This is a genomic window from Celeribacter ethanolicus (assembly GCF_002407265.1).
GTDB lineage: Bacteria > Pseudomonadota > Alphaproteobacteria > Rhodobacterales > Rhodobacteraceae > Celeribacter > Celeribacter ethanolicus.
The window spans coordinates 1-56,925 of record NZ_CP022197.1; the positions used below are offsets into that span (position 1 = coordinate 1).

Annotated in this window: 51 protein-coding genes and 3 pseudogenes; 36 read left to right on the forward strand and 18 right to left on the reverse strand. The window is 62.1% G+C overall.

Translation table 11 applies throughout. From position 1 onward, the window contains the following. Nucleotides 1-146 precede the first annotated feature (146 nt). From repA to CEW89_RS21120, 6 genes are all read left to right on the forward strand, one after another. Nucleotides 147-1,346 (forward strand): plasmid partitioning protein RepA, encoded by a 1,200-nt coding sequence (gene repA / locus CEW89_RS19855; protein WP_028288490.1) that lies wholly within the window; start codon nt 147-149, stop codon nt 1,344-1,346. Further along, entirely contained in the window at nt 1,346-2,314 is a 969-nt protein-coding gene (gene repB, locus CEW89_RS19860; RefSeq protein ID WP_233678008.1) for a plasmid partitioning protein RepB, read from the forward strand. The genes repA and repB overlap by 1 nt, the downstream gene beginning before the upstream one ends. A gap of 240 nt (nt 2,315-2,554) precedes the next feature. Next, nucleotides 2,555-3,610, forward strand: a complete 1,056-nt coding sequence (repC, locus tag CEW89_RS19865) for a plasmid replication protein RepC (protein ID WP_038068692.1) — start codon at nt 2,555-2,557, stop codon at nt 3,608-3,610. Between the two features lie 106 nt (nt 3,611-3,716). After that, the gene (locus CEW89_RS19870; RefSeq protein WP_038068689.1) at nt 3,717-5,885 is read left to right on the forward strand and encodes a ParB/RepB/Spo0J family partition protein; all 2,169 of its coding nucleotides are present in this window, start codon (nt 3,717-3,719) and stop codon (nt 5,883-5,885) included. 99 nt (nt 5,886-5,984) lie between these two features. Further along, a complete protein-coding gene (locus CEW89_RS19875; protein ID WP_038068687.1) occupies nt 5,985-6,458 on the forward strand; it encodes a hypothetical protein in 474 nt (157 codons plus the stop codon). A 388-nt stretch (nt 6,459-6,846) separates the two neighbouring features. Continuing rightward, nucleotides 6,847-7,011, forward strand: coding sequence for a hypothetical protein (locus tag CEW89_RS21120; RefSeq protein ID WP_009574204.1), 165 nt, complete (start codon nt 6,847-6,849; stop codon nt 7,009-7,011). 366 nt (nt 7,012-7,377) lie between these two features. Here CEW89_RS21120 and CEW89_RS19880 read toward each other — a convergent pair whose 3' ends face one another. Further along, a complete protein-coding gene (locus CEW89_RS19880; protein WP_054540795.1) occupies nt 7,378-8,715 on the reverse strand; it encodes an ATP-binding protein in 1,338 nt (445 codons plus the stop codon). Continuing rightward, on the reverse strand, nt 8,712-9,371 hold the full coding sequence (locus tag CEW89_RS19885) for a response regulator transcription factor (RefSeq protein ID WP_038068681.1): 660 nt from the start codon (nt 9,369-9,371) through the stop codon (nt 8,712-8,714). Before CEW89_RS19885 ends, CEW89_RS19880 begins: the two co-directional genes overlap by 4 nt. A gap of 145 nt (nt 9,372-9,516) precedes the next feature. Here CEW89_RS19885 and CEW89_RS19890 point away from each other — a divergent pair, with 145 nt between their 5' ends. The 9 genes from CEW89_RS19890 (at nt 9,517) to CEW89_RS19935 (ending at nt 19,021) form a co-directional block, all read left to right on the forward strand. Further along, nucleotides 9,517-9,834 (forward strand): PepSY domain-containing protein, encoded by a 318-nt coding sequence (locus tag CEW89_RS19890; protein ID WP_038068680.1) that lies wholly within the window; start codon nt 9,517-9,519, stop codon nt 9,832-9,834. Beyond that, entirely contained in the window at nt 9,791-11,176 is a 1,386-nt protein-coding gene (locus CEW89_RS19895; protein ID WP_074855014.1) for a ferredoxin reductase family protein, read from the forward strand. The genes CEW89_RS19890 and CEW89_RS19895 overlap by 44 nt, the downstream gene beginning before the upstream one ends. A gap of 181 nt (nt 11,177-11,357) precedes the next feature. Further along, on the forward strand, nt 11,358-11,738 hold the full coding sequence (locus CEW89_RS19900; protein WP_038070264.1) for a PepSY domain-containing protein: 381 nt from the start codon (nt 11,358-11,360) through the stop codon (nt 11,736-11,738). A 38-nt stretch (nt 11,739-11,776) separates the two neighbouring features. Continuing rightward, nucleotides 11,777-12,247 carry a DUF2271 domain-containing protein gene (locus tag CEW89_RS19905; protein ID WP_054540790.1) on the forward strand — a complete coding sequence of 157 codons (471 nt, stop codon included), beginning with the start codon at nt 11,777-11,779 and terminating at the stop codon, nt 12,245-12,247. 11 nt (nt 12,248-12,258) lie between these two features. Next, a complete protein-coding gene (locus CEW89_RS19910; RefSeq protein WP_054540789.1) occupies nt 12,259-14,466 on the forward strand; it encodes a PepSY domain-containing protein in 2,208 nt (735 codons plus the stop codon). Next, entirely contained in the window at nt 14,447-15,427 is a 981-nt protein-coding gene (locus tag CEW89_RS19915; RefSeq protein ID WP_088652824.1) for an FAD:protein FMN transferase, read from the forward strand. Before CEW89_RS19910 ends, CEW89_RS19915 begins: the two co-directional genes overlap by 20 nt. 5 nt (nt 15,428-15,432) lie before the next feature. Then, the gene (locus CEW89_RS19920; RefSeq protein WP_088652823.1) at nt 15,433-17,340 is read left to right on the forward strand and encodes a heavy metal translocating P-type ATPase; all 1,908 of its coding nucleotides are present in this window, start codon (nt 15,433-15,435) and stop codon (nt 17,338-17,340) included. After that, a complete protein-coding gene (locus tag CEW89_RS19925) occupies nt 17,337-18,038 on the forward strand; it encodes a VIT1/CCC1 transporter family protein (RefSeq protein ID WP_038070015.1) in 702 nt (233 codons plus the stop codon). The genes CEW89_RS19920 and CEW89_RS19925 overlap by 4 nt, the downstream gene beginning before the upstream one ends. 578 nt (nt 18,039-18,616) lie before the next feature. Next, complete coding sequence (locus CEW89_RS19935; protein WP_008335991.1) at nt 18,617-19,021, forward strand: single-stranded DNA-binding protein; 405 nt, start codon at nt 18,617-18,619, stop codon at nt 19,019-19,021. A gap of 139 nt (nt 19,022-19,160) precedes the next feature. On the opposite strand, the gene CEW89_RS19940 is transcribed toward CEW89_RS19935, so the two are convergent. Further along, nucleotides 19,161-20,300 (reverse strand): hypothetical protein, encoded by a 1,140-nt coding sequence (locus CEW89_RS19940; RefSeq protein WP_038070012.1) that lies wholly within the window; start codon nt 20,298-20,300, stop codon nt 19,161-19,163. Between the two features lie 303 nt (nt 20,301-20,603). Between CEW89_RS19940 and CEW89_RS19945 the strand changes: the two genes are divergently transcribed. From CEW89_RS19945 to CEW89_RS19975, 7 genes are all read left to right on the forward strand, one after another. Continuing rightward, complete coding sequence (locus tag CEW89_RS19945) at nt 20,604-21,803, forward strand: hypothetical protein (RefSeq protein ID WP_038070026.1); 1,200 nt, start codon at nt 20,604-20,606, stop codon at nt 21,801-21,803. 125 nt (nt 21,804-21,928) lie between these two features. After that, nucleotides 21,929-22,369 carry a JAB domain-containing protein gene (locus CEW89_RS19950; protein ID WP_038070029.1) on the forward strand — a complete coding sequence of 147 codons (441 nt, stop codon included), beginning with the start codon at nt 21,929-21,931 and terminating at the stop codon, nt 22,367-22,369. Between the two features lie 110 nt (nt 22,370-22,479). Next, the gene (locus tag CEW89_RS19955; protein ID WP_038070031.1) at nt 22,480-22,998 is read left to right on the forward strand and encodes a hypothetical protein; all 519 of its coding nucleotides are present in this window, start codon (nt 22,480-22,482) and stop codon (nt 22,996-22,998) included. Nucleotides 22,999-23,095: 97 nt separating this feature from the next. Continuing rightward, nucleotides 23,096-23,587, forward strand: a complete 492-nt coding sequence (locus CEW89_RS19960) for a DUF6878 family protein (RefSeq protein WP_038070033.1) — start codon at nt 23,096-23,098, stop codon at nt 23,585-23,587. A gap of 10 nt (nt 23,588-23,597) precedes the next feature. Beyond that, nucleotides 23,598-23,975 (forward strand): DUF6915 family protein, encoded by a 378-nt coding sequence (locus tag CEW89_RS19965; protein WP_038070035.1) that lies wholly within the window; start codon nt 23,598-23,600, stop codon nt 23,973-23,975. Between the two features lies 1 nt (nt 23,976). Then, the gene (locus tag CEW89_RS19970) at nt 23,977-24,174 is read left to right on the forward strand and encodes a hypothetical protein (protein WP_038070038.1); all 198 of its coding nucleotides are present in this window, start codon (nt 23,977-23,979) and stop codon (nt 24,172-24,174) included. A gap of 75 nt (nt 24,175-24,249) precedes the next feature. Continuing rightward, on the forward strand, nt 24,250-24,699 hold the full coding sequence (locus CEW89_RS19975; protein WP_096807318.1) for a hypothetical protein: 450 nt from the start codon (nt 24,250-24,252) through the stop codon (nt 24,697-24,699). Between the two features lie 346 nt (nt 24,700-25,045). Here the strand turns inward: CEW89_RS19975 and CEW89_RS19980 are convergent, their stop codons facing one another. Further along, nucleotides 25,046-26,068 (reverse strand): IS110 family RNA-guided transposase, encoded by a 1,023-nt coding sequence (locus CEW89_RS19980; protein ID WP_096807319.1) that lies wholly within the window; start codon nt 26,066-26,068, stop codon nt 25,046-25,048. Nucleotides 26,069-26,195: 127 nt separating this feature from the next. On the opposite strand from CEW89_RS19980, the gene CEW89_RS19985 reads away from it, so the two are divergent. From CEW89_RS19985 to CEW89_RS20000, 4 genes are all read left to right on the forward strand, one after another. Then, nucleotides 26,196-26,831 carry an antitoxin of toxin-antitoxin stability system gene (locus CEW89_RS19985; protein ID WP_244906237.1) on the forward strand — a complete coding sequence of 212 codons (636 nt, stop codon included), beginning with the start codon at nt 26,196-26,198 and terminating at the stop codon, nt 26,829-26,831. 65 nt (nt 26,832-26,896) lie between these two features. Then, nucleotides 26,897-27,298, forward strand: a complete 402-nt coding sequence (locus CEW89_RS19990) for an MbcA/ParS/Xre antitoxin family protein (RefSeq protein WP_028095451.1) — start codon at nt 26,897-26,899, stop codon at nt 27,296-27,298. Continuing rightward, on the forward strand, nt 27,295-27,996 hold the full coding sequence (locus CEW89_RS19995) for an RES family NAD+ phosphorylase (protein WP_078542905.1): 702 nt from the start codon (nt 27,295-27,297) through the stop codon (nt 27,994-27,996). The genes CEW89_RS19990 and CEW89_RS19995 overlap by 4 nt, the downstream gene beginning before the upstream one ends. A 36-nt stretch (nt 27,997-28,032) precedes the next feature. Continuing rightward, nucleotides 28,033-28,209, forward strand: coding sequence for a type II toxin-antitoxin system TacA family antitoxin (locus CEW89_RS20000; protein WP_018065915.1), 177 nt, complete (start codon nt 28,033-28,035; stop codon nt 28,207-28,209). Between the two features lie 82 nt (nt 28,210-28,291). Here CEW89_RS20000 and CEW89_RS20005 read toward each other — a convergent pair whose 3' ends face one another. The 3 genes from CEW89_RS20005 to CEW89_RS20015 form a co-directional block, all read right to left on the reverse strand. Next, a complete protein-coding gene (locus CEW89_RS20005; RefSeq protein WP_038070225.1) occupies nt 28,292-29,209 on the reverse strand; it encodes a nucleotidyl transferase AbiEii/AbiGii toxin family protein in 918 nt (305 codons plus the stop codon). Continuing rightward, nucleotides 29,199-30,011 (reverse strand): type IV toxin-antitoxin system AbiEi family antitoxin domain-containing protein, encoded by an 813-nt coding sequence (locus CEW89_RS20010; protein WP_038070221.1) that lies wholly within the window; start codon nt 30,009-30,011, stop codon nt 29,199-29,201. Before CEW89_RS20010 ends, CEW89_RS20005 begins: the two co-directional genes overlap by 11 nt. A gap of 365 nt (nt 30,012-30,376) precedes the next feature. Further along, on the reverse strand, nt 30,377-30,673 hold the full coding sequence (locus tag CEW89_RS20015; RefSeq protein WP_038070220.1) for a hypothetical protein: 297 nt from the start codon (nt 30,671-30,673) through the stop codon (nt 30,377-30,379). Nucleotides 30,674-30,850: 177 nt separating this feature from the next. On the opposite strand from CEW89_RS20015, the gene CEW89_RS20020 reads away from it, so the two are divergent. The 9 genes from CEW89_RS20020 to qatB all read left to right on the forward strand — a co-directional run bounded on the left by CEW89_RS20020 (nt 30,851) and on the right by qatB (nt 42,963). Then, a complete protein-coding gene (locus CEW89_RS20020) occupies nt 30,851-35,245 on the forward strand; it encodes a strawberry notch family protein (protein WP_096807320.1) in 4,395 nt (1,464 codons plus the stop codon). Between the two features lie 3 nt (nt 35,246-35,248). Further along, nucleotides 35,249-36,280, forward strand: a complete 1,032-nt coding sequence (locus CEW89_RS20025; protein WP_096807321.1) for a DUF7146 domain-containing protein — start codon at nt 35,249-35,251, stop codon at nt 36,278-36,280. A gap of 363 nt (nt 36,281-36,643) precedes the next feature. Further along, complete coding sequence (locus CEW89_RS20030; protein ID WP_096807322.1) at nt 36,644-37,576, forward strand: DUF2493 domain-containing protein; 933 nt, start codon at nt 36,644-36,646, stop codon at nt 37,574-37,576. An 85-nt stretch (nt 37,577-37,661) separates the two neighbouring features. Then, nucleotides 37,662-37,931, forward strand: coding sequence for a WGR domain-containing protein (locus CEW89_RS20035; RefSeq protein WP_088652819.1), 270 nt, complete (start codon nt 37,662-37,664; stop codon nt 37,929-37,931). A gap of 69 nt (nt 37,932-38,000) precedes the next feature. Then, nucleotides 38,001-39,335: a hypothetical protein gene (locus CEW89_RS20040; RefSeq protein WP_088652818.1), complete on the forward strand. Its 1,335-nt coding sequence runs from the start codon at nt 38,001-38,003 to the stop codon at nt 39,333-39,335. A gap of 15 nt (nt 39,336-39,350) precedes the next feature. Then, nucleotides 39,351-39,677 (forward strand): antitoxin Xre/MbcA/ParS toxin-binding domain-containing protein, encoded by a 327-nt coding sequence (locus CEW89_RS20045; RefSeq protein ID WP_232786339.1) that lies wholly within the window; start codon nt 39,351-39,353, stop codon nt 39,675-39,677. Nucleotides 39,678-39,686: 9 nt separating this feature from the next. Further along, on the forward strand, nt 39,687-40,235 hold the full coding sequence (locus tag CEW89_RS20050; RefSeq protein ID WP_088652816.1) for an RES family NAD+ phosphorylase: 549 nt from the start codon (nt 39,687-39,689) through the stop codon (nt 40,233-40,235). Continuing rightward, on the forward strand, nt 40,232-42,193 hold the full coding sequence (gene qatA / locus CEW89_RS20055) for a Qat anti-phage system ATPase QatA (RefSeq protein ID WP_088652815.1): 1,962 nt from the start codon (nt 40,232-40,234) through the stop codon (nt 42,191-42,193). Before CEW89_RS20050 ends, qatA begins: the two co-directional genes overlap by 4 nt. Nucleotides 42,194-42,468: 275 nt before the next feature. Then, nucleotides 42,469-42,963 (forward strand): Qat anti-phage system associated protein QatB, encoded by a 495-nt coding sequence (gene qatB / locus CEW89_RS20060; RefSeq protein ID WP_107818104.1) that lies wholly within the window; start codon nt 42,469-42,471, stop codon nt 42,961-42,963. A gap of 9 nt (nt 42,964-42,972) precedes the next feature. Here qatB and CEW89_RS20065 read toward each other — a convergent pair. Then, a pseudogene (locus CEW89_RS20065) lies at nt 42,973-45,804 on the reverse strand (Tn3 family transposase). Between CEW89_RS20065 and CEW89_RS20070 the strand changes: the two are divergent. Then, a pseudogene (locus tag CEW89_RS20070) lies at nt 45,780-46,082 on the forward strand (recombinase family protein); the annotation flags it as partial. The pseudogenes CEW89_RS20065 and CEW89_RS20070 sit on opposite strands and share 25 nt — an antisense overlap. A 17-nt stretch (nt 46,083-46,099) precedes the next feature. Here the strand turns inward: CEW89_RS20070 and CEW89_RS20075 are convergent. From CEW89_RS20075 to glpD, 10 genes and pseudogenes are all read right to left on the reverse strand, one after another. Next, nucleotides 46,100-46,321, reverse strand: a pseudogene (locus CEW89_RS20075) (IS6 family transposase); the annotation flags it as partial. Between the two features lie 173 nt (nt 46,322-46,494). Then, nucleotides 46,495-47,652, reverse strand: coding sequence for an iron-containing alcohol dehydrogenase (locus CEW89_RS20080; protein ID WP_157779938.1), 1,158 nt, complete (start codon nt 47,650-47,652; stop codon nt 46,495-46,497). After that, nucleotides 47,652-49,136, reverse strand: coding sequence for a glycerol kinase GlpK (glpK, locus tag CEW89_RS20085; protein WP_088652791.1), 1,485 nt, complete (start codon nt 49,134-49,136; stop codon nt 47,652-47,654). Before glpK ends, CEW89_RS20080 begins: the two co-directional genes overlap by 1 nt. Nucleotides 49,137-49,244: 108 nt before the next feature. Next, on the reverse strand, nt 49,245-50,951 hold the full coding sequence (locus tag CEW89_RS20090) for an ABC transporter substrate-binding protein (RefSeq protein ID WP_096807323.1): 1,707 nt from the start codon (nt 50,949-50,951) through the stop codon (nt 49,245-49,247). Between the two features lie 57 nt (nt 50,952-51,008). Further along, nucleotides 51,009-51,281: a DUF2160 domain-containing protein gene (locus CEW89_RS20095; RefSeq protein ID WP_088652784.1), complete on the reverse strand. Its 273-nt coding sequence runs from the start codon at nt 51,279-51,281 to the stop codon at nt 51,009-51,011. Nucleotides 51,282-51,296: 15 nt separating this feature from the next. Then, nucleotides 51,297-52,151, reverse strand: coding sequence for a carbohydrate ABC transporter permease (locus CEW89_RS20100; protein ID WP_088652783.1), 855 nt, complete (start codon nt 52,149-52,151; stop codon nt 51,297-51,299). A gap of 1 nt (nt 52,152) precedes the next feature. Then, entirely contained in the window at nt 52,153-53,025 is an 873-nt protein-coding gene (locus CEW89_RS20105; protein WP_096807324.1) for a carbohydrate ABC transporter permease, read from the reverse strand. Next, nucleotides 53,025-54,110 (reverse strand): ABC transporter ATP-binding protein, encoded by a 1,086-nt coding sequence (locus CEW89_RS20110; RefSeq protein WP_088652781.1) that lies wholly within the window; start codon nt 54,108-54,110, stop codon nt 53,025-53,027. Before CEW89_RS20110 ends, CEW89_RS20105 begins: the two co-directional genes overlap by 1 nt. A gap of 12 nt (nt 54,111-54,122) precedes the next feature. Next, entirely contained in the window at nt 54,123-55,211 is a 1,089-nt protein-coding gene (locus tag CEW89_RS20115; RefSeq protein ID WP_088652780.1) for an ABC transporter ATP-binding protein, read from the reverse strand. 42 nt (nt 55,212-55,253) lie between these two features. Continuing rightward, nucleotides 55,254-56,849, reverse strand: coding sequence for a glycerol-3-phosphate dehydrogenase (gene glpD / locus CEW89_RS20120; RefSeq protein ID WP_088652779.1), 1,596 nt, complete (start codon nt 56,847-56,849; stop codon nt 55,254-55,256). Nucleotides 56,850-56,925 lie beyond the last annotated feature (76 nt).

Here is a 56,925-nt window from a genome sequence, read left to right on the forward strand (position 1 = left end):
GGATAACTTTTGCACTACATCTAGATTCTTCTTGCCGGACTCAGATGTTCGTGGCATTTCCATTCTGACGGCAAAACGCGTCAGACGTGGCTTTAACCGTCAGAACGACAAAGAGCCTTAGCAAAGGCCATGAGAGGCGGCAGAACATGGATGATCGAAATACGGGCTACGCGCAAGGCATAGGCTCTTCTGACATCGGAGCATTCGCAGACAGTCTTGCTGAGTCGCTTGACCGGCAGATGAAAGTTGCGTTCGAGCCAGAAGAACGCAAGTCCTTGCGCCGCTTCAGCTCGACCGAGGTCGCCGAGTTGCTGCGCGTTAGTACGTCGAACCTGCGCAACCGCCACAAAGATGGCAGCTTCCCAGAAGTTCACACTGACGGTCGCGGTCATAGGTTCTACACGGCCGAAGAAGTTGACGACCTCCGCAACATTTTGGCGCGGACAGGCAAAAATGCTGACGCGTACAGACCTGGCCGCCGAGACGGTGACCGTCTTCAGGTCATTTCGGTCGTGAATTTCAAAGGCGGCAGCTCGAAGACAACAGCGACAATCCATTTGGCACACAGGTATGCCCTGCGTGGCTACCGCGTGCTTGTTCTGGACCTCGACCCGCAGGCCAGTTTGACGACATTTTTCGGCTTCCGGCCTGAGCTCGAATTCGCCGAAGGCGGCACAATCTACGACGCATTGAGATACGATGATCAGGTTCCGCTCTCGGAGGTCATCCAGAAAACATACTTCCACAAGCTCGACATGGTCCCGGCTGGCTTGATGTTGTCCGAGTACGAAACCGAGACAGCGAATGCCCTTGCGCGCAGGGTTCAGCCGATTTTTGCAGAGCGTCTTGCTCTGGCGCTAGAGGAAGTCGACTCAGACTATGACATCGTGCTGATCGATTGCCCTCCGCAGTTGGGCTTCCTGACATTGACAGCATTGGCAGCGTCCACGGGCTTACTTGTGACGGTCGTCCCCGGCATGCTCGACATCGCTTCGATGAGCCAGTTCCTCAAACTCGCTTCGGAAACGGTCAAAGCCGTCGAAGAGGCGATTGGACGACATGTCACTTGGGACTTCGTAAAGTTCCTGATCACACGCTACGAGCCGTCGGACGGACCACAAACGCAAATGGCCGGGTACCTACGTTCAATCCTTGCGGGCCAAGTCATGACTGAACCGATGCTGAAGTCGACAGCCATTTCTGACGCCGGCATGACTCAGCAAACCATCTATGAGGTAGACCCGAGCCAGCTCATTCGGAAGACCATTGATCGGGCTTTGACCAGCGTGAACAGCGTTGCCGATGAGCTGGAGCAGACAATCCAAATGGCATGGGGGCGTCGCTGATGGCTCGAAATATCTTCAACCAGCCACCGAAAGACGAGAAAGAGTCGGCAGCCCCCTCCCCTGCCCCGGTCAAATCCTCGAAGCTACCTGGCTCGGTTGGCGGATTGCGGGACTCTCTCCGGGAAATCACTGCCAACTCAATCCGAGATATCGAACCTGACCGGATCGATATGGATGGCCTCCGGGATCGCCTGATCCTGGAAGATAGTAGCATTGAAGATCTCGCCGAAAGCATTCGCAAGCATGGTCAGCAAGTGCCGATCATGGTTCGCCCCTCTGACCAACCGGATCGATACCGCATCATCTACGGGCGTCGCAGACTTGCAGCCATTCGAAGAGTTGGTGGAACCGTCAAAGCGATCGTTCGAACGCTCGATGATGATGCTTCTCTGATCGCGCAAGGTCAGGAAAACAACCTGCGGCTGGATCCGTCCTTCATTGAAAAATCTCTTTTTATCAAAGAGATGCAGGAGGCCGGTTACAAGCCTGGCGTCATTCAGGACGCCCTAGGCCTCACCCGGCAAGGTGTGTCGAACCATCGTGTAGTCATCGAGCAGCTGCCTGACGAACTTGTCCGGCTTATCGGCCCGGCTCATGGCGTAGGTCGACGCCAATGGGGTGATCTTGCTGCACTTTCAGAGAAGGTTCCGCTTGTCGACATTGCGCGTGAGACACTTGCCTCTCTGCCTGACACCACTCCAAGCTCGGACAAGTTTCAAGCCGTCTATGTTGCTTGCTCCAGCAAGGCGCGTGGCGCAGCCGACCAAAGCGCCCGTGGCCAAACGACCGTGGTAAAGGACAATAGTGGTAGCCCTGTCGGCACACTTTCAGTCGATGGCAAGTCGATCGCTATCAAGATCACCCGCAAGGACAACCCGGAATTCGGCCAATGGCTCGAAGAGCGCGCGGAAACCACGCTGCGACAGCTTTTTGAACAATGGCAGAATGAGAGAGGCTCGGGGAGCTGATCCCCGGTCATAACCAAAAACACGAGCAGAGGAGAAAGGCGAAGACCAAAAAGAAAAGAGCCCCCCAAGGTTTCCCCCGGAGAGCCCTCATCATCTGATTAGCACCTGTGATGTAGCAATCTCCGACATACCGGTCAAGAGTCACCGATTCGGTGGACGTCTTTTTGTTGCCTTTTCTCGCCAATAACAGCGGGAAGAGCCGGGGAAGCTGTGGGCCGCAACGGTCGTCGTTCAACAAACATGGCATTCACAAAGCTTTCCGTTCAGACCTTTGGCGTCGGCAAGGGCACCCCCGCCACGTCAACACCTGAAACCGACATCTGGGCAGTCTTCCGCGCGCTCAGAGATACTCGCAGCCTGTTCGGTCTCCGTCCAGGACATGTTCAAACGCTCCAAGCGATGCTGAGCTTTCTCAAGCCTGGGCATGGAGACACAGTCTTCGCTTCCAACGACGAGATCTGCCGTCGAGTCGGCGGGATCGATGAACGAACCCTCCGTAGGCACATCGATCGCTTTGTTGAACTCGGTTTCATGAAGCGCCACGACAGCCCAAATCGCAAGAGATACCGAGTGAAGTCCTCCGAAGGTCAGTCCATTAGCTATGGCTTGTCGCTGGCTCCGTTGCTCGCGCGTGCCGGCGAACTACTTGCGACAGCCCAAGCGATGGAAAACGCTCGTCGGGATCGCGTGTTTTTGCGAAAGCAAATCCTAACCAAACTTGCTCAGATCGACGAAGCTGACCCCGAGAACGAACTCACTCATCAGGTACGCCGAGTTCTTCGGAGGAAGCTCTCGATCGCGGAGTATCGTACTTTGCTCGGCGAACTGGAGGCTCAATGCAAACAGATGTCCACCGCGGTGGACGCACCAGAAACAATGAAACTGCCCGCCAATGACGGGCAAACTGTCCGCCACCATTCTAAGTCTAAAAAAGAACAAAAAGATTTAGAAAGCGGGACCAACAGCCAAACACCTCCCCTGCAAACGCTCACAACCGTTTGTGACCAGGCTACATCGTTCGCAACGAACTCACTTAGGAACTGGCACGATGTCGAAAGCCACGCGAGAACGCTCGCTCCAATGATGGGAATCCACGAAAGCACCTTCGAAAAGGCTGCTAAGAAGATAGGCTCTCAAAAAGCATCATGCGCCATCTTCATAATTCTCCAGATGAGCAATCGCATCCGAGACTTTGGAGCGTATTTCCACAGCATCACGCTCGGTCGCAGAGAAACTGACTTCAACCCATCACTGTTGTTGGAAAGGCTTTCTCGTTCTGGGGCAGCAACTGCGTGATGTCCACCGCGGTGGACATGTCGAGAGGTAGAGATGGGCTGTGAAAGGGGTGACGGGAAGTGAGATCGGGAGAGTGGCTTCCGGCGCCCGTCGCGGAGAAGATCTGATGGCGAAATCTGCCCAGAAAGTCACCCTGTCCCCGTCCCGGGACATTCCCTTCGACAAACTCGTGCTGAGCCAGTCCAACGTCCGGCGCATCAAGGCCGGCATCTCCATCGAGGAACTGGCCGAAGACATCGCCCGCCGCGGGTTGCTGCAGAGCCTGAGCGTTCGACCCGTTCTGGCGGATGATGGTTCCGAGACCGGCAAGTTCGAAATCCCCGCTGGCGGTCGGCGCTTCCAGGCCCTGTCTCTCCTGGTGAAGCAGAAACGCTTGGCCAAGACCACGCCCATTCCCTGCATCGTGCGGGATGCCACTTCCGCGATCCTCGCCGAAGACGACTCGCTCGCTGAGAACATGCAGCGCGCAGCCCTGCATCCGCTCGACCAGTTCCGCGCCTTCGTGGCGCTTCGGGAGAAGGGTCAAGGCGATGAAGAGATCGCAGCCGCCTTCTTCGTCACGCCGCAGGTGGTGAAACAGCGCCTGAAACTCGCCGCCGTGGCCCCTGCCCTGCTCGAGCTCTATGCCGAGGATGAAATGACGCTGGAGCAGCTGATGGCCTTCACGGTCAATCCGGACCACGAGCGTCAGATTCAGGTCTGGGAGGCGATCAAGTCGTCCTGGAACAAGGAGCCCTATCAGATCCGGCGCATGCTGACGGAAACCTCCGTGCGGGCCTCTGACCGGCGCGCCGTCTTTGTCGGCGTCGAGGCCTACGAGGCGGCGGGCGGCACCATGTTGCACGACCTCTTCCAGGGCGACGACGGCGGATGGCTGGAAGACCCTGCCCTGCTCGATCGCCTGGTCAGCGAGAAGCTTCAGGCTGAAGCCGAAGCCATCGCGACCGAAGGTTGGAAATGGATCGAGGTCTCGCTCGACCTGCCCTATGGCTACAGCCACGGCCTGCGACGGCTCAACGGTAATCCGGCGCCGATGTCGGATGACGAAGGCGCGGCCCATGCCAAGCTGCTCGCCGAATACCGGGCGTTCGAAGAGGAGTACGAGGGCCAGGACGAATTCCCTGAAGAGACCGACGCCCGCCTTGGCGAACTCGAAGTCGCGATGGAGAAGCTCGAGACGCGGCCGCTGATCTTCGACGCGGAGGAGATCGCGCGGGCAGGGGCCTTTGTGACGCTTGATCGCTCTGGCGAGCTTTCCGTCTATCGGGGCTTTGTGCGGCCGGAGGATGAACCTCGGACAGAGGCCGACGTCCACAGCGGTGAACAGGCGGCAGACAGGCAGGGCGCTGAGCTTTCGGCGACGAGCAACGTGGATGGTATCGGCCATGGCACGGTGATCACCTCTGCTGGTCAAGCGCTCGGGGCGGGTCTGTCGGACGAAGAAGACGATGGTGCCTTGAAGCCCTTGCCCGAGCGGCTGGTCATGGAGCTGACGGCGTACCGCACCTTGGCATTGCGCGAAGCTGTCGGGCGTTCTCCCGACATCGCGCTGACGCTGCTGCTCCTGAAGCTCGTCAACGACACTTTCCGGATGTCGAGCGCTTCAGGCGGGTGCTGCGAGGCATCGGTGCGTCACGTCTACATGTCGGCGCAGGCCAGCGATCTGAAGGACAGCGTGGTTGCCAAGCTGGTGGACGATCGCCACGCGGAGTGGGAGGCCGACCTTCCGCTTGGCGACGATGCCGCTCTCTGGGAATACCTGACCTCCCTCGATCAGGTGAGCCGGCTGTCCTTGCTCGCGCATTGCCTTAGCTTCGGGATCAACGCGCTCCACGAGAAGGTGAACCCCTACGGTGCCGGTATCTCCGCCAGTGGTCTGACCCGACGGATGGCGCAGGCCGACTTGCTTGCACAGGCAGTCGATCTCGATATGGTCGAGGCTGGCTGGGAGCCGACGGCCGATACCTACCTGAACCGCGTGCCCAAGGCCCGGATCCTTGAAGCCGTGCGCGAGGCAAAAGGGGAGGGGACGGCGCAGCTCCTCGATCACCTGAAGAAGGCCGAGATGGCGACCGAGGCCGAGCGCCTTCTGAAGGGCAGCGGCTGGTTGCCGGAGGTGCTTCGCCGTCACGATCTGGCGGCACTCGAAGGTGAAGAAGGGCAGGGGGCGTCTGGTGACGTTCCCGACACCGAGTTGTCCGAGGATGTCGATCTGCCCGCCTTCCTCACCGCTGACCTGCCGGGTGATGATGCGTCGATGATGGCCGCGGAGTGATCCGCTCCATCCGAGGGCGGGGAAACCCGCGCTCAATCACATAAAATACAACAATATCAATAAGATGAATGCAAAATGACGCATTCAGGATGAGGAATCATGTCTCCAACCACCATTCTCGAAACCGCGCCCCTGGGCGCGCTCATTCGCTACACCGATAGCACAACGAAACCGCCCGCCCGGTTCACAAAGAAGCTCGCGGCCTGGGAGCGCTCGAACGGCGTCGGCCGTCTCGTCAAGAAGGAGCCGCCGCGACCCTATCCGACCTGGACGGCGCCGGCGTCGTTCACGCTGCACGAGGGGAACTTCTCTTCGGACGGGGTCATTCTTGTCACCATCATGCGGACTCATTCGGCTGACAGTGCGTTGACATTCGAAGTGGCTGAGGAGCCGAAGCCCGGACAGGTGCGCGTCGTGCTGGATTTCGGCGGCTGCACGGAGCTGCTCCACCTGGCCGAGTCCGTCACGGCTGCCGAACTCTGGATCGCCAGAGAAGGCTATCGCAACGCGCGGCTGGAGATTGTCGGCGAAGAAGACGCCGGTAGGGCAGGGGACGCGGAGCTTGCCGCCTGAGCCTATGTAGAACCCAAGGGGCCCGCCCAAGAGCGGGCCTCTCATCCATGACGCCCCTGTCCCGCGAGATCGCGGGGCACCATAGGATCCATTCCAATACGGAAAGGGATCGTCATCCAAGAGCCTGCCCGGGAGGCTGGCAGCGAAAGCACCAGTGGAACATACGGCTCCAGTCAGCGGTCGCACCATCCCCCGCTCGCCATTCCCTTCCTTGCCCCGAATCCTGTCTTCGAGATCAACCCGCGAGGGGTCGGACTACGGGCGAACCCGTGCCGCCGGGTGGATTCGGACGAGCCGAACGCACCCGGTGATGTCAGCCAGTCTTCGGGCCTGCGGGGTCCTGTCGCGCGGGGGATGGTCCTCCGCCTCCAAGACAGGAGCCAAACAGATGTCCCGCAAAGATGCTCACGCCTTCGCCGCTTCCCTCGCCGCCACGCTCATGGTCTCGATCGTCGTCTTCCAGGCAGGTGATGGAACCTATGGTGCCGTCCCCGCCGATGAAATCGACGGCGACGAGGTCGTGATCGTCTCGGAATACGACCCGTTCGGGTGAAGCTTCGGCCTCACTTCCCGAGGGCCCAGGCGTGGCACAGGTGTGCACCTGGGCCTAGTAATGCCCCCGTGACCGGGGATAGTCAGTCGGCTAACAATCGCTTCCGACAGTCTGCTTCTACCATGTTCGGGAAGCCTTTTCGTCGACCATCCCTATATGCTGGAAACAGCGGTCACCCTCATGGTGAGCGCTGGTTACATGACGTTCATCAGCGCGGGGTCCATTCCGAACAGGCTGCTGGCGCTGTGCGCTGCCTTTCCGAGCGTGACGCTGCATAGCACGGTAACCGACGCGCCAGGCCAGGCCCTGATGATCTTGATCCCAAGGCTGCATTTGACCCTTTGGGAACCAAAGTGGATGTCGCTGTCACTCGCTGTCGTCTATCGGCAACCTGAGCGATACTTGAAAACCTGTGGTCCGGCCCGGCCGCGGCGATTGAAGGACAAGGCGGCTGCTGATCCGCTCTGCGATTGCGGCGACGATGGCAAGACCCAGGCCGCTGCCGTCGGAGGTGGCAGAGGCCCGCTCGAAACGCGCTGTCAGCCGGTCGAGCGTTTCGCCTGGCACGACAGGGCCGTCATTTGCCACGGTGAACTGGCCAGATGCGGTCAGCGTGACGTCGACCGGGGTAGTCTGTCCCCCATGACGAAGAGCGTTTTCCACGAGGTTCCGGCACAGAATGGCGAAGGCGTCGGGATCAAGATCTGACATGACAGCCATGTCGGGAAGATTTAGCCTGATACGATCTGGCGTGCCCGTGCGGCCAATATCGTCCACCACAATTCTCGCAACGCCCCTCAGATCCGAGCTTTTGTCCATCCTCAATCGCCCGCCTTCTGCCCGCGCGAGTTGCATCATGCGTTCTGTGCGTCGCGTCAGCCTTTTCAGCGTCTCCTCGATGTCGGTCGCACGTTGTGCAGCCGCTCGGTCCTTGGTTTCCGACCTGAGCCTCTGCGCCTGCGCGATCGCTCCCGCGAGTGGTGTGCGCAACTCGTGAGCGGCGTTCGCGGCGAAGCTTCGCTCGGCCTCGAACGCCTCACGTAATCTGGCCAGCAGGCTGTTCAGCGTATCAGCCAACGGGCCGATTTCAGTTGGAAGCCCCTCGTGAGGAACCTGCGAAAGGTCGCGAGCGCCACGTGCTTCCAGCCGCGCGCGGAACCGGCGCAGAGGATCAAGGCTGAAGCGAACTGCCAGGATGATCGCGATCAAGGCCACTGGAAGCACGATCAGCAAGGGCAGGCCGAGACCCATCTGGATTTCGCGAGCCACCGACATGCGGTGGGCCAGCGGCTCGGCCACTGTGATGCGGATCGTGTCCTGAAGCGCCGCGTCGCTGTAGAGACGGTGCGTCGCGGTCTGGCGAAACCCGGGCCCGTCATAGGAGGGGAACACGGTGGGGTCCGCCGCATGCGATTGCAGCAGGATGCGGCCTTCGGCATCGCGCACGAGATAGGTGAAGAACTCGTCGTGCGCACGGATCGGGGCGAGCCGCTGGGTCACACCCTGATCTTCCCGCCCGACGATGTCGGTTACTGCCAGCGGCAGGATCCGCTCCGCTGTCTCACGGAGCGCGCTGTCGAAGACCTCGTCCATTTCGGCCCGGACGATCACGGCCGTCACCGTCGCAGCCAGCAGCCACAGCACCGTCAGCACCAGCCCCACGGATAGGCCGAGCCGCGCCTGAAGGCTTGCGGGCCACCTCATGGCCTGCCCAGGCGGTAGCCCATGCCGCGCTCGGTTTCGATGATTGCGCTCCCCAGTTTCTTCCGCAGGCGGCTGACATGGACCTCGATGGTGTTGCTCTCGACCTCGGCGTCGAAGGCGTAGAGCTTCTCCTCCAACTGCGCCTTGGACAGGAGCTGCCCGGGGCGCGCGAGGAAGGCTTCGAAGAGCGCCCATTCCCGCGCCGTCAGCGGCACATGTCTGCCATCCCGATGGACGCTGCGCGCAGCAAGGTCGATGTCGAGCGGTCCGTGGGTCAGGATCGGGTTGGGGTTGCCGCTGTAGCGCCGCGCGACCGATCCGATCCGCGCCGACAGTTCCGACAGGTCGAAAGGCTTCACAAGGTAGTCGTCTGCGCCCGCGTTGAGGCCTTCGATGCGGTCCGACACTTGGTCGAGTGCGGTAAGAATGATGACCGGCGTCACGTCGCCCCGCGTGCGCAAAACCTTGAGGAACCCGATGCCACGCCCGTCCGGCAGCATCAGGTCGAGCAGGATTAAGTCGTAGGACGTAGCAGCCATGGCATCGCTTGCCGCATCCAACCGCGTAACCCAATCCACTGACTGGCCATCGGCTGCGATCTGGTCGCGCACGGCAGCGCCGAGGGTCGTGTCGTCTTCGATCAGCAATATGCGCATGGTCGTACCCGTTCTTGTCTGATGTCCCTGCATGATCCGTCTGGCTGACACGAAGCTGAAGCCTGTGGGTCGCGCCCGTTCAGGCTGTCGTCAGTTTCGCAGCGCATGAAGTGCATCAAGAGGCGAGCCACTAGGAGTGTGCCCCATGAAGAAGACATTGACAATTATCGGCTTTCTCGCGGTCTTCCCGGCCGGCGCGGCGCTGGCTGACGACGACTGCTTCGTTCCGATGGCTGATTGGCAGCCGCGCGACGCGGTTGCCCGTCTTGCCGAGGAAAATGGCTGGGCGGTGCGCCGCATCAAGATCGACGATGGCTGCTACGAAATTGACGGCCGGGATGCCCAAGGGCGTGCGATCGAGGTGACGGTCCACCCGGCGACGTTGGAAGTAATCGAGTTCGAGTTTGAGGACGACGATGATGATCGTCGCGACCGCGATCACGAGAGACGCGACGATGACTGATACGGCGCATCGTGATGGTAATGTCTCTGCGCCGGGCCTTCCCACACTCCCTCGGCTTTCCCTCAACTCTCCTCTGGCCCTGACGGGCCCGGTGCTGGTGGCGCTGCCATGCCTGCTGGCGGCTCTGTTCGGGATGAACACCTATGCGCCTTATGGTGCGGATGCAGCATTTGGTATTGCCGTCGGGGCCGCGGCAGTTGTCGCGATGGCACAGACCTTGATCCTCGCCGCACGGCCGCCACTGGTGGAACCATTGTTCGGCGGTCTCGATCGAATGTACCGGGTCCACAAATGGCTCGGCATTTCCGCGATGGTCCTGATGATACTGCACCAGCAGATAGAGCCGGATTTCGAGCGTTTGGTGCGTGAAACCTCCCTTGGGGACCTAGGTGAAGAGGCGGGCGAACTTGCCTTCAACGCACTTCTCGCCCTAGTCGCTGTCAGCTGGTTCCGGAGATTGCCCTTCATCGGGCTCGAGATTCCCTATCAGCTCTGGCGGTTCAGCCATCGTTTCATGGGAGCCCTTTTTGCAATCGTGGTGTTTCACCAGTTTTTTGTCGACATGCCTGCTGGGGTAGACCCGACATTCATGTTGGTGCTGAATGCTTTCGGCATCGCCGGAGTGGTCGCCTGGATCTTCACCGAGTTGCTCGCTCCGCACCTACGGCGTAGAGACTTCACCGTCAGCCAGATCAGGCAGACCGGTGACACGACCACCTTGACCCTCCGCCCCGAGGGGCGGGCCATGCGGTGGCGGCCGGGGCAATTCGCCTTCTTCCGCGCGCCAGAGGCGGGACTGTCCGAGCCGCACCCCTTCACGATCGCCAGCGCCCCGCGCCCTGACGGCACCCTGACGTTCTCCATCCGGGGCTTGGGTGGCTGGACACGAAGCCTGCCCGCCATCTTGCGGACCGGAACGCGTGTGCAGGTCGAAGGGCCATATGGACGGTTCAATTTCCGCAAGGGCGGTGCGCGCCAAATATGGCTTGCCGGCGGCATCGGTATCACGCCGTTCCTCGCCTGGGCGGAAAGCCTGACAGAGGCGGAGAGTCGCGACATTCACCTCATCTACTGCGTTCCGACACAAGATGAAGCGATTGGCGTAGAGACGCTGCGCGCTGCGGTTGCCCGCAACCCGAGGTTCAGTTTCGAGGTGTTCGTCACGGCGCGCGATGGCAGGCTCACGGCTGAGCGGCTGATCAGCGCCACCCCTTTCGCAGTCCGGCAAGCCGATCTGTGGTTCTGTGGCCCAACCGGCCTGAAGGACGGGGTCCTGAAGGGCTTGAAGGCGCAAGGCCAAACGCCTCGCCGTGTCCGTTTCGAGCAGTTCGAATTCGCTTAACCGCGGGGCAGGGCGCATCGCCATGTCAGCCCTGTGGCCTGCGCTCGCACCTTTTTGGCCCCGCCCTCATCGGCGGGGCCATTTTCCTGACGGCAAGCTGAAGCGGGAATCGCCGACGCGTCAGGAAGGCCTCAGGTCCTGTCTCCAGATTGTCCTCAGCAGATGACAAGGAGACCCTGCCATGAAGAAGACCCTGACCGCCTTCGCCCTGATCGCCCTGTTGCCCGCTGGCGCCGCCCTGGCCGACGACGACGAGTGCCGCGTGCCCCGTGACCAGTGGCAGCCGCGCGAGGCCGTGATGCAGCTGGCTGAGCAAAACGGCTGGACCGTGCGCGACTTCGAGATCGACGATGGCTGCTACGAGATCGAGGGCCGAGATCAGGATGGCCGGGAGATCGAGGTGAAGCTCGATCCGGCGACGTTGCAGATCGTCGAGATGGATTACGAGGATGAGGACGACGACCGTGGCGGCGCCCGCAATCCCGCGCCCGCCGGCACGGTCGCCCCTCCGCAGAACGGCCTCTTCGGGAACGGCACCCCGCCGCAGGTTCAGGTGAACTGAACCGCTCTCAAGCTCCTCTCCGAACAAGGATCAACCCGATGAAATCGCTTCTCGCAACGCTCGCGCTCACCACCGCGCTGACGCTCCCCGGCCTCGCCATGGCGCGGCCGGTGACGCTCACCACGACCCTCAACAATTACGGCGGCGACGGGGCCTATCTCGCGCTCTACGTCACCGACACCTCGGGCGCCTATGTCGGCAGTCTCTGGATGGCTGGCGGCAAGTCCAAGTACTACGAGCACCTCAGCGATTGGTACCGCGCCACCGGCGGCGACACCGCGCAGGTGAACGGAATCACCGGCGCCAGCGTCGGCGCGGGCCGCACGCTCGAGATCACGCTCGACCTCGCCGACGCGCTCTTTGATGCGGGCTACACGCTCCACATCGACGCGGCCGTCGAGGACATGCGCGACAGTCCGAACGAGGTGGCCGTACCGCTCACGACCGACGGCGCGGGCACGCCGGTGCGCGGGCGCCGGTACATCGCCAGCTTCGCCTACGACATGTGAAGGGTGGGGCCATGATCCGTGCACTCCATCGCTGGCCGGGTCTTCTGGCCCTTGCGCTCGTCACCATCCTGGGCCTGAGCGGCGCGGCACTGTCGGTCTTCCCTGCGGCCGAGCGCATCGCCGCGCCGCAGGCGGAAGCCGGACTGACCGTAGCCGCTCTCGCGGACCGCATCCAGGCCGTCTATCCGGGCGTCGAGCAGATCCGCCGGTCGCCCTCCGGTCGGATCACTGCCTACTGGTTCGATCAGGGCGCGCCGGGTGCCGCCGTAATCAACCCGGCGACGGGTGAGGGCGTAGCCTCGGCCGACCCGAACCAGGCCGAACGCTGGCTCACCAACCTGCACCGCTCGCTGTTCCTCGGGGACGGCGGCCGCATCGCCATGGCCGCAGGGGCGGCCGCGATGCTGATCCTCTCGCTCTCCGGCGCGACGCTGGTCGCGCGGCGGGTGGGCGGCTGGCGACGCTGGTTTTCACCCTTGCGCGGACCGCTTGCCGGGCGGCTGCACGCCGAGATCGCACGCATCGCCGTTGTCGGCCTCGTCCTGTCCTCCACGACCGCGCTTTGGATGACGGCGTCTACCTTCGATCTCCTGCCGGACGGAGGCGTCCTGCCGGTCGCCCCTGCCGAGGTCAGTGGGGAGACCGGCTTCGCTCCGGGCCGGATGCCCACGCTTCGGCGAACGCCGGTCGCCGAGTTGCGCGAGCTGAGCTTTCCCTATCCCGGCGACGCAACAGACGTATTCACGCTCAAGACCGACCGGGGCACCGGATATCTCGATCAGGGCGACGGGGCGCTGCTGGCCTGGGCCGACCTGACCGGGTGGGAGCGCGTCTCGGAGACCATCTACATGCTGCACACCGGACAGGGTGCGGCGACGCTGGGGCTCGTGCTGGGGCTCATGGCGCTCGGCGTGCCGGCCATGGGCGCGACCGGCGTGCTGGTCTGGCTCGCCGGGCGGCCCGGGCGACCACGCATCCGGGGCAACCAGCCCGCCGGACGCGCCGAGACGATCTTGCTTGTCGGCAGCGAGGGCGGCAGCACCTGGGGCTTTGCCGCGACGCTGCACGCCGCGCTGACGAAAGCCGGGCAGAGCGTCCATGTCGGCCCGATGTCGGGCTTCGGCCCTGAGCGCTACACCAACGCCCGGCGGATCATCCTGCTGGCCGCGACCTATGGCGACGGCGCGGCGCCGGCCTCGGCGAAGGGCTTTCTCGACCGGCTGAACGCGACCGACCGCGCGCCGGACATTCCTCTGGCAGTGCTCGGCTTCGGCGACCGCAGCTTTCCGGCCTATTGCGCCTTCGCCAAGTCCGTCGCGACTGCGGCAGAGGCGAAGGGCTGGCCCGAGCTTCTGCCGCTCGACACAATCGACCGGCAATCGCCGCAGGATTTCGCGCGCTGGGGCGGGGCGCTCGGAGACGCTCTCGGGATCGAACTCGAACTGACGCACCAGCCGGTCCAGCCGCAAACGACCACGCTGACCCTCGTCTCGCGCCGCGACTACGGCGCCGAGGTGCAGGCCCCGACCGCCATCCTCCGCTTCGCGTTTCCCCGCGTCTCGCTCGGGCAACGGCTGCTCGGGGGCGGGTTCGCACGGTTCCAGACGGGTGACCTGATCGGCATTCTGCCCGAAGGCGGGACCGTCCCGCGGCTCTATTCGCTCGCCTCTGGGCGCCGCGACGGCTTCATCGAGATCGTGGTCAAGAAGCATCCCGGCGGGCTCTGCTCGGGTCAGCTCACAGCGCTGGAACCTGGCGACACGGTGAGCGCCTTCCTGCGCCCCAACCCCGGCTTCCGTCCGGGCCGAAGCCGGGCGCCCCTGATCCTGATCGGCGCGGGGACCGGCATCGGGCCGCTAGCGGGCTTTGTGCGCGGCAATACGCGCCGCAGGCCGATCCACCTGTTCTTCGGCATGCGCCATCCCGACAGCGATTTCTTCTACGGCGAGGAGTTCCCCGGATGGCAGGACGAAGGGCGTGTAAGCCGGCTGGTCACGGCCGTCTCGCGCGGGGCGCGTCCCCATTACGTCCAGGACGCGCTGCGCAGCGAGGCCACTCAGGTCGCGGAGCTCATCCGCAATGGGGCGCGCGTGATGGTCTGCGGCGGACGAGACATGGCCGCCGGCGTGGCCGAGGCGCTGGCCGAGATCCTCGCGCCGGCCGGGCTGACACCAGCAGTCCTGAAGGCGGAGGGGCGGTATGTCGAAGATGTCTACTGAGCGGGCGCGCATCGCGCTGAACGGGCCGACGATGGGCACGAGGTGGTCGGCGCTGTTATTCGCGGACCCCGGTTTCGACCCGGGGCCGGTCTGCTCGGCATTGCAGGCGGCCGTGGATGAGGTGGACGGACAGATGTCGACCTGGAAGCCGGACAGCGACCTTATGCGGCTCAACGCGGCACCGATCGGTGAATGGATCGCTGTTCCTGCACGATTGCTCGAGGTGCTACGCCTCGGCCTGGAAATTGGCCGCGCCTCTGGCGGAGCCTTCGACATCGGCATGGGCGACGCGGTGATGGCCTGGGGCTTCGGACCGGAGGCCGCCGCGCCGGATGGCATCCGCACCGCGATGGCCGCCTCGCGCCGCCCGGCGCATGACGTGCTCGAGATCAACGGCGAACACGTGCGCAAGGCCGCACCCATCGCGCTGGACCTGAATGGCATCGCCAAGGGCTACGGCGTGGATCGACTGGCCGAAATCCTCCGCAATCAAGGCATATCCGACGGACTCGTCGGGATCGATGGCGAGATGCGTGCAATGGGCCTCAGGCCGGACGGTGAAGCCTGGACCATCGCGGTCGAGGCGCCGGACGCCGAGCGCCGGACGCCGCATTCGATCCTCGCGCTTCAGGATGCCGCCGTCGCGACCTCGGGCGACTACCGTCACTGGGTCGAGGTGCAGGGGCGCCGCCTGTCGCACACGATGGACCCGAGGCGGGGAGCGCCGCTGATCGCGTCGCCGGCCTCCATCACGGTCGTGGCCCGCAGCTGTGCAGAGGCAGATGCCTGGGCGACGGCCCTCATGGTGCTTGGGCCGGTCAAAGGCGCGACGCTCGCAAAACAAAGCGGCCTCGACGCCCTGTTCCTCTTGCGCGATGATGTTGTCAACGTAAGGGGCGTGGGAGTCGGACGACTATTTTCCGAAGAGCCAGCGGCAATCGCCTCAGCCGAGGGGAGATGAGCCGCATGGAAACGACACGGACCGACCGCTTCAAGACCGCTATCCTGCTCATTGCCGCGACCGGCCTGATTGCGGGACTTGCCTTCTACTTTTCCGGCGAACCCGACGTCGCGAACGCGGTCTGGATCGCGGGCGTCGTTCCCGCGCTCGCCGCGCTCGTGGTCGAGATCCTGCGCAGCCTGCGTTCCGGCGAAGTGGGCCTCGATATTGTCGCCGCGCTCTCCATGTCGGCGGCGCTCGTCTTCGGCGAGACCCTCGCCGCGGCGGTGGTCGCCGTAATGTATTCCGGCGGCACCTTCCTCGAAGCCTTCGCGGAAGGGCGTGCCCGCCGTGAAATGCACGACCTGCTGTCCCGTGTGCCCCGGACCGCGACAAGACACCGGAATGGCGGGCTGGAGGAAGTGCCGCTGAACGAAATTGCGCCCGGCGACCGCCTTCTGATCCGGCAGGGCGACGTGGTGCCGGTGGATGGCACCTTGAGCTCAGAGACGGCCTTCGTCGACACCTCGGCGCTGACCGGCGAGTCCCTGCCGGTGCGCCTCGCCCACGGCGCCGAAGCCATGAGCGGTTCCACAAACGCAGGCGAGGCGTTCGATCTGACGGCGACGAGAGAAGCCAAGGACAGCACCTATGCCGGGATTGTCCGGTTGGTCGAGGCGGCGCAGGCGTCCAAGGCGCCGATGTCCCGGCTGGCCGACCGGTGGTCGCTGGGGTTTCTGGCGGTCACGGTCAGCATCGCCTTCGCGGCGTGGTGGTTCACCGGCGATCCGATCCGGGCCGTCGCCGTACTCGTCGTGGCCACTCCCTGTCCGCTGATCCTTGCCGTCCCGGTTGCGCTGGTCGCCGGCTTGTCGCGCGCCGCGCATTTCGGGCTGCTGATCAAGGGCGCGGGACCGCTGGAGACGATGGCGCGCATCCGAACGCTGATCCTCGACAAGACCGGCACGCTGACGGACGGCCGGCCGCAGATCGTCTCGATCGACAGCCACGACGGCATGGCGGAGGACGACATCCTGCGCCTTGCGGCATCGCTTGACCAGGCGTCCAAGCACCCCGTGGCTCAGGCCATCGTCGCCGCCGCAAAGGAGCGGGGCTTCTCTCTACCCGTTCCGTCAGACGTGGCGGAGATTCCGGGCGAAGGCGTCGTCGGCTATGTCGAAGGCCGGAAGATCATCGTCGGCGGGGATGCCTTCGTCGCATCCCGCGTCGGACGGCGGCCCGGCGATCATTCCGCCATCGCCGCTGGTTCGGTCCTCGTTGCTGTCGCGGTCGACGGGCACATGGTAGGGCATCTCGTCATGTCCGATCCCCTGCGCGACGGCGCGGGCCAGATGCTGGACGGGCTGCGGCGCGAGGGGATCGCGCGTATCCTGCTCGCGACCGGAGACCGCGCTGACGTGGCCGAGCGTGTCACCGAAGGGCTTGGGCTCGACGGTCTGCGGGCCGGGCTGACACCGGACCAGAAAGTGTTGCTCGTTCTCACCGAGCGCAAGAACGGCCCGGTGATGATGGTGGGCGACGGGGTCAACGACGCGCCCGCGCTCGCAGCGGCAGACGTGGGCGTCGCCATGGGCGCACGGGGCGCGGCGGCCTCGGCGGAGGCGGCGGATGTCGTGCTGCTTGTCGACCGTATCGACCGCCTCGGGCCAGGGATCGAGATCGCGCGCGGCGCGCGCCGCATCGCTGTCGAAAGCGTTGTCGCCGGGATCGGCCTTTCGGTCATGGGCATGATCGCGGCGGCTTTCGGCTATCTCACTCCGGTGCAGGGGGCGCTCCTGCAGGAGGTCATCGACGTTGCAGTGATCCTGAACGCCCTCCGCGCGCTGCGCATCGCGCCCCATGAACCCACTATTCCGAAACCAAAGGCTGTCTCCTCCGGGCAGGATGACATCGCGCAAGGAGCCACGCCATGAGCCGCCTCTCGCATTCCGAAATCCACATGGTGCATCGCATCGGCTGGCTGCGGGCCGCCGTTCTCGGCGCGAACGACGGGCTGGTGTCGACGGCAAGCCTCGTGGTCGGCGTCGCCGCAGCAGGATCGGGAAAGCCGGAGGTCCTTATAGCGGGGCTGGCTGGCCTCGTGGCCGGCGCGATGTCCATGGCGGCAGGCGAGTACGTCTCAGTCAGTTCTCAGACTGACGCGGAAAACGCTGACCTTGCGCGCGAGACCCGCGAACTGGCGGAAACACCCGAGGCCGAACTCGAAGAACTTACCCAAATCTATGTCGAGCGAGGGCTGGACCGAGACCTTGCCGAAAAGGTGGCCGTGCAACTGACCGAACGTGACGCGCTCGGATCGCATGCCCGCGACGAGCTTGGCATCTCCGAGACCGTGACAGCCCGCCCGATCCAGGCCGCCTTGGTGTCGGCGCTGACCTTCGCCGTGGGTGCGGTGCTGCCCTTGATCGTCGTACTGGTCGTCCCGGATGCACGGATCGTTTTCTTGGTCGCCGTGTCGACGATCCTCGGCCTCGCGGTTCTTGGTGGATTAGGCGCTTCTGCTGGCGGTGCTGGTGTTATTCGAGGTGCTGCAAGGGTCACGCTCTGGGGTGCACTCGCCATGGCGGCGACCGCTGGAGTCGGTGCGCTGTTCGGGGTCGCCGTAGGCTAGGGAGTAGCCGAGGTCTCGGGCGGAAGCTTCCACGTTGGCGCGGGCTTCCACCTTGTGCCGATCTTCGAATGTGGCAATCGCTTTGGCGACGTCATTCTGCATTTTCTTCAGCTCGCTGAGCGACAGTACGTCGAGATCGAAAGCAGCCGTTGGTGCGGTCCGTGTCCTGAATATTCCGGTATCGATAGCCCGTCGCGGCAAGGCCCTGCATTCCGCAGCACGGAAGGGCAGGGGGGCGAGAGCCGGTGATAGCCACTTGGGCCGCTAGCGGCGTGCTGGGCTTGGGGTAAAGCAGTCCCGATGGGCAAGGGGACATGGTCTGGCATGGGCTCCCCGTATCTCTCTGTCTCCTGGGCCATCCCTTCGACTGACAATCCCCTAATCCCGTTCGATCTCCTGCGCGCAACCCCGCGTCAGTCCGGGCCGTGTTGGCCGCCTTTGGCGTCCTGCCCGCTCCACCCCGGTCCTCTGGGGGTGTCCGGTGTCCATGCTGTCCACCGTGCACGCGTCACCCGACGGGCTTTTTCAGGGTCTTGTCGAAGGGACGGTCCCGAAGACAGGAAACACAGGAGCTTATCATGCAGAACATCGTCATCCTCGCCGGCAACATCGGTCAGACCCCCGAAGTCCGCACCACCCAGAGCGGCACCAAGATCACCAACTTCAGCCTCGCCACCTCGCGCCCCCGCCTCTCGGAAGGCCGTGTGATGCGCGACGAGAACGGCTACCGTGTCATGGACACCGAATGGCACCGCATCACCTGCTTCAACGGTCTCGGCAAGACGGTCGCGGAGCATTGCGAAAAGGGCATGAAGGTCCTCGTCCACGGTCGCATTCACTACACCAAGTGGATCGACAGCATGGGGAACGACCGCTACGGCTGCGAGATCATCGCCGAGAAGGTCGACTTCCTGAGCCGTCCGAAGTCGGCCGAGAACGAAAACCCCGAGCTGGTCGACCGCGACGACGAGATCCCGTTCTGAGGAACGGGGTCTCCCCCTCGGGCCCGGCGGGTTAAACCGCCGGGCTAAAAGTCTCTTCGGGCCACTGGAAAAGGCACCCACGCTTGCCTTCCGGTGCTGAGCGCCTTGAATGCGCCTAATTGTTCAACATGCGCACGAGCTAGATTTCGTCTTTAGTTCTGGTCGCGCCGTGACTGCGATACGCGTCGAGCATCAACCGCGTATATTCGGCCGTGCTCTGGGTCACGGTGCCCAAACCGGGCCATGCGAACAACGGATCCGACCAAGTAACTTCCAACTCAATCTCGATCCCAAGCAGTGCGGCCACTTTGATCGCAGCGGTCGGCTCCTTGTCCTCGGGCCAGTAGTGATCCTCGAAGGAAACAACCACGTCGAGATCGTCATCAACCCAGATTTCGGCCAGACTTGCTCCCATGCGTTCGCTGGCATTGGTCGCATCCTCGAACAGGGCAGCCCGGATCAAATGGGTCACCTGGTCATTGTTGAGGTCAAGCCTTGGCCGCGGATCTATAACTGACACGATGGGTTCAATCTCTTGCCTTTCGGCGCGGGATTGGACTGGCACTGGTTTTTCATCGTTCGGTCCCAGCCAGAAGGCTTCTGGAAGAATGTTGATTGGTGATGCGCCGCAGCTGGGACAGTGCCATTGGTTTCCAGCGATCTGTGGGCCGGTGATCTCTGAGTTGCAGTGAAGGCAGTACCAGAGGTTCGATTCCTCCATCTCCAAGAACGGGTGCCGCACATTTCCTTCCGCATCCGGCTTTGTGGCGCGCCGTGGCCAATCGGCAAATCGCTGCGCCTTGACGCTCTGCATCAATTCCCTCGCAATCCCGATGGCTTCTTCACGTAGCACGCGATCGTTCATCGGGCTGGTCTGGGCATGCTTGATGTCGATCTCGACACGAGGGGCGGCCAAAGGGTTTTCTGGCAGCACGATCTGCCAACCCTCACCATCCATGCGGACGTCACCAAGCATTGTTTTCAGTTCGTATGGATGCCCCCGTACTTCTCCTCGAGTGACGGCATCGGGGCTTCCGAAGATATGGTCGAAGGTCGCACCCTCGTAGGAAGTGATCCGTTCCACGAAGGCCTTGATCGTGGCAACTTGTGCTTCGGAGGGAACCCACTCTCCTTTGGCGCTGCCTGTCAACGCATTCCAATGAGCAAAGCCCATTCGACTGGCAACAAAGTCGAGCGCTACGTGCTGTGGATGACCCGTCGCCCTAGCGTAACGCTTCGCCAGGAGTTTCAAAGTCTTAAGCTTAGTGTTCTCTGTCATGATCCATGTCCAAGCCGGATCTGACTAGGTGCCCGCTGCTAATCAGACCCGCCGATGGCATGAGGTCTGCTGTTCGAAATCAAGATCGCTGCAAAGCTTCGCGTGGCGGGCACACCGGCCTGCGAGAAAGGCCATGTTTAAACTCTGCCATTTTTGAACGCAGGTCAACACCAGCGAGTTGCGGGCGTGCGGCGCCTCCGACTTAGCGCCGTTTGCCCGAGAGAGTTTGAGGTTGGCCGGTTTTCCGGTGACGGGTTGAGGGCTGGGAGAGTGGCTCCCGGCGCCTGTCACGGAGGAATACCGATGGGTGTTGTGGAAGTTCTGGATCCGGTCGCACCGGCGCGGGCTGGTGGCTGGAAGGTGGACGCGAGCCGGGGTGAGCGGAACGGGCGGGTGTCGTCCGAATGGTTCAACCGGCCCGATGATGAGAGGTATCTGTCGCTCGATGATCTCTGGGCCAGTGTGAAAGGCCGCTCCGAGCGCAGCCGCAGCCGGGTGGTCCAGACGGCCGACATCCGGGTCGAGGCCGCGCGCGACAACCCCGAGCGATTGCACCTGATGCTGCCGAAAGCGCATGAACCGGTCGCGCCGACGCACTGGGCCTTTGGCCAGCTTGCCAGCATCGTCGGCGCTCCGGCGTCTTACCTGCGGCAGCTGCCCGCGCCGCTGGCCGGGATCAACCTGCAACACGGCCTGACCAACCACCGCGCCGAGCAGGTGAAGACCTTCGAGACCGAGGATGGCCGCACGGAGTTGCGGGCAGTGACCGGTCCGGACTATGGCCGCATCCACGATTTCGAGCTGGTCGAAGCGGTGCAGCGCATCGCGGGCAATGGCACGGGCGATACGCGCTGGAAGGTGCCGGGTGTGCTGGACTGGTCGACCGGGGTCTACAATCCCGATGTCGAGATCAGCCGTGACACGACCACGCTCTATGCCTCGGACCGCGACGTCTTCCTGTTCCTGGTCGACGATCGCAACCCGATCGAGGCGGGCAAGTTGGCGGACGGCTCTCCCGATCTCTATTTCCGGGGCTTCTATTGCTGGAATTCCGAGGTGGGCGCGAAGACCCTCGGCATGGCGAGCTTCTACCTGCGGGCGGTGTGCCAGAACCGCAACCTCTGGGGTGTCGAGGATTTCCAGGAGATCAAGATCCGTCACTCGAAATACGCCGCTTCGCGCTTCGCACATAAGGCCGCGCCCGCGTTGACGCGGTTTGCCAATTCCTCGCCGCAGGGGTTCGTGAACGGGATCAAGGCGGCGCGGCAGCAGATCGTGGCGCGCAGCGATGAGGACCGTGCGGATTTCCTGCGTAAGCGCGGTTTCTCGAAAGCCGAATCCGGCAAGATCATCGAGAAGGTGCTGATGGAGGAAGGCCGCCCGCCCGAGAGCATCTTCGATTTCGTGCAGGGCATCACGCGGCTCGCCCGCGACAAGACTCAGCAGGATGCCCGCCTTGATATGGAAGGGCGCGCCAAGAAGCTCCTCGACCGGGTCGGCTGACGCGAAGCCCGGCACAGCGACCGCCTGCATCCGCGGCGGTCGCGTTTTCCTCTTCCACATGCACGCCACTGGCCCCGCCCCGAGAGGGCAAGGGGCTTCGGCCTGCGCATTTCAGCGAGACCCCCATGACCCCCCAGGAAGAAACTGTCATCCTCGAGGCCCGCGACATCCTCGGCCGCTATCTCAGCCGAAACCCCGTCATCGACAGCTGGCAGGCGCTTCTTGACTATTGCGCGCTTACGGTGCGCGGGCCGATCGAGCGGTTCCACGTGCTCTATCTCGACCGCAAGAACCGCATCATCGCCGATGAGCTCTTGTCGATCGGCACGGTCGACCATGTCCCGGTCTATCCACGCGAGGTGATCAAACGGGCTCTGATGCTGAACGCCAGCGCCCTGATCCTGATCCACAACCACCCGTCGGGAGATCCAACGCCGTCGGAGGCCGATCTCAGCATGACCGGGGAGATCCAGAATGGGTGTAAGTTTTTCGGCCTGACGCTGCATGACCACATCATCGTCGGCGCCGGGACGGAACTGAGCCTGCGGGCCCTGGGCAAGCTGTGACGCGCCTTGCGAGCCTGCCGCCGTCACCCTTCCGAGGAAGAGGGCGGGGGTTTGGTCTTTGACGGTTTGAAGCGGGGAGAGAGGCTCTCCGCACCGTCGGAGATATGCCCATGTTCGACCTTCCTCTCCAAACTCAGCCGGAAACGCAGAAGACAGGTTTGCCGCCGAGCCTCCTGACCGTTTTTGCAGATCAAGACTTACCGTTCGCACTCACGACGGCTTGCCATGCGCCCGCAGCTCTCATGTCCGGGCAGGCACACCCCAAGGTACTGGAGCGGTTTGCCACGCTGGCCGAGGCCATGCAGGGGGCAATCATTCACGCCGAAGATATCACACCTGAAGACGCTCCGCGCATCCTGGCAATCCTCGATCGGGAGGGCCGTCTCGTTCTGGCCGGAGCTACCTGTGATGGCGGGGTCGCATGGTGCCACCCGGTCTCGGATGCCGCCGAAGCCCGCGCCGTCGTGTCCGAGGCCAGCCAGACCCGCGCGCAGGCCATGCGGGCGGCCGAGTGGCATGAACATGGCCTCGCGCGAAGGCTGCGGCACCACGCCGACGTTCTCGATTCCCGTCTTGTCGATCCGCTCTGGCGTGTCTTCGCGTCTCGCGCCCTGCAGATCGCGGCGTGACGCCCGAGAGTCAGAGAAGGGCAGGGGAGGATGTGAGCCTACGAGGACGAGAGAGAGCCTCGGGGTTCAGATCCTTTCCCTCATTTCGGAGTTTCCAATGTCCAATATCGAACCCACCCTGGCCGCGCCGATGGCGCCGTCCAGGATTGATTTCGCCGCCGTGCTGGCTCGGCAGTCCGAGCGTGACGCGCGGATCGCAGCTTTGCGTCCGGCCAACAAGGAGCGCCTCTTCGATGGCCTGACTGCCGCGGGCATCACCCATGTGACCGTGACCTTCGATGGGGCCGGGGACAGCGGCCAGATCGAAAGCATCGGCGCGTGGTCCGGGGAGACCGCCGTCGATTTCCCCGCGACCGAGATCGACTACGCCGCGCTGACCTCGGACGACCCCGAGGTCGAGATGCGGCAGCTCTCGCTCGAAGATGTCGTCGAGCAACTGGCCTACGACTTCCTCTCCGACACCCATGGTGGCTGGGAGAACAACGACGGTGCCTGGGGCGAGTTCTGCTTCGACGCGGCCGCCCGCTGCATCCACCTTGAGTTCAACGAGCGCTTCACCTCGTCTGAACTCTACACACACGATTTCTGAGGGGGCGGCGATGGCACATCCCTATCACCACGCCCTGTCCTCGGTGAAAAAATGGGGCGGCACGGTCGACGATTTCATGGCGGTGCATGCCTGGTTCGACCAGAGCAAGGAGATTACTGCGGACTTCCGGCACCGGGCTTTACGCCACCATGCCGAGGGCATCTTCATGGCCGAGACGATTTTCGGGCAGACCCTCACGCTCTCGACCGGGCGCATCATCCCGACCCGCTGGGTCGGGGAACAGCATGTGAAGGAAGACCTCGGCTTCATCCCGAGCTTCGCCGACTGGGTAAAGGCGATCCGGCCCGAACCCTGGATGGGCCGGGCCGAACGGATCGAGGCACAAGTCGATCCGCATCTCGCCTCGCCCGTGGTCGAGGTTACCTGACATGACCGACCCAGCCTATCAGCGCCTCGGGCTGCCAGCGACCGCTTCGTCCTTTGCCGTCCTGCGCGCGGCGGCCCGGGCGCTGCACCCCGACACACGCGCTGTTTGCGGCCTCCGGACCGCGCGCAAGCGTTTCTACCGGCAAATGCTCTGCGCGCATGCCGCACGAAAGGCGGCAGACGACACGTCGATCGGCTGATCGCTCCCGGCCGACCCTTCATCCCGATTCAGTACCCGGCCTCTTGGCCGGGTCTTCCCCATTAAGGAGGTTCCCATGGCAGATTACTTCACCCATTTCTCGTGCCTGCTCGACGTCGGCAGCCCCGACAAGGCTGCCCGTGCACTCGCGCTGTTCCAGGAACTGCGCGCTGCGGATCAGGACGCCGACGACCCGGATGTCGCGGGCTTCGATCTCATGCGCCAGGACGCGCCCGAGGGCAGCAGCCTCTGGATCCATGATGACGGGAACGGCGATGTCGAAGCCGTCATCCGCTTCGTCCTGCGTCTTGCTGAAGAGCTCGACCTCACCGGCCCTTGGGGGTTCCAGTATTCTCTGACCTGCTCTCGGCCACGACTCGACGCCTTTGGTGGCGGCGCGCATGTCATCGATCTCGGTGCGCGCAAATCCATCGGCTGGTCCAGCACGCAAGAATGGCTGGCCGCCGCATTGAACGGGGAGGACATCGATGCCTTCTGTAATGGGGCCAGTGCAGTCAATGGGTAATTTCCAAACGAACGCACCTTCGAAGCTGAGCGCTACGAGGGCATGGCTCGACGGAACGGACAAGTCTTGGCAGGTACCCCCCTCTGGCGCTTTCGATACTGTTCCATCGGTTATGATCCTACACCGGTTCGCGCTTCTGTCCGTGGTCGACGCAGTGGTCGCCAACTTGATGCTGGTTCATTGCGGTTTCCGTGCGCCTATCTGAGATACGTGCTCGAAGCGGAGGCTCCGGCGACAAGGCATCGAGCGGCGTCATCGGAAACCGCGTCCTGGTGAGGACCTCGATGGCCGGGACTTACGACGGCCAGATTGTTGTTTTCATTCGCGGCGGCTCGACGGGCTTGCTTTAAACCTGTCTGACGGCCTGGAATTCTGTGTTGTCGACCCACATGCGATGCAGAATTACGCCCATCCTGCGGGCCAGCGCGACTGCCGCTCGTTTCGCTCCACGCCGACGAACAACCCGCTCCGCCCATGCGCGCAACCAAGTCTGCTTTTTCGAGCGGTGGATCACCACTGTGGCTGCTTGATAAAGCGCGGTCCTCATGTCCAGATCGCCAGCTTTGGTGATGCCGCCGACAATGTCCGTCTCGCCGGATTGGTAGCGACGAGGGGTCAAACCGATTGCAGGACCGACATCCTTCGACCGCCGGAACCTGCCGGGGTCATCGATGGAGGAACGGACAGTCAGAGCGACGACCGCGCCGATGCCGGGCATCGTCATCAGCAAGCGACAAACCGGATCCTCGCGCGTGATGTCCCGGGCCATGCGTTCAAGGCGCACAAGCTCGCTGCGCAACGCAGATCGGGCCCTGAGCATCGGTTCGATTGAAAGCTGGATGAGCCTGTTGCCCTCGGTCAATTCGCGAACCCGGTCTTCAAAGCTGACCTTGCCGATCCGACCAAGTCGAAGTCCGAAATTGCGCAGCATGCCCCGAATAGACAGCTCGATGTTGACTGCGGCGCTTTGCACGCATCGGCGCGCACCGAGAAGCACCCTCAGCTCCTGCGCGGAAAGCGACTTGCAATGCACCGGCCGAAACCAGCCCATTTGCAGCAAGCGGGCCAGGCCAGCAGCATCGCGGCGGTCGGTCTTTACCGGCGCCGCTCTCAAGGCGGCTTTCACCTGCCGCGTCTCCATGAGCACCACTGGCAGTCCAAGGTCGGTCAAAGATTTATGAAGCCACTGGGACAAGGGTCCGGCTTCGATACCGATCGCCTCCACCACGCCCGGCATGCCCCTGATGCAGTCGCTCAATGCGCCGGGGTCACTGGCAACTTTCGTTTCCTTCACAAGCTTGCCGTGTTCGTCCACGGCGCAAACCGCAGAATTCTCGAGAGATACATCAATGCCAACGAAAACACCCATGGGTTACTCCCCTCTTGTTCCAAATGACAGGCAGCTTGAATCAAGCGACGAAGCGTCCGAGTTTCCCAGCGAGAAAAGTTCGGGTTTCGATTCCGCGCCGGGCGGCCGCCCCATTACGGCATCTGAGGTGATCTGCACCACCGTCTACCAGTTCCCCGAACTCTCGGATGCCGCCAAGGAGAAGGCCCGCAACTGGTATCGCGACCTTGGACCCCACGACGACTGGTGGGATGCGGTCTATGAGGATTTCGAGCGGGTCTGCGAAATCCTCGGCATCTGCCTGAAGACCACCGCCGTCCGCCTGATGGGTGGCGGGGCGCGGGCCAAGCCTTGCATCTGGTTTTCCGGTTTCTGGAGCCAGGGCGACGGCGCCTGCTTCGAGGGCTACTGGTCCCACGCCAAGGGCGCGGCCACGCGCATCCGGGACTACGCCCCGACCGACGCGACGCTGCATGGCATCGCCGACCGTCTGCAGGCCATCCAGCGGCGAAACTTCTACCAACTCGCCGCCGAGGCCAGCCACCGTGGCCGCTACTACCATGAATACACCATGTCGATCGACGTCACGCGGGACAGCCCGAGGTGGCAGCCGCCGACCGAGGACGCCGAGGAGCTCGTGACCGAGGCGCTGCGCGATCTGGCCCGCTGGCTCTACCGCCAGCTTGAAGCCGAATACGACCACCTTACCTCGGACGAGGCCATCGAGGAGGGGATCATCGCCAACGAGTATACGTTCACGGAAGGAGGGCGGCGGTTCGGGTAACAGTGATCAACGCGCAAGGTTCATTTGATCTTTACAGTAAGTCCATATGGACTATATTGAAGCCAATGGAGGACGCCATGTACGTTGCAGAGAAAATCCGGGAACCCGCACAGATCAACGCCGTCGCGTTGAAAGCTTATGCACGCGTGGCCGATGCTTGGGGTCTCAGTCTCAAGGAAGCGGCTGGCCTTGCCGACATGTCAGAGAGCACGTGGAAGCGCGCCAAGAAGCCGGATTTCGCTGGGGAGCTCACCAAGGACCAACTGCTGCGGCTCAGCGCTGTAATTGGCATCTTCAAGTCGCTTGAACTCTACTTTTCGGAGCCTCTGGCAAAAAGCTGGTTCACCCGACCGAACAAGGGGCCGCTCTTTGGTGGAAGCCGACCAGTCGACACCGCCATCGACGGGGGTTTGCCGCAGATCCTCGCGGTTCGGACCTATCTTGATGCGTTGCGTGGTGGGGCATGAAGCAGACCGAGATTTCCGATCGCGGTCTCGTTCGTCTCCTGCCCGCCACCTACCACAAGCCACCATCGCTGCGCGGTCTCGTCGATACCGATGACGAGATGGAGATCTTGGCAGAGATCGAGGGCCTGACCAGTGGACGTCTACAGGCCGAACGCGGGCGCAACCCGCATCTGGACCCGCGCGAACTCGCTTGGCAACGCCGCAGCCGCGATCTGCGCATCTATGGGGACAGTCACGTCAACGCAGCCTTCACTTACACCCGCGCCGGCGGAAACCGCTTCAACGCCGAGGAGCGCGGCGCTTGGTACTGCGCATGGGATGTGATGGTTTCTGTCAGCGAAGTGGCCTGGCACCGCACACGCGAACTCGGCTTTACCGGCAGCTTCCACGACAGCGCCCGCTATGTGGAATTGCTGGCCGACTTCATCGGCGTCTTCAACGACATGACCGATGAGGCAGGTCATCCGGCGCTGCATCCGGATCCGGCTGTCGGGTATCCCGAGGGCCAAAGCCTGGCACAGCATCTGCGTCGGGGCGGATCCAAGGGCCTGATTTACCCTTCGGTCCGGGCTCCTGCACCGGGCGGGAATTGCCTGGTCTGCTTCGAGCCCCACGCAATTCAGAACGTTCGTCCGGGCGCGTCTTGGGATCTTGTTTGGGATGGGACACCGCACTACTCGATTGCGGCTGTCAGCTAATCCGCAAAACCGTAATTGCCCCGGAGGCCTATAAGGATGGCAACGCCTGATATTGAAAGCCCTGACCGCACCGATCTCAAGCAGATCGACCATGCGCACTTCTTTGAAGCGATGGACTCGCCGCCTTTGCCGACCGAAGCACTGCGCTCTGCCTTTCGTCGGGCGAAAACGCGGTCATTTCAGCGAAACACAGGGCTTGGAAGCGCCGACTGAGTTCACCCGTCTTCGGCGCCTCCCATCGACGCGATGAGGACGGCCAACGCAAAGCGCCCCTCACGACGGTGATGGCCGTGGCTCAACCCAGGAGCTTCAACAAGGCGTCGCGCTGCGCTGCGTGCTTTTCGGGGTTGTCGCGCTTCAGTTTGTTCAGGTTGAGAAGTTTCCACTTCACGGCCGGTAGGTCAGCGGCCTGCGAACGGTCGATCGCCGCGAAGTCAGGCTCGCCGTCCTGAAGCGTCAGGAGGAACTGCCTCGCCTTGTCATCGAGCCTCGATTGCAGATCGGCGACCAACTTGAGGCGCGTCGCCAAAAGCGTAGCGAGCGGGACGGGTGTTCTGGTCATGCCTTCGAATTCCCGCGCGTAGGGTTGCTCGAGATCGATCAGGTTCGGATCGAGAAGCTCATGCGCCGGTCGTGGCGAACTGGCGACATAGATCAGGAAGGTGTGGAAGAGGTCCTGCGTCAGTCCCTCGTTTTCGTAAAGGAGCGTGACGTCGTAGAGATCCCGGGGATGCTGCCTGTCCAGGGCGGCGTGCAGCTTGCCAGCGAACAGATCCTCGAACGAGACGATCTGCATTTCGGCATAGCCATAGGCATCCTCCACGGCGGCAGATACGGTCCGGACTTCCGGGTCGTGGACTACGCCCCGGGTCACGGGCGAGGTTTCGATCTTGATCTCGGCATTCCCGAGGCGCGCCAGGAGCCGGGTGGCTCCGCCGCCGCCCCCTTGGATGCGCTGAGTTTTTGCCCCGCGGATACCGGTCTCGATGGAAGCCGCGATGCGATCCATCGCGGCGTTGATCTCGTCCAGGCTCTCGGCGCGTTCCTTGATTGGCAGGTAGGTCAGGTCGATGTCGACCGACAGCCGAGGCAGGTCGCGGTAGAAGAGGTTGATGGCCGTCCCGCCCTTGAGCGCGAAGACGCTTTCGCCCGCGACATTGGGCAGGACGCGCACCAGGAGCGCAACCTGGGCTTCATAGGTCTCACGCGCCATTTTCGGCCTCCGGTTTCACGAATTCTTCTGGCACCATGATCCGATAGCGCGGGTGGATCTTGCCGCCCTGGATCAAGGCTCGGTCGCCGCTTCCGAGGTCGAATGCCTGCGGGTCGATCCGTTTGCGCCAGGGATGATCGTGGCGGTCCGCGAAGACGAAGAACAGGCGCTTGACCTTGATTTTCTGGCACGCTTGCAGGAGGTCGGAAATCAGCCTTGGGCGCAGGGTTGTCAGGCTCTCGAAGACCATGTCGAGCGTGTGGAAACTCTCATGGTGGGGCAACTCGTCCATGGCTTCCAGGATTGCGCGCTCCGGCGTCGACATCGTCAGACCCCAGTCCCATGGCAGGCCAGAATTCTTGCCCTCGATCACGCCCAGCTTCGGATCGGTGAACAAGGAACGGGGGCGGATACTGAAAGGGGCATCCGTCGGCAGTTTGATCAGCCAGTTCGGGACCTTGTCCCCATAGACCCAGACTGGAGCGCTTTCCCCCAGGCGGAGGTAATGGGCATGTCCTTGTTCACCGAGTGCCGTTGTGCTCCCGACATGCAGATCATGACCCATGATATGTTGCATCGAAAGGATGCAGGTCTTCCAGTCGATGCTGTTGGACGCCTGCATATTCGGGACTGGTCGGCGGAAGACACCGCGTGCGATGCGCTCCAGCCAGCCGCGTTTCACATAGTCACGGAAGCTCTCATAGGCGATGCCCTGCGAGACGAGCCATGCCGCGTCGACCAGATACCCGGCGGGTACGGCATCGAGCACTTTCTTCAGATTCTGTGACCTTGCGGTGTCCATGATACCTAAAGTGATAGATTTTCAAAGAGACATCTACAGTTTTCTTTGATGAAAATGCTTTTCCTGCGTTATGGACGCTCCTATCTCACCATTTCCAAAGAACTTAGGGACTAGCCCCAAGGGGAGGGAGATCTGAAGACGCTGGGTTGAGAGACGGCTACGACTTGCGGTGGTTACCGAAGGTCGCAGCGGTGCACCTCCCGGCGTGCCGCCGGAACCAGACCTTGGTCCTTCGGACAGGAGCTTGACCGAGGCTGATGTCCCGAAGGTCCAGTCTGCCAACCTACAGCTTGGCAGCTGCGCTCGGTTTGCCAAACCGCGGTATGGCAGAATCTCCGGCAGGTCGGAGCCAGCCGGTGCCGTTCTCACCTGTTCCCGTCGATCCACTTCGACATGAGCCCCCTGTCGCGAAAGCATTCGTCCGGAACGGCGCGCCTTTTGATCCGGGCGAGTTTCTCAGCGAAGGCCACCTGCTTGGACGTGGGCAGCCGGTCCATGTCCGATACCGGTTTCAGCTGGGCCTGAGCCTCGATCCAGGCGCTCAAAGATCGCCGGTCTTGCTGAACCTCCCAGGGCAGGAGCGTCCGGTTGCGCAGGGCGAGCGACCGCGCATAGGCAATCTGCTTGGGCGTTGCGGGCAGGGCGTGCTTGGTGCTTTCCATGGTGGAACCCCCTTTCTGACTTGGCTCTGAGCATAGAACATAACAAGAACAAAATCAAGCCAAGCGTCGGGAACACCTTGGTGCGAAAGGGAGAGAGGGGCCGGGAAAGATCAGGTCCGAGGCTGCCCGAGAGAGGGTGTCCGGGCCTGATCCTGTCCTTCATTCCGGAGTTTCCCGATGACCCACCTTGCCCCCGTTGCGCAGGCGTCCTTGCCTGCGCCCATTGTCCCGTTGGCAGCAAATCCCGCCCCTGCGATCGTTGCTGTTGCCGAAGCGCTGCAGCCCGATCTGGCGCAAGGGCTTCAGATCGACGCGCTGCGCCTGCGCCGCGAGATGGAACATGCCTTTGGCGGTTCCGATGCGACCGGTGCTTGGGACTGGAAGCTCGCCTATGAGGCCGGCGAGGTGGCGCTGGTTCTGTTCTTGCGGAAATTCGGCCGCGCCCTTCTCGCCCGGGCGGGCTCGCCTGCGGCGCTCTTGCCGATCCTCGCCAAGGTGGCAGGCCTCTTGCCCACGCACACCCGGCGGTCGGAAGAGATGGAGCGCTTTCAGCAATTCTCGACGCCGCTGCCCATGGGGCTCGCGGCTGTGGCGGCAGCACAGATCACGGCCCGTGATCTTGTCCTAGAGCCGTCTGCCGGGACCGGGCTTCTGGCGATCCTCGCCGAGATCGCCGGCGGCACTCTGGCTCTGAACGAGTTGGCGGACACTCGCGCCGATCTTCTGCGCCTGCTGTTCCCGGCCCGACCGGTCAACCGGTTCGATGCCGCGCAGATCGATGATCATCTCGACGCCTGCTCAAGCCCGAGCGTCATCCTGATGAACCCGCCCTTCTCGGCCCAAGCCAATGTCGATGGTCGGTCGACCGAGGCGACGGCCCGGCATCTGCGCTCGGCCCTCGCGCGTCTGGCCCCCGGCGGACGGCTCGTCGCCATCACCGGAGCCGGTTTCGCGCCGGATGCGTCGGCCTGGGCCGAGACATTCGGCCGTCTGACCGAGACGGCCCATTTCGTCTTCACCGGCGCGGTGTCGGGAGCAGCTTTCGCCAAGCACGGCACCAGCTTTGAGACGCGGATTTCTGTCTTCGACAAATGCCGTGGCGGCGAGCCGGGCGGCACCACCGCAGACCTGCGCCAACCCATGTCTAGGGACGTGGCGCATCTGATGTCCCGGGTCACTGCAGAGGTTCCCCCGCGCCTCGAACTAGAACAGGCCGCAAATGCGGGTCTGGGCCACTCTTCCCTCTTCCCGGGAAGTCCTGCCCGCGCCACTCACACAACCACCAGCCGATCGCGCGCGACCTCTGCGGTTCAAATGGCGAAACCCGAAACGCCGATCGAGGCCGAGGAACTAAACTACGCAACTCGCGATGCCGCCGAGGACGAAGATGCCGCACGGCTGTCCGACGCGATCTACGAGACCTTCCGTCTGCAGGCGATCGACATCCCAGACGCCGCATCGCACCCGACCAAGCTTGTGCAATCGGCGGCCATGGCCTCTGTCGCACCTCCGAAACCCTCCTATCGCCCCAAGCTTCCGGCGACCATCCTGCGCGACGGCCTGCTGTCCGACGCGCAGCTTGAGACCGTCATCTACGCGGGGGAGGCGCATGGCGCGCATCTCGCCGGATCGTGGACCGTGGATGAAACCGGCGATATGGTCTCGGCCGCTCCCGAGGATGCCGCTGACGCAGTCCGTTTCCGGCGGGGCTTTTTCCTCGGCGATGGTACGGGGGCAGGCAAGGGCCGTCAGTCGGCCGGGATCTTGCTCGACAACTGGGCCCGAGGAAGACGCAAGGCGCTGTGGATATCAAAGAGCGACAAGCTGCTGGAAGATGCACAGCGCGACTGGTCGGCGCTCGGGCAGGAGCGCCTGCTGGTGACGCCGCTGTCGCGTTTCGCGCAGGGCCGTGACATCCCTCTGACCGAGGGTATCCTCTTCACCACCTATGCGACGCTGCGCTCGGAAGAACGGGGTGCCAAGAAATCCCGCGTCGACCAGATCGTCGACTGGCTCGGGGCGGATTTCGACGGGGTGATCCTCTTCGACGAAAGCCATGCCATGGCGAATGCTGCCGGCGGCAAAGGCGAGCGGGGCGATACCATGGCCTCGCAGCAGGGCAGGGCGGGCCTGCGCCTGCAGCACAAACTGCCCAATGCCCGCGTGGTCTATGTCTCGGCCACGGGCGCAACGACGGTCCACAACCTCGCCTATGCTCAGCGGCTCGGGCTCTGGGGTGGTGAAGACTTCCCCTTCGCGACGCGGGCGGAATTCGTGCAAGCCATCGAAGCTGGCGGCGTCGCCGCAATGGAGGTCCTCGCCCGCGACCTGCGGTCCCTCGGCCTCTACACGGCGCGCTCGCTGTCCTATGACGGTGTCGAATACGAGATGCTGGAGCATGCGCTCAGCCCCGAGCAGCGCGGCATTTATGATGCCTATGCCGGGGCCTTCGCCATCATCCACAACAACCTGACCGCGGCGCTGGAGGCGGCGAACATTTCCGGCGCGGCCGACGGGCCGAGCGGGTCGGGCACACTGAACCGTCAGGCGAAATCCGCCGCGCGGTCCGCCTTCGAGTCCGCCAAGCAGCGATTCTTCGGCCATTTGCTCACCTCGATGAAGACCCCCACGCTAATCGCATCCATCGATGCAGATCTGGCTGCGGGTCACGCGGCGGTCATCCAGATCGTCTCGACGGGTGAGGCGCTGATGGAACGCCGCTTGTCGGAGATCCCGACCGACGAATGGAACGATATCCGTTGTGACATCACGCCCAGAGAGTATGTCCTGGACTACCTCGCCCATTCCTTCCCGGTGCAGCTCTACGAGCCTTTCACCGATAGCGAGGGCAATCTTTCGTCGCGCCCCGTCACGCGAGACGGCCAACCGGTCGAATGCCGCGAAGCCATCCGCCGTCGTGACGCGCTGATCGAAAAGCTGGCTTCGCTGCCGCCGGTGCCGGGTGCGCTCGACCAGATTGTCCAGCGCTTCGGCACGGATCTCGTGGCCGAGGTCACGGGGCGTTCACGGCGCATCGTGCGGAAGGGCGAAGGGCATTCGGCACGGCTCGTGGTGGAGAACCGGGCTGGAGCCGCGAACCTCGCGGAAACCCAAGCCTTCATGGATGACGAAAAGCGTATCCTGATCTTCTCGGATGCCGGCGGCACCGGGCGCAGCTATCACGCCGATCTCGGGGCGAAGAACCAGCGCCTGCGGGTCCACTACCTCTTGGAACCCGGGTGGAAGGCCGATGCCGCCATCCAGGGCTTGGGCCGCACCAATCGCACCAATCAGGCGCAGCCGCCGCTCTTCCGTCCGGTGGCCACCGATGTGAAGGCGGAGAAGCGGTTCCTGTCGACCATCGCGCGTCGTCTCGACACGCTTGGCGCGATCACCCGCGGCCAGCGCCAGACTGGCGGGCAAGGGTTGTTCCGCCAGGAGGACAACCTCGAGTCGCCTTACGCCCGCGACGCCCTCCGCCAGCTTTACCGCCGTATCTATCGCGGCGATCTGGCCGGATGTTCGCTCGGGGCTTTCGAGGATGCGACCGGGCTCAGCTTGACCGATGACAACGGGCTGAAGGATGACCTGCCGCCGATCACGACCTTCCTCAATCGCCTGCTGGCGCTGACGATCGACATGCAGGCCGTGCTGTTCGCGGGTTTCGAGGAGCTGCTCGATCAGCGAATTGAGGGCGCCATCGCCGCCGGAGTCTATGATCTCGGGCTCGAGACACTCCGTGCCGAGAGCTTCCGGGTGACCGACGCACAGGTCATCTACACCCATCCGGGCTCCGGCGCGGAAACCCAGCTGCTGACCATCGCGGAAAAGCGCCGCAACACGCCTACCTCGCTGGCCGATGCGCTCGACTGGCTGGATGACCCGCAGGCGCGGCTTCTGGTCAACAGCCGCTCGGGCCGGGCTGCTGTGCAGGTGCCCGCCACCAGCCTGATGCTGGACGATGGGACCATCGAGCCGCGCCTGCGCCTGATCCGCCCGCTTGATGCCAGCACGGTCCCGGCCAAGGTCATGGAGGACACCCACTGGCTCGAGGCCGACCGCGCGGCCTTCACTGCGGCGTGGACTGCGGAACTGGCCGAGGTGCCGGAGTTTTCGGACTCCACGCTGCACATCGTGGCGGGTCTGCTGCTGCCGATCTGGAAGCAGCTTCCCCAGGATGAAACCCGCGTCTATCGGCTGCAGACCGATGACGGCCAGCGCATCATTGGCCGCCGGGTCTCGCCTGCCTGGGTCGCGACCACCCTTGCAGCCGATGCGCCGAAGCTCACGGCCGCGCAGGTCCATGCCATTGTCCTCGAGGGCAAGACCGTGGTGCGGCTGGCCGAGGGGATGGAACTCCACCGCTCGCGCGTCATGGGCGCGAACCGGATCGAACTGTCGGGCTTCTCGGAGGCAGCCAAGGATCGGCTCAAGGCCGATGGCTTCTTCTCGGAGATTATAAGTTGGAAGCTTCGGCTGTTTTGCCCGACCGACGCCGATGGCGTCGCGATACTGGATCGTCTGCTTGCACGTTGTCCTGTCGCAAGGCTACATGATCGCGGAGGCTGTTGACGCATGTATTCCGAGACCGAAGACCTCGTGCGCGATCTGGCAGAAAATGCCGAAGGCGTCTGTCGTGCCTACCTTCCCGCCGGACGGCGGGAAGGATCCTACTGGATCGTCGGCGATCTGCAGAACAACCCCGGCCGGTCGCTCTTCGTGCGGTTGACGGGCCCTGCGTCGGGACCAGGGGCAGCGGGCAAGTTTACGGATGGGGCCACAGGCGAGCATGGCGATCTCCTGGACATCATCCGCGCCCGGACGGGGATCACGCGCTTCCCCGACCTTCTCGCCGAGGCCCGAGCGCATCTTGGCCGTCCGCAGCCGGTCGTCCCGGATACGCACGAGCCGAGGAAGGCCAAGGCGCCCGGTGGCACTCCTGCGGCGGCGGCGCGCTTGTTTGCTGCCTCGAACCCGATCACAGGCACGCTTGCTGAGACCTACCTCCGTTCCCGAGGCATCACCCAATTCGGGGCGAACGGCGCCTTACGCTTCCACCCGAAGTGCTGGCATCGGGAAGAGGGGCAGACCCGGAGCATCCCCAGACCGGCGATGATCGCGGCGGTTACCGATGGGGCGGGGGCCGTGCAGGGCGTGCATCGCACCTGGCTGGCGCCTGACGGACAGGGGAAGGCGGCAGTGAATCCAGAGCGTCGGGCTATGGGTCACCTCCTCGGCAATGCTGTCAGGCTCAACCCGCACGATGACATCCTCGTCGTCGGCGAGGGCATCGAGACCATGCTGTCCCTGTCCGAGGCGGCCCCGGGCCTTCCCGTCTGGGCGGCGCTCTCGTCGGGACACCTCGGGGCGGTCCTGCTGCCGGAGGGGCTCCAGCGCCTCTACATCGCCATCGACCGCGATCCGGCCGGGCAACGTGCGGCAGGGAGGTTGAGCGCCAGAGCCTCCGAGGTCGGGGTGCGTGTGCGGGTGCTGGAACCGCGGCTCGGGGATTTCAACGATGATCTTCGGGCGAACGGCAAAGACGCGCTGCGCCAGCATCTGGCAGGTCAGATCGGGCCAGAGGATCGGCATCGCCTGCCCAGCTGAGCTGCATCGCGCAGGGGGGGGCTGGGAGTGCGGGGCAGGGGGCTGCATCCCAGTCGTGGCTCTGAAATGTCTTCCGCATCCCATCCCGGGCCTTGCGCATCCACCCCTCACCCGAGCGGCCTTCAAGAGATGGGCAGGCCGTCAAAGCGGTTGCCCCTGCAAGGTCGGCAGGGAACCTATTTCCGCCGGCGGCAAAGCCGCCTTTGCATCGCGAGACAAATAGCTTCCCTGCCGACCTCCTCCACGCTGTTCCGGCCCCGGTGAAGCCGGAGTGAAGGGGCAACCACCCCGACGGCTCGGGTCTGCCCATGAAGGCCGCGCGGGATGACGCGCGGACGAGACAGGCCCGGAGGCAAGAAACCGATGACGATCCAGACCCACGACGACGCGTATGAACCCGCCCACACCGTATCCCAGACCGCCCATGCGCTCGACGAGCTGCAGCTCTATGGCTACCGCCCCTTTGACGAGCCCGATCCGCGCCCGATGCCCGATGGGCAGCGCCTCGCCGTCGCCGTCGCGGACATCTTCGACGCCCTCGTTGCGACCCTGGAAGACACCCGTATGGAACCCGACCTCGAAGAGGTGCTCTGGGGCCAGGTCAACCTCTTCCACCGCGCCACGGCACGGATCGAGCGGTCACTCGATGACAACGAGCAGGCGCAGCGCCGCCTCCAGCGCGAGCAGGACGGCTCCGAGGTGAAATCCACCGAGCTTGAGCGCCTGACGGCCGAAGGCCTGACCCTCGTCGAACGTCGCAACTGCATGGACATGATGCGCGATCACGCCGCATCCGAGTTTGTTCAGCACACGGGATCCACCTGGCGCCCCCGCACCGGCTCGATGGTGAACCGCCAGCACATGACCGCCGCTTTGATCGACAGCCGCGACTTCCTGGCCGCCAAGCGCCGCGCCGAAACCGAAGTGATGCTTCCCGCCGGCCCCAAGGTCGCCCTCACCGGCGGGACCGATTTCAACGATCACCGCCTGATCTGGGGCAAGCTCGACCAGGTCCGGACCAAGTATCCCGACATGGTCCTCCTGCACGGTGGCAGCCCGAAGGGCGCAGAGCTCATCGCCGCCAAATGGGCCGAAGCACGGGGCGTGACGCAGGTGGCCTTCAAGCCCGACTGGACCAAGCACGCCAAGGCCGCGCCCTTCAAGCGCAACGACGCGATGCTGGATGTGCTCCCGGTCGGGGTCCTTGTCTTCCCCGGAACCGGTATCCAGGAAAACCTCGCCGACAAGGCCAAGAAGCTTGGCATCCCGGTCATGAAGTTCGAGAAGGGGGCGTGAGCCCCCCTCTTTGCTTTCGGGATAGAACATTGTGGAAACACGTACATACACTTGGTATTGTTGTCGCAGACAAGGTGACCGCAAGATGTTCGATGAATCGAAGCAATTGGAGGTGTTTCCGACCACAGTCGATCTCAAGCGGATCGACCTGTCTCTTAACATGCGGCGGTTTTACAGGATGAGCGTTCAGCCTGACCTGTTTGGCGGCGTGAGCCTGGTGCGGGAGTGGGGTCGGATCGGCTACCGCGGCCAGATGCTGGTCGAGCAGCATGATGACGAGGGCAGGGCAGTCAACGCTCTGATGAAGCTGTCGGCGACGAAGAAGCGGCGTGGGTATCGGTTGCTTGAGGGATGAACTCCAAGGATTGACGTTCCGTAACGGTTTCACTATATTGATCGGTGAAACCAATATGGAACCAGCGCCATGACCAAGGTTGTCGTCCCATTTCCGAAAGGCCAACGGCTGCGTTCGCCGTTGGCGCAGTTCTTCCGTGTCGGAGACTCTCACAACAAGTTTGCCGAGATGTTTGCATCCGGAGGTCTGCCAGCTTCGCGAGTCGTCTTCGATGCCGGACGCCTCAATCGGCAGACCGCTCTCGCAAAAGAGCTGAAAGCAGAGGGTGTGGAGATAACGATCGACACTGGAGCGGCCGAGCTGTCGAGCCCGGCGCGACATGGGACGTTTGTACGCAATTCTGCTTGGTTGACTGAGGTCCCGATGTCGCCTTTGGGGCCGGACGATTTCACCACGGAGATCATTGAGCGCATCGCAGAAATGGCAGTTGCGGTCGGCGCGGACCGCGTGCTTGCCCCGAGTCATTTCTTGGGCGATCCCAGCTTCGACGGCTGGCTCAAGGTGGACGCAGCCTCTTGCTCGGCTCTTCGAGCGGCGCTTGATCGCTTGGGCGGAGGCCGAATCCGGATCGACTATCCGGTAATACAAAGCGTCCAAGGATTGGTGGATTCCACGTCGCGGAAGGCACTAGCGGAAACACTTTCGATACTGCCTGTCGATGCTGTCTGGATGCGCCTTTCCGGCCTAGGGAAAGAACCCGGTCCACAAAAGGTTCGTTCTTTGATCCGGATGCTCAGCGGTTTCCACAATATCGGGAAGCCCGTGATCCTCGACTACTGCTCTGGTTTGAACTCTGAGGCTACAGAAGCATTTGGCGTCGCTTCTGGGTCCGCGAGCGGGATACTCGAGTTGGATCAGTTCAACGCTCGGGATTGGCACAAGACGCCGGAAGAGCCAGATCCCGATGCAAGATTTGCTCGGCCGCGCATTGTGCAGGTTCCGGGTCTTGGCAGGGGTTTCTATGCCAACGAGTTCGAATTGCTTGCCAAGTCTCGTGGCGGGCGGAAGCTGCTTCTGCAAAGCGAGTTTGTAACCGTTTCCAGCGTTGAAGAAATGGTAAGAACTCGAAAGCAGATTCAGGCTCTTCATTTGGTGCGCTCGCAAGAAGCGCTTCAGTCCGTACCGGACCTCAACCGAGCAGGGCATTTCTTGTCAAAGACGATGGCGGATGCCGAGCGTCGCGCAAAAGATGTCAGCTTCCTTAAGCCCACTGAGGCTCAAGCTCAGGCGGCGGGCATCGACCTGACGAGTTTGCTCAAGCGGACTCGGGCGCATGCAGAGACGATGGGCAAGGTTGCAGATGCGCTTGAAAAGCTCCATGAGGAGCGCGGAATGGAGTCCCCGCGTGTTCGGGCTTGCGACTTCAATGTCGACACGGCCCTGCGGCGGGGTGATCAGAGGTAAGAAATGCAAAGTGCAGTGTCACGCTACATCGGCGAACTTGCCGACATCGGGGGTCTGAAAGGAACCGATATCGCAAATATTACGGATGTCTCCAAGGCGACGGTATCGCGTTGGAAGGCCGGTGATATCAAGCCGCAACCAAAGAACGAATTGATTCTGTCCGACCTCTATTACATCGTCGGCCGTCTCAATGAATATTACACACCGGACGAGGTTCGTGCCTGGCTCTATGCGCGGCACCCACAACTCGGAGGCGAGCGCGCTATGGACCTCATTCACAATGATCGCTCGCTCGAAGTACTGGCCGTCATCGACCGGCTGGACAATGATGTCTATGTGTAGGTCCAATAAATGGTTAAAGCTCGACGCGACAACCGGCTGATTGACGCGATTGAGGCGATCGATCCCGTCGTTTTCGAAGGGAACGTTTGGCGGCTGGTGCGCGACGGGCGCGATCCGCTGATTTGCAGCGCGTCCGGTGGTCGGTGGGACGACGGGACGTTCGATGTGCTCTATACATCCTTGGCTCGATCAGGTGCTCTGGAAGAGATGCGATTTCATCTGATGCGCGGCCAACCGGTCATGCCGAGCAAGGTCAAGTATCGCATGTTTGAGATTGGACTTTCACTTGGGCGTGCGCTTCAGTTTCTGGATCTGGAAGCACTTTCCAGGGTCGGGCTGAACACGGAAACGTTCGGTCGTCTTTCCTATGAGCAAAAGAATGACGAGTATCCCCGTACCCAGGAAATTGGGGAAGTCGCACATTTTCTAGATTTCGATGGCCTAATTGTCCCGTCCGCGCGATCTGACGCAAGGAATGCAATCGTCTTCTGCGACAAGGTGAGATCACTGCCCGAGTCCACTTTAGAAGATCATGGCGTCGTGGACTGGGCGAAATGATTCTACCCGACAACGAGACAAGCGTCGATCTGCTGAACAACGAGGCCATCGCGCGCACGATCACCGAGTTGCTGCGGGAGCGTCCAGAGCAGGCGATCACGATCGGTGTCCATGGTGATTGGGGAGCAGGAAAGAGCAGCATCTTGGAGATGATCGAGGCATCTCTATCGCCGACCCCAGACGTTCTCTGCGTGAAATTCAATGGTTGGCGATTCCAGGGGTTCGAGGATGCAAAGATCGCGCTGATCGAGGGCATTGTCACAGAGCTTGTTGCCGAACGGTCGCTTGCAACAAATGCGGGTGAAGCGGTTAAGAATATCTTCAAACGCATCGATTGGCTCAAGGTTGCCCGGCGAGGAGGAGGTCTTGCTTTCACAGCATTGTCGGGAGTTCCGCTGCCCGAGCACATCGACGCGGTCGTTGGTTCTGTGAAGAAGGCTATAGGTGAGCCAGGTGAATTGCTCACTCGTGAAAACTATGAGGCCGCCATCGCTGGGATGTCGGGCCTACTGAAGCCAGATGACTCGAAACGGCTTACTGAAGAAATCAGTGAGTTCCGGAAGGCTTTCAGAAATCTACTCAACAAGGCGGGTGTCGATCAACTCGTCGTTCTGATCGACGATCTCGACAGGTGCCTGCCTGAAGTCGCGATCGAAACGCTGGAGGCAGTTCGGCTGTTCGTTTTCACTGAACACACTGCTTTCGTGGTTGCTGCCGATGAAGCGATGATCGAGTATTCGGTGCGTAAGCATTTCCCGGAGTTGCCCGACACGACCGGACCAAGGGACTATGCGCGAAACTATCTTGAGAAACTCATCCAGGTGCCGTTCAGGATCCCCTCCCTGGGGGAGACGGAAACTCGAATCTATGTGACGCTCTTGCTCGTGGGGGCGGAGCTAGGGGAAGAGGACACTGAATACCAGAAGCTGATCAAAGTGGCTCGCCAGCATCTCGCAAAGCCGTGGCTCTCGACCGGGCTCTCAGCGGCCACTGTCCGTGACGCCCTTGGCGCCAAGGCTGCCAGCGTTTCAAACGCGCTCACATTAAGTGATCAGATCGGCCAAATTCTGGCTAGCGGTACGCAAGGCAACCCACGTCAGATCAAGCGCTTCCTGAACACGCTTCTTCTCAGGAACCAGACAGCGCGAGCTCGCGGATTCGGTGACGATGTCAAGCTTCCTGTCTTGGCGAAACTGATGCTCGCCGAGCGCTTCATGTCCCGCATGTTCGATCAGATCGCCTCGGCGGCAGCGAAACACCCAAACGGACATTGCGAGGACTTGGCGGCTCTCGAAGATCCGACTGAGGCTAGGTCCAAACCGAACAAAAAGCGTGGAGACCGCCCAAAAGTCACCGATCTGGATGATGTCAAAACCAAACCAAAGGATACGGAACCGAACGAGAGCGCTGTCTTGTCGGAATGGCGAGGGTCGGAGGCTATCCGGGATTGGGCGAGTATGCCGCCGAACCTCGGTGCGATCGATCTAAGGCCCTATCTCTTTGTCGCAAAAGACAGGAAAGATTACTTCGGCGCCGTATCTGTGCTCGGCAGACTTGGTGCTGTGGTCGAGAGATTGATGGGGTCGAAGCTGAGTGTTCAAGCCTACGAGACGGAACTTCGGCAGCTCGCGCCAGCCGAAGCAGGCCAAGTGTTCGAAGAACTGAGAGCGCGTATCGTCGCCAGTGACTCTTTCGACACCGCTCCAGCCGGAGTGAACGGCATGACCGTGCTCGTCAAAGCCCACGATTTCTTACAGACAAACCTTTTGGACCTTCTCGAATCCCTGCCTTCGGCACGTTGCGGGACATGGGTAGCTTCAGGTTGGGATAGGGTGATCCGCGGCTCGGAGTTCGTTGCTCGCTTGGACGCTCTTCTCGCGACCTGGTCCGAGGAGGGGTCGACGACGTTGAGAGTCGCGGCCCTCGCGGCGGCACGCACACGAAAAGGGGGCTGTTGATGGGAACGTCCAGCGCGTTTGGCGGAGCCTCGGGTGGAACGCCACTTGTTCCATCATGGTTGGAAGGCGGTGGATCTGATGACGGTGCACCGGGCGATCCGCGATCCGACGGATCAGGCAGCGATGCGCCGCCGACGGGCAACGATCCCGCCGCTCCGCCGGCCGCGCCACCGGAGCGGACCGCGACACCGGTTCCGGGTGAGACCGACCGATACACGTCCGCTCGAACAAACTTCACCAGGTACGCACGCTCCGGTGGCGATGACCGGAGGAGCATGGGACGCGCTGTATCGCAATATGTGTCGAGGTCATCCGGTGGTGCGGCGCGGGCAGCGAGGCGCATGGGTAGCTCGCGCGGCGCTGCGTCGAGGCTCGCGACCATTCTCGGCCAAGTCGGGAATGTTGGCATCGGAGAGGTGCTCCGCTCTCTCGACCTCGGAGGTCTTGCGGGACGGCCGATCGAGGAAGTATTTGCTGGACTGGCCGACTTCATCTGTCCGGATGGGGGCTCCATCGATGAGGGGATCGCTCGAGATGCATTCATTGAGACAATCGCCGATCTTGCCGACGCGGGCATAACCGAGATCGACGGATTGACGGCTGATCAGATGCAGACGGTGTTCGAACTCTACATCGCACACACGATCGAGGCGCGCATATGCAACGATATCGGGACCCGGGTCGTGAACATGCCATCGGATGTCCGAACTGTCGAGCGCATCGAGGCCCAGTTGGGGTCTGCTCTGGTTGAGTGCAGGATCGTACGTTAAGCTTAGCTGTCACTGATTTTTCCACCTGTATTCTCCTGTGAGGAGGATATGTGCCCATCCGAGGGGGGAGATGTGGGCCAGAAGCTCTGGGCTGCAGTCGAGACCGTCGCGCTCTCGCGCGTTGACCGCGTAGCCGAGGTGTTTTGTATTCCAGTAGATGATGATCGCGGCGAGGAGGTTGAGGCCCGCCATCCGATAGTGCTGCCCCTCGGCAGTACGATCCCGGATTTCGCCCTGGCGGCCAATGCGCAGTGCATTCTTCAATGCATGATGCGCTTCGCCCTTGTTCAGTCCGATCTGGGCGCGCCGCTGCATATCGGCGTCGAGCAACCATTCGAGGATGAACAGCGTCCGCTCGATGCGCCCGATTTCACGCAGCGTTTGGGCGAGTTCATGCTGGCGCGGATAGGCCGCGAATTTGCGCAAGAGCTGGCTGGGTGGCATAACACCCGCCGCCATAGTGGCGACGGCGCGCAGTACGTCAGGCCAATTCTCGACGATCAGCTTCTCCCTGATCTTTCCGCCGATCAGCCCGCGCAGCTCGTTCGGCGCGGCTGCAGGGTCGAAGAGATAGAGTCGTTTGGACGGTAGATCGCGGATGCGGGGAATGAAGCGATAGGAGAGCAACGCAGTGACCGCGAAGATGTGATCCGTGAACCCGCCCGTGTCAGCATATTGCTCCTTTATTCGCTTGCCTGTCTCGTTCATGAGTAACCCGTCCAAAATGTACGGAGCTTCGTTCACAGTGGCGGGGATGTTCTGAGTTGCGAAAGGGCCGAACTGGTCGGAGACATGGGTATAGGCTTTTAGACCGGGTTCATGGCCGTATTTGGCGTTGATCAGGTTCATCGCCTCGCCCTGGCGCGTGGCGGGAAAGAATTGCCCGTCGCTCGAAGCGGTCTGCCCTGCGCCCCAAATCCGGGCCATCGGCAAGGCTGATTGACCTTCGATTACCATGGCCAAGGCGCGTGCCATCGCGTCGCTTTCCACATGCCATCGCGACAAGCGCGAGAGCTGGAAATAATCATGGGTGTTCGTAGCCCCAGCCATTTTGCTGAGGCCAAGGTTCAGCCCTTCAGCCAATATCACATTCAACATGCCGACCCTGTCTTTGCATGGAACGCCCGTACGCAGATGGGTGAAGGCCTCGGTAAAACCAATCTCGTCATCCACTTCGAGCAGGAGGTCGGTGATCCCGATCTCCGGCAGGCGGCTGTAAAGATCGAGCACCATGGCATCGGCCTCTTCGGGGACAGCGGCTGTCAGACGATCTATTTTGAGGGCACCGTTTTCGATGGAACCACCCGGAATCGCACCGGCCCTGGCAGCGCGGGCCAGTCGCTGCAAGCCATCGGCCAGGCGGGCTTTCCGATCTGCCAACCAGATTTCCGGCTCATACGGCATGGCCAGTCTTGGCGTGGCGCGAGCGACTTCGGCCGGGACCAGCGCATCTTTGAGATCACCATACCTGCGGGAGTGTGCAAGCCACATATCACCAGCTCGGAATGCATCACGCAGATGGCACAGGACCGCCACCTCCCAAAGCCGATGCCCATCATCGTCGTTCAGGTGCCGATGCCATTTTGAGGTTCGGCTCAAGAAGGTCACGGGGCGACCAGCGGTGGTGTCCGCACCCGCGACAATATCCGCAGCAACCAGCAACGGTTCGGCCACTGGGGTCGCCTGAATATCGAGCGCCCGCAACATGCGCGGTGCATAGCGCCGGAAGCGGTGATACCCATGGACAACATGTGCCAGCGGATCAGCTGCTAATGTGTTGGTGAGTTGGCCCGCCGAGGCGACAAGCTCTCTGAGTGAAGTCCAGCCGCCGGCGTTTTACACCGCGTCACCCAAGGGGACCTGATCTTCATGGGCCTCCAGCAGTGCTGATCCGAGATTTGAGAACCCCTGCAAAGTGTCCTTCAAGGCCGCCCTGGCATCATCCGCACGGGCGCCGCATGCGCGTTTCGCTTCGCGCCACGTCTTCCCGACAATACGGTCATGGGTTTCGGCCACTGCATCGGCAATGGCACTGCGCCATTCCAAAACGCAGACCGCGAGGACAGCAAGACGGCGGTCGCCTGAAATATCCCGCAGATCTCCGGCGAAATAACGTTCCCCTTGCCGTCGGAGGCGCGCGATACGGTGGGGCGGCACAGCCGATAGGACAGTCCGGTCCAGGGCCATGGCCCGCAAGAATTCCAACCGGTCGAGCAGCCGGTTCATGTCGGCCGAGTTCTGGCCCACTTCAAACTGGCGCAGCCAGACAAAGTGGGTGACAGAGCCGTCTGCCGTTTCCGTCAGCAAAGCGTCAAGTCGGCTGCGCATCTTATCGTCCAGTCGCTCAGCGATTCGAGCGTCGATCCGTCGCTCTGCGGCGACGAGAGCATCCGCGCAAAGGCGTTCTATAACCGTGATCCCCGGTAGAATGGTCTGGGTCGCCCGGCACTGTTCTACGAAACGCCGCGCCAAATCCTCGTTCGACCGAGCTGTTTCGGCCGTTCTCTCCAGCCAGACCTTCAGGTCGCGCGATCCTCGGCCAGTGAACATCTTGTAGCCATAGAGATCCCGCAAGGCAGCCAGGTGTTCATGACGCGTCTCTTCACGGCTTGCATATCCTGCCAGATCGTCCGGCTTCAGCCCAAGTTGCGCTGCCAGGAACCGCGTGACCTCCATTGGAATGACCTCACCCGGAGTCAGCAACCGGCCGGGATAGCGCAATGCGCAAAGTTGAAGAGTGAACCCAAATCGATTGTGGGGGCGGCGGCGGGCGCGGATGAATTCCAGATCGTCGTCGGCAAGGGTGTAGTGGCGCAACGACTGCGGCTGGACGGCTTTCATTTGGCATCTTTGCTGCGCTTGCAGAATTTGAAAGCGAGTTGATCCGCGAACGCACGATGGCGGGGCTCCAGGCCGCCCGCGCCCGAGGCCGAAAAGGTGGAAGGAAGTTCGCGCTGACGAAAGCGCAGGTCCGCATGGCTCAGGCCGCTATGGCTAGTCGCGACACATCTGTTTCAGAACTTTGCAAGGAACTAGGCGTCAAACCGGTCACGCTCTACCGGTATGTCGATCCAAACGGCAATCTACGCGATTACGGGAAACGAGTGCTCAGCGCTTAGCGTAAGATTCTGCACTCTCCGGCATCAGACCCCTTTACACAACGTGCGAAATGCCGACCAAACCGGTTCACCCATTTGCGTACGGTTTCCCGGCTGACGACTACGCCTCGCTCGGCGAGGAGATCCTCCACATCCGCCGTGCTCAGCGCGAACCGATGATAGACCCAAACGGCGTAGGCGATGATTTCGCGCGGGAAACGATAGCCCTTCAGGCGTGGCATCTCTGCTGGTATTTTCATGCCCACCAGCTAGACCGCTTCTGTGGGGGCAGCAAGTTGGCAATCCCGCACCATTACATTCGGGTTTTGAAGCGTCAGGTCTTCGACAGCGTTCATTGGCATTCGCCCACAATGAAAGAGGCCTGCACGTAAGGCCTTGGGTGGGCCGGTCGCATTTGGGGACGCGCCCTGGATCAGGAGGAAAGCTTCAGGATTTGGTGCACCTCGGCGACACTGAGCCGCACAGGGTTGGCCTGTGTGGAGGAGGCCGATAGGGCATTTCGCGCTGTTTCCTCCCAAAGTGGCGGGCCGCAGTGCAGGGCGCCCAGAGAGGCCAGTCCATGCCTGTCAATGAAAGGGCGCAGGGACATGCCAAGCCCGTCTTGCAACCATCGTTCGATCTCTTCGCAGCGTGCGGTGGGTCTGCCAGCCTTTATCAGCGCGGCATGATTGACCGTCAGTGCAGCAGGCAGCAGACGCCCGCAGATCGCGCCATGGGCGCCACCGCGACTGCCGATGACGGCGGCGAGGCCATGCACAATCCCAAGCCCGGAATTGGCCAGCGCCAGACCGCTCAGATAGCTGGCTTTGGCCAAAGTGTCGCGCGCGGTTTCATCCTCACGTGTCATGAGCGTCTGAAGCGCTGCGGCCGCAGGCCCGATCATGCCGCGGGCGAGGGCATCGGTGACCGGATTGGCGCGGTTTGACAGGTAGCTCTCGATCAACTGTGTCAGCGCATCCAACCCGGTCGAAAGGGTCAGGGATTTGGGCAGTCCATCGGTCAGGGACGCATCGACCACCGCAAGGTCCGGCACGAGACGTGGATCGCGCAGGCTGATCTTGAGCCCTTGTTCCGGTACACCGATCACCGCGTTGCGGGTGGCCTCTGCGCCGGTGCCTGCGGTGGTCGGGATCGCCACGAAGGGCAGGGGGGCGTTGAGTTTGGGCGCGGGATCGGGCCCGAGACCGAGATGATCCAAGACATCGCCCTCGGAGACACACAGCCCCGACACCGCCTTGCCCAGATCAATCACCGCACCGCCGCCAATGGCGACGATACACTCGGCGGCGGACGCACGGGCGCGGGCCACCGCGTCGCGGACCTGATCGACGGTCGGCTCGCCACGGGCGGTAAGGGATGTGACCTGTGCCCCAAGAGTGTCGAGTTCTTCGATCAGCACATCGGCCCAAAGGACCGAGGCGCTGCGCAAGACGAGAACCTTTTGCCCTCTCTCGCGCACCAAAGCTGCGACCTGATCCTTTGCGCCACGTCCGATCAGACAGCGAGCGGGCGCGGTAAAGGCGATATCCGCGACCGGATTGGACGCGAGGCTTTCGGCGTGACCCGACATCAGACCAACATCGTGGCACGAACGGCCCGCGCCCAACCGTCGCATTTGGCCTGCCGCGTCGCCTCATCCATGGTCGGCTCAAAGGTGCGCTCCAGCGCCCATGTGGCGGCAAAGCCCTCCATGTTGGGATAGACGCCAGCCCGCTGACCCGCGAGCCAGGCGGCGCCCATAGCAGTGGTCTCAAGGACTTTGGGGCGGTCGACGGGCGCGGAAATGATGTCGGACAGGAATTGCATCGCAAAATCCGAGGCACTCATGCCGCCATCGACGCGCAGCGCCGTGGTGGCGTCGCCCTGCCAATCGGCATGCATGGCTTCCAGGAGGTCTCGGGTTTGATAGCCGACGCTTTCAAGCGCGGCGCGGGCAAATTCTGCCGGGCCTGAGTTGCGTGTCATCCCGAACATCGCCCCCCGACATTCCGCATTCCAATAGGGCGCGCCCAGTCCAGTGAAGGCGGGCACAAGGATCAGGTCCTGCGTTTTGTCGGCACTTTCGGCCAAGGGCTGGGTCTCGGAGGCTTCGCGGATGATTTTTAACCCGTCACGCAGCCATTGCACCACGGCACCCGCGATAAAGATCGACCCTTCGAGCGCATAGGTCGTCTTGCCGCCGATGCGGTAGGCGATGGTGGTCAAGAGCCGGTTTTGCGACATCACCGGCGTCTCGCCCGTGTTCAAAAGAGCGAAACAGCCGGTGCCATAGGTGGATTTGACCATGCCCGGTTTGAAACAGGCCTGACCGATTGTGGCCGCCTGTTGGTCGCCCGCGATGCCCAAAATCGGGATCGGACGGCCAAAGAGATCGGGGCGGGTTTCGCCGAAATCGGCATCGCAATCGCGCACCTCTGGCAACATCGCCATCGGAATGTCGAAGCGTTTGCAAATCGTTGTGGACCAATGGCCTTTGCGGATGTCGTAAAGCATGGTGCGCGCGGCGTTGGTGGCGTCGGTGGCATGGACCTTGCCGCCCGTGAGTTTCCACACCAGCCAGCTGTCGACCGTGCCAAACAAAAGCTCGCCCGCCTCGGCGCGGTCGCGCGTGCCTTCCACGTTGTCGAGAATCCATTTGAGTTTCGTCGCCGAGAAATAGGGATCGAGCAACAGCCCGGTCTTTTCCGTGACGACCTCTTCAAAGCCCTCCGCCTTAAGCGTCTTGCACAGCTCGGAGGTGCGGCGGTCCTGCCAGACGATGGCATTGTAGACCGGCTGGCCGGTGGCCTTGTCCCAGACAAGCGTGGTTTCGCGCTGGTTGGTGATGCCGATGGCGGCGATTTGTGACACATCGGCCGAGGATTTCTCGATCACCGCACGACAGGTCGCCGCCGTGGTGGACCAGAGGTCGAACGCGTCATGTTCGACCCAGCCGCTTTTGGGGAAATGCTGTTCGAATTCTTCCTGTGCGCTGGCCGTGACGGACAGCGATTGGTCAAAGAGAATGGCGCGGGTCGAGGTGGTGCCCTGATCGATGGCAAGAATATAGGTCACATGCATCTCCTTGGTGGTCTCTGCTCTGTCCAAGGCTATGCCACCATCTCTGGACGGAGAAGAGAGCGCAAAAAGAGGGCGGGAATGACCCCGCCCCCTCTCGATCAGTTATTTCCAGGAGGCCACGAGCGCGTCGTAGGAGACGGTTTGCGGCGTCTCGCGCTCGTTTTCGATGGCGGGTTTCGGTGCGCCGGGCTTGGCGAGCCACTCCTCGGCGCTGGTCTCGTCGTTCATGACCGGCCCGAGATCGCCCTGAATGCCAGCGCGCTCGAGGCGCTCCATGACTTTCTCCATATCGGCGCAGAGGCTGTCGAGCGCATCCTGCGCGGATTTCGCGCCGGACATCGCGTCACCGATATTCTGCCACCAGAGCTGGGCGAGCTTCGGATAATCCGGAACGTTGGTGCCGGTGGGCGACCAGCGCACACGGTCGGGCGAGCGGTAGAACTCGACGAGACCGCCAAGTTTCGGCGCACGATCGGAGAAGCTCTCATGCTGGATGGTGGATTCGCGGGTGAAGGTCAGACCGACATGGGATTTCTTCACGTCGACGGTCTTGGAGCCCACGAATTGTGCGTAGAGCCAAGCGGCTTTGGCGCGATCATCCGGCGTGGATTTCATCAGCGTCCAGGAGCCCACGTCCTGATAGCCGACCTTCATGCCGTCTTCCCAGTAGACGCCATGCGGGCTGGGGGCGAGACGCCATTTCGGGGTGCCATCCTCGTTCATCACCGCCGGGCTGTCGACCAGAGGCGCGACGAAGGTGGTGTACATGAACATCTGTTGCGCGATGTTGCCCTGACCCGGAACCGGACCGGCCTCCGAGAAGGTCATGCCCATGGCCGAGGGCGGGGAGTATTTGTTCAGCCAGTCGATGGCTTTCTCCACCGCATAGACCGCCGCCGGAGAGTTCGCCGCGCCGCCGCGTGCCATACAGGCGCCGACAGGTTGCGAGTTCTCGTTCACGCGGATGCCCCATTCATCGACCGGAAGGCCGTTGGGTTCGCCTTTGTCGCCCATCCCGGCCATGGACATCCATGCGTCGGTGTAGCGCCAGCCCAAGGACGGGTCTTTTTTGCCGTAGTCCATCGAGCCATAGACCTCGACACCGTCGATTTCGCGACCGGTGAAGAATTCGGCGATGTCCTCATAGGCCGACCAGTTGACCGGAACGCCGAGGTCGTAGCCGTATTTCTCTTTGAACTCGGCCATGATTGCGGGATCGGTGAACCAATCGTAGCGGAACCAGTAAAGGTTCGCGAACTGCTGGTCGGGAAGCTGATAGAGTTTGCCATCGGGTGCGGTGGTGAACTGGGTGCCGATGTAGTCGTCGAGATCGAGACCGGGGTTGGTCACATCTGCGCCTTCGTTTGCCATCCAGTCGGTGAGGTTGCGCACCTGCTGATAGCGCCAGTGGGTGCCGATCAGGTCGGAGTCGTTGACATAGGCGTCATAGATGTTTTCGCCGGACTGCATCTGAGTTTGCAGTTTCTCGACCACATCGCCTTCGCCGATCAGGTCGTGGGTGATTTTGATGCCGGTGATGGCCTCGAACGCGGGGGCGAGCACCTGAGATTCATATTCATGCGTGGTGATGGTCTCGGAGACCACTTTGATCTCCATGCCCGCAAAGGGCTGGGCCGCATCGATGAACCACTGCATTTCGGCTTCTTGATCCGCGCGGGACAGCCCGGACATATCGCCGATTTCAGCATCGAGGAACGCCTTGGCCGCATCCATATCGGCGAAAGCGGGCGCCGACAAAAGGCCAAGGCCTAACGCCAGTGCGGTGGTTGTCTTGAGACGATGGTTCATTGGTTTCCTCCCTATGTGAACCTTTGTTTTTAGGTGTCGATCCGTCGCGGGGCCTCCTCAGACCCAGCGAAAGACGATGGCTGCAAAGATCAGGCAAACGACAAGCGCGAGCGCTTGGTTGGCGCCGACCAGACCGAGCCATGCAAGATTGATGAAGGCCGAGCCCAGAAGCGTGATGAACAAACGATCCCCACGCGTGGTCTCGATGCCCAACACGCCAACGCGCGGCGTTTCGGGAAATTTGATCGCCAGAATGGTGAAGATCACCAAAAGCGTTGCAATCGTTCCGAAAAAGGCGGCGGTCGGCCATGTCCATGCCATCCAGTCCATGTCGAATTCCTCCTCTTAGACCCGCCCGAGGGCAAAGCCCTTGGCGATGTAATTGCGTACAAAGTAGATCACGAGCGCGCCCGGCACGATGGTGAGCACCCCTGCGGCGGCCAGCACGCCCCAGTCGACGCCTGCCGCACCCACGGTGCGGGTCATGGTGGCGGCGATGGGTTTGGCGTCCACCGAGGTCAGCGTGCGCGAGAGCAGCAGTTCGACCCAAGAGAACATGAAGCAGAAGAACGCAGCGACACCGATGCCCGAGGCGATGAGCGGCATGAAGATCTTCACGAAAAAACGCCCAAAGCCGTAGCCGTCGATATAGGCGGTCTCATCGATTTCCTTGGGCACACCGCGCATGAAGCCTTCGAGAATCCAGACGGCGAGCGGCACGTTAAAGAGACAATGCGCCAGAGCCACGGCGATATGCGTGTCGAACAGCCCGATTGAGGAATAGAGCTGAAAGAAGGGCAGGGCGAACACGGCAGGCGGTGCCATGCGGTTGGTCAAAAGCCAGAAGAACAGATGTTTATCGCCCAAGAAATTGTAGCGCGAGAACGCATAGGCGGCGGGCAGGGCGACAGCGAGCGAGATCACCGTGTTCATCACCACGTAGATCATCGAGTTGACGTAGCCCATATACCACGCCTCGTCGGTGAGGATCGTGACGTAGTTCTCGAACGTCAGGTTTTGTGGCCAAAGCGAGAAGCTGCCCAGGATTTCTGTGTTGGTCTTCAGGCTCATGTTGATCAGCCAGTAGATCGGCAACATCAGGAACAGAAGATAGAGCGTCATCACCACGGCGCGGCTGTTCACCTTGGGCAGGCTGCGCGGTTTGGTGACGGCGGGTGTGAGTGCGGTTGCGTCCGTCATCTTACATGCCCTTTTTGTCGAGGTTGACCATGACGGTGTAGAACACCCATGAAATCAACAGGATCACGAGGAAATACATCAGAGAGAAGGCTGCAGCGGGTCCGAGGTCGAACTGGCCGAGAGCCATCTTGACGAGGTCGATGGACAAAAGCGTCGTCGCATTGCCCGGACCGCCGCCCGTCACCACGAAGGGCTCGGTGTAGATCATGAAACTGTCCATGAAGCGCAGGAGAATGGCGATCATCAAGACGCCCATCATCTTGGGCAGTTCGATGAAGCGGAAGACTTTCCAACGATTGGCCTGATCAATCCGCGCCGCCTGATAATAGGCGTCGGGGATGGATTTGAGACCGGCAAAGGCCAGTAGGGCGACGAGTGACGTCCAATGCCAGACATCCATCACGATGATGGTGATCCAGGCGGAGATCGTGTCTTGCGTGTAGTTGTAGTCGATGCCGAGCGCCTCAAGCGTGTGACCCAAGAGACCGATGTCGACACGACCGAAAATCTGCCAGATTGTGCCCACGACGTTCCACGGGATCAGAAGCGGCAAAGACATCACGACAAGGCAGAAAGAGGACCAGAAGCCCGATTTCGGCATGTTGAGCGCCACGAAAATGCCCAAAGGGATTTCGATGGCAAGAATGATGCCGGAGAACATCAACTGACGTTGCAGCGCGTTCCACATGCGCTCATCCGAAAGCATTTCCTGAAACCATTCCAGTCCGGCCCAGAAGAACTGGTTGTTGCCGAAGGTGTCCTGCACGGAATAGTTCACCACGGTCATGAGCGGGATCACGGCGGAGAACGCCACAAGCACCAAGACCGGCAGCACTAGGAACCATGCTTTGTGATTGGTTGTTTTCTGTTGCATCACGCGGCCTCCCCGCCTTGCGGCGCCACACGCCAGTCGTTTGCGTAGACATTCACGCGGGCCGGATCGAAGGTGACGCGGGTCATATCCGCGCGCACGGGATCGTCCTCTCCGGCGATGATGTTGATGTCCTGACCAAAGAACTCGGCGCGGATGATCTTGTGCCGTCCCGCATCCTCGACGCGGCGCACTTTCACGGGCAGGCCTTCGCTTTCGCTCAACCGGGCGAACTCGGGCCGCACGCCGATCTCCACCTTGCCATCCACGGGCGCATAACCCGCGCCGAGCGCAATTTCCGACCCGTTGATATAGGCTTTCGTGCCCTCGACCTTGGCGGGGATCACATTCATGCCCGGAGAGCCGATGAAATAGCCCACAAACGTGTGCGCGGGCCGTTCGAACAACTCCTCAGGCGTGCCGATCTGAACCACGCGCCCGTCATACATGACAACGACCTTGTCCGCGAAAGTCAGCGCCTCCGTCTGGTCGTGGGTCACATAGATCATCGTGTGGCCGAAATCGTGGTGCAGCTTTTTGAGCTGGGTTCTGAGTTCCCATTTCATATGTGGATCGATCACGGTCAGGGGTTCGTCGAACAAAAGCGCGTTCACGTCCTTGCGCACCATGCCGCGACCCAAAGAGATCTTTTGCTTGGCATCCGCACCCAGCCCGCGCGCCTTTTTGCGCAACATGTCTTCCATGCCGATCATCTTGGCGATTTCCTGAACGCGCTCGGCTACATAGGTCTCGTCGCGGCCCCGGTTGCGGAGCGGAAAGGCCAGATTGTCGTGCACGGTCATCGTGTCGTAGACCACCGGGAATTGGAACACCTGCGCTATGTTGCGCTCCGCCGTGGGGGCGCGGGTGACGTCTTTGCCGTCGAACAGGATGCGCCCCTGCGAGGGCATCAACAGCCCCGAAATGATATTGAGCAACGTGGACTTGCCACAGCCTGACGAGCCCAAAAGCGCATAGGCCTCGCCGTCTTCCCAGTCGTAATTCAGTTCCTTGAGCGCATAGTCGTCCTGCGACGAAGGCGTCGGATTGTAGGAATGCGCAAGGTTGTCGAGTGTAATTCTAGCCATGATCGCGCCTCCTCACGCCGCCATTGCGTAGGCGGCGGGCGCAACGAGCCCCCCGTCTTCGCCGAACACATAGACATGACGCGGATCGAGCCAGACCTCCAGATCCGCCCCGATGTCGAGGTGATGCACCCCGTGGATCAGGCCGACCCAACGCGCGCCATCATGATCGAGATGCACAAAGGTCTCCGATCCCGTCAGCTCCGTCACATGCAGCTTTGTCGTGAATTTCATCGCGTTATCCGTATGTTGCAGGATCTCGACATGGTTCGGCCGGAACCCCGCCGTGTAGCGCCCGTCGGGCAGATCGGCGAGTTTTCCCGTTGCCTGCGCGCTTTGCCCGTCGCCGAACATCAACCGATCGCCGGTTTTCGAAATCTGGAGGAAATTCATCGGCGGATCGGAAAAGACGCGCGCGGTGGTGGCATCCACGGGACGGCGATAGACCTCGGGCGTCGGGCCGAATTGCGTCACCCGCCCCTCCCAAAGCGCCGCCGTATTGCCGCCGAGCAAAAGCGCCTCTTCGGGCTCGGTCGTCGCATAGACAAAGATCGAACCGGAGGCCTCGAAAATCTTCGGAATCTCGACGCGCAACTCTTCGCGCAGCTTGTAATCGAGGTTCGCCAGCGGCTCATCGAGCAGCACGAGGCCTGCGTTCTTGACGAGCGCACGGGCCAGAGCACAGCGCTGTTGCTGCCCGCCTGAAAGTTCGAGCGGTTTGCGGTCCAGCATCGGCGTCAGCTTCATCAGCTCCGCCGTTTCCCGTACACGCGCGTCGATCTCCGCCTTGTCCACGCCCATGAGTTTCATCGGCGAGGCGATGTTGTCATAGACGCTCATCGAGGGGTAGTTGATGAATTGCTGATACACCATCGCAACCTTGCGATCCTGCACCCGCATGCCGGTGACGTCTTTTCCGTCCCAGAAAATTCGCCCGGCGCTCGGTTGATCGAGCCCGGCCATCAGACGCATCAGCGAGGTCTTCCCCGACAGGGTCGGCCCCAGCAGGACGTTCATCGTTCCTTTTTCGAGCGTCAGATCGGTCGCGGCAATATGCATTTGCCCCTCGACGATTTTTGACACGCCCTTCAGTTCCAGCGTCATTAGGTCCTCCTCCCCGCGCCTTATTGTCTTTGGCCTTTGGCTTTATTCAGCTGCGGCACTCCCCGCGCGGCGGGTCTTCATCCAGTCATCCAGATCATGGATCTGCGTTTCATCCAGACGCAGCCCAAGCTTTGAGCGGCGCCAAACAATATCCTCGGCCGTGCGCGCATATTCGCGCTCCATCAGCCATGTCACTTCGGTCTCGGTCAGGGTCGCGCCGAAATCACGTCCCAGTGCCTCGGCACTCTTTGCGTCTCCCAGCACGTCACGCGCTTCGGTGCCGTAGGCACGCACCAGACGCCGCGCCCAGAACGGGGTCAGAAACCCAAATTGCGCACGCAGCTCGGAGACAAGCCGGTCAAACCCGCCGACCGGGAAATCCCCGCCTGCGAGCGGCACACCTGCCGTCCACTGGCCCTTTGTGTCCGGCAGGTGTTCCGAGATTTTCTCAAGCGCGCTTTCCGCCAGCCGCCGATAGGTCGTGATTTTTCCCCCGAAGATGTTGAGCACCGGCGCACCGCCCTCTGCATCGACCTTGAGCGTATAGTCCCGTGTCGCGGCTGTCGCCGATGACGCTCCGTCATCGTAGAGCGGGCGGACGCCGGAATAGCTCCAGACCACATCCTCGGCGCTGATCGGCGCTTTGAAATATTTGTTGGCAAAGGCGATCAGATAGTCGCGCTCTTCGTCGGTACAGGTGGGTTTGCGCGACGGATCGCTGTGCTCGGCATCCGTGGTGCCGATCAGGGTGAAATCCGTCTCATAGGGAATGGCGAAAATGATCCGCCCGTCGGTGCCCTGAAAGAAATAGCATTTGTCGTGATCGTAGAGCTTGCGGGTCACGATATGGCTGCCGCGCACAAGTCGCACGCCCTCTTTCGACGGCAGGTCGATTTTGTCGTGAATCACGTCGCCGACCCAAGGTCCGCCCGCATTCACCAGCATTTTGGCGTAATGGGTGGCAGTGCGGCCATGTTCCATATCTTTCGTTTCGACACGCCAGAGATCGCCTTCGCGCGTTGCGTGGGTCACTTTGGTGCGCGTCAGGATCGCCGCACCACGCGCCTCTGCGTCGCGGGCATTGAGGATCACGAGACGAGAATCTTCGACCCAGCAATCGGAATATTCATAGGCTTTGGCAAAGCGTTCCTGAAGCGGCGCGCCCTCGGGCGTTCCCGTCAGGCCGATGGTTTCCGTACCCGGCAGGATTTTGCGCCCGCCCAGATGATCATAGAGAAACAGGCCAAGCCGGATCAGCCATGCCGGACGACGCCCCTTCATCCAAGGCATCACGACAGACAGAAGTTTCGAGGTCGGTGTTTCGGATTCGAAGCGCATATCCTTATGATAAGGAAGGACAAAACGCATCGGCCAGCTGATGTGCGGCATGGCCCGCAGGAGAATTTCGCGCTCGATCAAAGCCTCACGGACCAATCGGAACTCGAAATATTCGAGATAGCGTAGCCCACCATGAAAGAGTTTTGTGGAGGAAGATGAGGTCGCAGAGGCCAGATCGCTCATCTCCGCGAGCGTCACGGAAAATCCCCGTCCCGCCGCGTCGCGCGCAATGCCACAGCCATTGATGCCGCCGCCGATCACAAAAAGATCGACGGGATGTGTGCTGTCATTCCCCTGCACAGGCTTTCCTCCCAAGTTCTGGCGCTAACGTTGTGTGGAAAAGGTCAGAAACGCAAGATATTTGTTTTCGTTTTTA

What these genes read in the sequence shown, in the direction of transcription:
- CEW89_RS19990 (WP_028095451.1), top strand. Translation starts at nt 26,897, where the DNA reads ATGGAGGACGCCATGTACGTTGCAGAGAAAATCCGGGAACCCGCACAG.
- CEW89_RS19970 (WP_038070038.1), top strand. Translation starts at nt 23,977, where the DNA reads ATGACCGACCCAGCCTATCAGCGCCTCGGGCTGCCAGCGACCGCTTCG.
- CEW89_RS19925 (WP_038070015.1), top strand. Translation starts at nt 17,337, where the DNA reads ATGAGCCGCCTCTCGCATTCCGAAATCCACATGGTGCATCGCATCGGC.
- CEW89_RS19945 (WP_038070026.1), top strand. Translation starts at nt 20,604, where the DNA reads ATGGGTGTTGTGGAAGTTCTGGATCCGGTCGCACCGGCGCGGGCTGGT.
- CEW89_RS19895 (WP_074855014.1), top strand. Translation starts at nt 9,791, where the DNA reads ATGATCGTCGCGACCGCGATCACGAGAGACGCGACGATGACTGATACG.
- CEW89_RS20035 (WP_088652819.1), top strand. Translation starts at nt 37,662, where the DNA reads ATGTTCGATGAATCGAAGCAATTGGAGGTGTTTCCGACCACAGTCGAT.
- CEW89_RS20110 (WP_088652781.1), bottom strand. Translation starts at nt 54,110, where the DNA reads ATGGCTAGAATTACACTCGACAACCTTGCGCATTCCTACAATCCGACG.
- CEW89_RS20025 (WP_096807321.1), top strand. Translation starts at nt 35,249, where the DNA reads ATGTATTCCGAGACCGAAGACCTCGTGCGCGATCTGGCAGAAAATGCC.
- CEW89_RS19905 (WP_054540790.1), top strand. Translation starts at nt 11,777, where the DNA reads ATGAAATCGCTTCTCGCAACGCTCGCGCTCACCACCGCGCTGACGCTC.
- CEW89_RS19980 (WP_096807319.1), bottom strand. Translation starts at nt 26,068, where the DNA reads ATGGGTGTTTTCGTTGGCATTGATGTATCTCTCGAGAATTCTGCGGTT.
- CEW89_RS20080 (WP_157779938.1), bottom strand. Translation starts at nt 47,652, where the DNA reads ATGTCGGGTCACGCCGAAAGCCTCGCGTCCAATCCGGTCGCGGATATC.
- CEW89_RS19920 (WP_088652823.1), top strand. Translation starts at nt 15,433, where the DNA reads ATGGAAACGACACGGACCGACCGCTTCAAGACCGCTATCCTGCTCATT.
- CEW89_RS20000 (WP_018065915.1), top strand. Translation starts at nt 28,033, where the DNA reads ATGGCAACGCCTGATATTGAAAGCCCTGACCGCACCGATCTCAAGCAG.
- CEW89_RS20115 (WP_088652780.1), bottom strand. Translation starts at nt 55,211, where the DNA reads ATGACGCTGGAACTGAAGGGCGTGTCAAAAATCGTCGAGGGGCAAATG.
- CEW89_RS20040 (WP_088652818.1), top strand. Translation starts at nt 38,001, where the DNA reads ATGACCAAGGTTGTCGTCCCATTTCCGAAAGGCCAACGGCTGCGTTCG.
- CEW89_RS20010 (WP_038070221.1), bottom strand. Translation starts at nt 30,011, where the DNA reads ATGGACACCGCAAGGTCACAGAATCTGAAGAAAGTGCTCGATGCCGTA.
- CEW89_RS19915 (WP_088652824.1), top strand. Translation starts at nt 14,447, where the DNA reads ATGTCGAAGATGTCTACTGAGCGGGCGCGCATCGCGCTGAACGGGCCG.
- CEW89_RS19955 (WP_038070031.1), top strand. Translation starts at nt 22,480, where the DNA reads ATGTTCGACCTTCCTCTCCAAACTCAGCCGGAAACGCAGAAGACAGGT.
- qatA (WP_088652815.1), top strand. Translation starts at nt 40,232, where the DNA reads ATGATTCTACCCGACAACGAGACAAGCGTCGATCTGCTGAACAACGAG.
- repB (WP_233678008.1), top strand. Translation starts at nt 1,346, where the DNA reads ATGGCTCGAAATATCTTCAACCAGCCACCGAAAGACGAGAAAGAGTCG.
- CEW89_RS20030 (WP_096807322.1), top strand. Translation starts at nt 36,644, where the DNA reads ATGACGATCCAGACCCACGACGACGCGTATGAACCCGCCCACACCGTA.
- CEW89_RS19880 (WP_054540795.1), bottom strand. Translation starts at nt 8,715, where the DNA reads ATGAGGTGGCCCGCAAGCCTTCAGGCGCGGCTCGGCCTATCCGTGGGG.
- CEW89_RS19965 (WP_038070035.1), top strand. Translation starts at nt 23,598, where the DNA reads ATGGCACATCCCTATCACCACGCCCTGTCCTCGGTGAAAAAATGGGGC.
- repC (WP_038068692.1), top strand. Translation starts at nt 2,555, where the DNA reads ATGGCATTCACAAAGCTTTCCGTTCAGACCTTTGGCGTCGGCAAGGGC.
- CEW89_RS21120 (WP_009574204.1), top strand. Translation starts at nt 6,847, where the DNA reads ATGTCCCGCAAAGATGCTCACGCCTTCGCCGCTTCCCTCGCCGCCACG.
- CEW89_RS20050 (WP_088652816.1), top strand. Translation starts at nt 39,687, where the DNA reads ATGGTTAAAGCTCGACGCGACAACCGGCTGATTGACGCGATTGAGGCG.
- CEW89_RS19875 (WP_038068687.1), top strand. Translation starts at nt 5,985, where the DNA reads ATGTCTCCAACCACCATTCTCGAAACCGCGCCCCTGGGCGCGCTCATT.
- CEW89_RS19960 (WP_038070033.1), top strand. Translation starts at nt 23,096, where the DNA reads ATGTCCAATATCGAACCCACCCTGGCCGCGCCGATGGCGCCGTCCAGG.
- CEW89_RS19890 (WP_038068680.1), top strand. Translation starts at nt 9,517, where the DNA reads ATGAAGAAGACATTGACAATTATCGGCTTTCTCGCGGTCTTCCCGGCC.
- CEW89_RS20095 (WP_088652784.1), bottom strand. Translation starts at nt 51,281, where the DNA reads ATGGACTGGATGGCATGGACATGGCCGACCGCCGCCTTTTTCGGAACG.
- CEW89_RS19950 (WP_038070029.1), top strand. Translation starts at nt 21,929, where the DNA reads ATGACCCCCCAGGAAGAAACTGTCATCCTCGAGGCCCGCGACATCCTC.
- repA (WP_028288490.1), top strand. Translation starts at nt 147, where the DNA reads ATGGATGATCGAAATACGGGCTACGCGCAAGGCATAGGCTCTTCTGAC.
- CEW89_RS19940 (WP_038070012.1), bottom strand. Translation starts at nt 20,300, where the DNA reads ATGACAGAGAACACTAAGCTTAAGACTTTGAAACTCCTGGCGAAGCGT.
- CEW89_RS20005 (WP_038070225.1), bottom strand. Translation starts at nt 29,209, where the DNA reads ATGGCGCGTGAGACCTATGAAGCCCAGGTTGCGCTCCTGGTGCGCGTC.
- qatB (WP_107818104.1), top strand. Translation starts at nt 42,469, where the DNA reads ATGGGACGCGCTGTATCGCAATATGTGTCGAGGTCATCCGGTGGTGCG.
- CEW89_RS20015 (WP_038070220.1), bottom strand. Translation starts at nt 30,673, where the DNA reads ATGGAAAGCACCAAGCACGCCCTGCCCGCAACGCCCAAGCAGATTGCC.
- CEW89_RS20105 (WP_096807324.1), bottom strand. Translation starts at nt 53,025, where the DNA reads ATGCAACAGAAAACAACCAATCACAAAGCATGGTTCCTAGTGCTGCCG.
- CEW89_RS19870 (WP_038068689.1), top strand. Translation starts at nt 3,717, where the DNA reads ATGGCGAAATCTGCCCAGAAAGTCACCCTGTCCCCGTCCCGGGACATT.
- CEW89_RS20100 (WP_088652783.1), bottom strand. Translation starts at nt 52,151, where the DNA reads ATGACGGACGCAACCGCACTCACACCCGCCGTCACCAAACCGCGCAGC.
- CEW89_RS19995 (WP_078542905.1), top strand. Translation starts at nt 27,295, where the DNA reads ATGAAGCAGACCGAGATTTCCGATCGCGGTCTCGTTCGTCTCCTGCCC.
- CEW89_RS20020 (WP_096807320.1), top strand. Translation starts at nt 30,851, where the DNA reads ATGACCCACCTTGCCCCCGTTGCGCAGGCGTCCTTGCCTGCGCCCATT.
- CEW89_RS19935 (WP_008335991.1), top strand. Translation starts at nt 18,617, where the DNA reads ATGCAGAACATCGTCATCCTCGCCGGCAACATCGGTCAGACCCCCGAA.
- CEW89_RS19900 (WP_038070264.1), top strand. Translation starts at nt 11,358, where the DNA reads ATGAAGAAGACCCTGACCGCCTTCGCCCTGATCGCCCTGTTGCCCGCT.
- CEW89_RS19975 (WP_096807318.1), top strand. Translation starts at nt 24,250, where the DNA reads ATGGCAGATTACTTCACCCATTTCTCGTGCCTGCTCGACGTCGGCAGC.
- CEW89_RS20090 (WP_096807323.1), bottom strand. Translation starts at nt 50,951, where the DNA reads ATGAACCATCGTCTCAAGACAACCACCGCACTGGCGTTAGGCCTTGGC.
- CEW89_RS19910 (WP_054540789.1), top strand. Translation starts at nt 12,259, where the DNA reads ATGATCCGTGCACTCCATCGCTGGCCGGGTCTTCTGGCCCTTGCGCTC.
- CEW89_RS19885 (WP_038068681.1), bottom strand. Translation starts at nt 9,371, where the DNA reads ATGCGCATATTGCTGATCGAAGACGACACGACCCTCGGCGCTGCCGTG.